The following is a 52,169-nucleotide window of genomic DNA, read 5'->3' as shown; positions in this document are numbered from 1 at the left end:
TGCTCCTCGGCCTGGGCGCAGGGGGGCATGGCCGCGGCCCTTTCGGACGAGGACGACTGGGCGCTGCACGCCGCGGACACCGTGGCCGCCGGCGCAGGTCTGGTGGACGCCGAGCGCGCGGCCCTGCTGGCGCGCGAAGGCGCCGCCGCCGTCCGCACCCTGGCGGCCCTGGGCGCGCCCTTTGACCGCGATGAGGCCGGCGCCTTTTCCCTCAGCCTGGAAGCGGCCCACAGCCGGGCCCGGGTCGCCCGGGTCAAGGGCGATCAGGCCGGCCGCGCCATCATGGCGGCCGTCACCGCAGCGACGCTGGCCCAGCCCCATATCGAGGTGCGCTCCGGCGCGCGCCTGCGCGGCCTGCTGCAGGACGCCGAGGGCCAGGTGCGCGGCGTCATCATCGAGCAGGCTGGCCAGATCCATGAGATCACAGCCCCCGCCGTCATCCTGGCCACCGGTGGGATCGGCGGGCTCTACGCCGTCACCACCACGCCGCCGGAACTGCGGGGCGAAGGCCTGGGCCTGGCGGCCTCGGCCGGCGCCATGATCGCCGATCCCGAGTTCGTCCAGTTTCACCCCACGGCCATCGACATCGGCCGCGACCCCGCCCCCCTGGCCACCGAGGCCCTGCGCGGCGAGGGCGCCCTGCTGATTAACGGCGCAGGCGAGGCCTTCATGGCCGCCTATCACCCCGCCGCCGAGCTGGCGCCCCGGGACGTGGTGGCCCGCGCCATCCACGCCGAGCGGGCGGCCGGACGCGGCGCCTTTCTCGACGCCCGCGCCGCGGTGGGCGACCATTTCCCCGAAGCCTTCCCGGCCGTGTTCGCCGCCTGCCTGTCGGGCGGGATCGATCCCCGGGTGCAGCCGATCCCCGTGGCCCCGGCCTGCCACTACCATATGGGCGGGATCGTCACCGACGAGCATGGAGCGACCAGCCTAGCGGGCCTCTATGCGGCCGGCGAGTGCGCCTCCACCGGCGTGCACGGCGCCAACCGCCTGGCGTCAAACTCCCTGCTGGAGGCCGCCGTGTTCGGGACTCGCGCCGGCGCGGCCGCCCGCGAGGCCGCAGAGACCCGCAGCCGCATCGTCCGAGGCACGGCCTCGCCCATCCTGCCCGATGCGGCCCTGGCCAGCCTGCGGATCGCCATGAGCGCGGAGGCGGGCGTCGTGCGCGACGGCCCAGGCCTCGGGCGACTGATCAGCCTGGTCGACGACCTTCAGGCGGCCCATGGCGCCTCTCCGGATCTGACGGCCGCCCGGCTGACCGCCACCTGCGCCCTGACCCGGGCCGAGAGCCTGGGCGCCCACTTCCGTGTGGACGCACCCCAGGCGCCGGCCGAGCCGCGGCGCACCTTCGTCACCCTCAGCGCCCTGCCCCCTTCGCCCACCAGCATCGCCGCCGAATGACCGAGCCCCTGCCCGACCTTCTGATCGAGCCCGTCGTCCGGGCCGCCCTGGCCGAGGACCTGGGCCGGGCCGGCGATGTCACCGCCATGGCCTGCATCGACGCCGACGCGCGGCTGTCGGTGGCCTTCGTCGCCCGCAAGCCAGGCGTGGCGGCGGGCCTCGCCTGCGCCCGTCTGGCGCTGGTCGCCCTGGATCCTGAGGCCAGGTTCGAGACCCTGGTGGCCGATGGCGCCCCCCTGGCGGCCGGGAGCGTGCTGGCCCGCGCGCAGGGGAACGCCCGCGCCATCCTGTCGGCCGAGCGGACGGGGCTGAACCTGCTGGGTCGGCTCTGCGGCGTGGCCACCCTGACCCGGTCCTATGTGGACGCCGTCGAGGGGACGGGCGCGCGCATCGTCGACACCCGCAAAACCACACCGGGCCTGCGCCACCTGGAGAAGTACGCCGTGCGCTGCGGCGGCGGGGTCAATCACCGGTTCGGCCTGGATGACGCCATCCTGATCAAGGACAACCACATCGCCGCCTGCGGCGGGGTGGCCGAGGCTGTGCGCCGCGCCCGCGCCTTCGCCGGCCACCTGATGAAGGTCGAGGTGGAGGTCGATGGCCTGGACCAGCTGGAGGACGCCCTGCGCCACGGTCCAGACGTGGTGATGCTGGACAACTTCTCCCTGGAAGACCTGCGCACCGCCGTAGCCGCCGCCAAAGGCCGCGCCGTCCTTGAGGCCTCCGGCGGAGTCAATCTCGAGAGCGTGAGGGCCATCGCCGAGACGGGCGTTGACGTCATCAGCGTCGGCGCTCTCACCCACTCCGCTGCGGCGCTGGACATCGGCCTCGACGCCGTCTGATAACAGCCGACCGCCGTTACGGCGGCGGAGGCAGGCATGTCGGGCGAACTGGCGATCCACCACCTCGGCGGCGGACTTGGGCTGGGCCCGAACGCCTTTGGCCGCGACGTGGCCAACCTCGCCCTCTATCGCGCCTTCGCCCGCCACGGCGGCTTTGAGCGCCTGCACATGCTGACCTCGGTGGAAACCGATGCGGGCAGCATGGCGACCGCCCTGGCCGGCGCCTCGCCGCTTACCACCGTCGTCGAAGCCGGGGCGCTGCTCGATCTTGGTCGCGCCCGCCAGGCCGGGACGCTGTTCCGGGGCAAGGCCGATCTGGCGGAGATGGCCTGGGCGCGGCGCGGCCTCCTGAACGACAGCGCCTATAGCCTGGTCGGCCTGATCCACACCATCGCCCCGCCTCTCACCCGGGAGGAAATCGCCCAGGCCAGCCTGGCGCCGGTCCATCCCTGGGACGCCATCATCTGCACCTCGCCCTCGGTGCACGCCTCCATCAAGACCATGTTCGAGGACTGGACCGACTATCTGGGGGAACGGTTCGGCGGCCCGCGCCGGCCCATGCCGCACCTGCCGGTCCTGCCACTGGGCGTAGAGCTGGACGAGATCACCGCCCTGACTGACCGTCCCGACGTCCGCCTCCAGACCCGCGAGCGCCTGGGACTTACCGAAGACGACGTGCTGGCGCTCTGGGTCGGCCGCCTGTCCTTCTTCGAAAAGGCCGCCCCCCAGCCCATGTTCCGGGCCGTCGAAGAGGCTGGCCGACTGGCTGGGCGGCCCCTGCACTTCGCCTTGGCCGGCTGGTTCGCCAGGGAGTCCGATCGCGGCCATTTCGAAGCCGCCGCCCGGGCCTACGCCCCCAATGCGACCGTTCACTGGATTGATGGCAACGACGCCGATCAGCTCGGCCAGATGTGGGCGGCGTCGGACATCTTCCTGTCCCTGGTGGACAACATTCAGGAGACCTTCGGCCTGGCGCCGGTGGAGGCCATGGCGGCAGGCCTGCCGGTCGTGGCCAGCGACTGGGATGGCTATTGCTTCACGATCCGCCACGGCCAGGAGGGCTTCCTGGCGCCGACTCTGACCCCGTCCGCCGGTCCGCCCAGCGAAGCCCTGCTGCGCCGGCACCTGGCGCGGATCGACACCTATCAGTCCTATGTGGGACAGGCGGCGCAATACACCGCCGTCGATGTAGGCGCCGCGGCTCGGAGTCTGGCCGAGCTCGCCTGTTCGCCGGAGCTTCGCGCCCGCATGGGCGCGGCGGGCCGCCAACGGGTGCGGGAGACCTTCGATTGGCGCCAGGTGATTCCCGGCTACCGCGCCCTGTTCGACGAACTGGCTGAGATCCGTCGGTCCGCGCCGGCCGCGGAGCCTGGCCCTCGGCTCAATCCCCTGCACAGCGACCCGTTCGTAGATCATCGAAGCTTCGCCACCGCGACCGCGGGTCCCGATCTTCACCTGTCCGTTCGGGCAGGCGTCGATCTGGCCCGCGACCCCGCCCTGACCAGCGCCGTGGAGCTCGACAGCTTTGGGGAAGCCTGGCGGGCGCCGCGGCCGGAACTGGCCGGTCTGGCCGCCAGGATCGCCGAGAGCCCGGAGACCCGCCTGGGCGATCTGGTGGGCGCCTTCCCGCCCGAGCGGCGGGCGCGCATCACCTATGGCCTGCTCTGGCTGTGCAAGATCGGCGTACTCGACTGGCGCTGAGGCTCAGGCGCGCGCCTTGAGTCGGGTCGCCGCCTCCATGGCGGCGGCGCGGCGCTCGGCCACTGCGGCGTCCATCACATGGCGAACCTGCTTCAGGATGTGAGGCGGGGCAAGTTCCGGGCGACCGCCTTCGAAGGGCGGCGCCGGGGCGTATTCCAGACCGAGCTGCACCCGGCGGGCGGCGTCCTCGCCGAAGATCTCGGCGCCGGCCACCAGGGCGAAGTCGAGGCCCGCGGTGACGCCGCCGCCAGTGATGACATTGCCGTCCCGGCAGACTCGGGACTCGTCGATCTCCACATCGAACAGCGGCAGCAGGTCCCGCCAGGCCCAATGGCAGGCCGCCCGGCGCCCCTCCAGCAGACCGGCGGCGGCCAGGATCAGCGAGCCGGTGCAAACCGAGGTCACATAGCGGGCGCTGGCCCCCAGCCGCACGATCGCGGCCATGAAGGCCTCGTCCAGCATGGCCGCTGTGGTCCCGAAGCCCCCGGGCACGCAGAGCACGTCGCAGCTCTCGATCTTCGTCAGATCGGCGAGTTGCGTGAAGACCAGGCCGTCGGCCTCGACATCGCCCCCGCCGACCGAGGCGACGATCGTCTCGGCGCCCGGCATCCGGTTGAAGAACTGGTGCGGAGCGGTGAAGTCGAGCTGGGTCACCCCGGCATAGAGCGGAAAGACGATGCGGCAGGTGGCGGACATGACGGGCCTCGCTGGTGGTTGACAGCGGCACCATGCCCACGCTTGATCATGGCGGAAATGACATTTATCCCTCGGTTTCCGCCATGCCCCCTCGCCTGATCGCCTTTCTTATCTTTCCCGACTTCCAGTTGCTGGACGCCGCGGGTCCGATCGCCGCCTTTGAGATCGCCGAGCGGCATGCGCCGGGCAGCTATCGTGTGCGGGTGGTCGCCGCGCGGGCCGGGGCGGTGGCAAGCTCCTCGGGCGCGAGGATGAACGCCGAGGCTGCGGATGAGGCGGACATCGACACGCTGGTGGTGGCCGGCGGCGACGGCACACGGCCTGCCCTGCTCGAGACCTCGCTGATCGACTGGGTGCGGCGGGCCGCCGGGCGAGCGCGGCGAACCGCCAGCGTCTGTTCCGGCGCCTACATCCTGGCCCAGGCAGGCCTTCTGGACGGGCGCGGCGCCACCACCCACTGGAGCCGGACGGCCGACTTCCGCCGCCGGTTTCCGGCTGTGAGGCTGGAGCCTGACCGCATCTATGTCCGGGACGGGGCGGTCTGGAGTTCGGCGGGAATTACGGCGGGCATCGACCTCGCCCTGGCGCTCATCGCCGACGATCTCGGAGAAGCCGTAGCCCGCGCCACCGCGCAGCAGCTGGTCATGCCTCGCAGGCGACCCGGAGGTCAGTCGCAGTTCTCGGCCCTGGTGGACATGGGCGGGGCGTCGGGCCGGTTCGCCGATCTGCTGGACTGGGCCAGGGCGCGGCTCGTCGAACCTCTAGGCGTGGAGCGGCTGGCCGATCAGGCGGCCATGAGCCCACGCAACTTCGCCCGGGCCTTTGTGCGGGAAATGGGTATGACCCCGGCCAAGGCGGTGGAGCACCTGCGTGTGGAGGCCGCGCGGGCGCGCCTGGAAACCGCTGACGACCCCGTCGAGCAGGTGGCGGCGGCCGTGGGGTTTGGCGACGCCGAGCGCATGCGCCGGGCGGTGCTGCGGGCCTTCGGGCAACCGCCACAGGCTCTGCGCCGCGCCGCGCGAAGCACGCCGGCCGTCGGGGGCTAGGCGCGGCTTAGGCGGTCTGGCCGGCCTTGGCCTTGTCGGCGGGCTTTTCGGCCGGCGCCGCATCGCGGGCCGCCTTGGTTTCGCCCTTGGGCGCAGCCGTCGGCTTGGCGTCAGCGGCCTTGGCCGAGGCCTCGGTCTTGCCGCCATCCTTGCGCGACGTCGCCGGCGCCGAGGCCGGTTCAACGGCCGGTTCGGCTGGCCCGCCCATACCCATGGGCTTGTCCCCCGTGGGGACGAGCACGGCCGAGGTCAGGCGGATATCGTCGGTCGAATCCTGTTGGGCCGAGGCCTGCTGGGTCGTCTCGCCGACGCGCGCATAGACCGGCGCCTCGGCCTGTTCCTGCGTCACTTCATGCGCGCTGGCCAGCATCCGGTGCGGCGCCGGGTTGCGGCCGAAGCGGTAGAAGATGTGCTGACCGACCTGGGTCACCCGCGTCAGACGCTGCCCCCACCCCGGGGCCACGGCCGTGGTGTGGAAGTGGGTCGAGAGGCCCACATCCCCCATGACCTCGCCCGAGAGGGCGCGATTGGCGACCCGTTCGGCCCGGCGCCACGCGGCAGGCTCCACCGGGCGGCGCATCACGCCGTTGCAGGCGAAACTGAACTGGCAGACCCGGCTGTTGGCGCCCTGGAAGACGACGCCGCAAACGGTCTTGGGAAAGGCGGGGTGGCGCGCGCGGTTGATCACCACCTGGGCCACGGCCGCCTGGCCGGCCGGGGTTTCGCCGCGGGCCTCGTAATAGACCGCCTGGGTCAGGCATTCGACTTCACGGGACGCCTCCAGGGCGCCCCCAAGGCGGAACGGGGCGGCGGGGTAAGGCGTTGCGTTCAGGCTCGCGCGCAGGAGCGGCTGTTGTGAGACAGCGCTGGCGCCCCGCTCCAGGCGAGCGACCAGGATGGCGCTCTGCCGGTCCCGTTCGGCGGCGCCCGCCACGGTGAAGGGGTCGTGCCGCCGGGCGATGCGGAGCACGCCGGGGTCCATGCGCGCGGCGGCGTCCTGGAGCGCCTGCTCCGAATATCCGTCCGCGGCGCCGGCCGCCAGGCGGGCGGCGCGGGCGTGGTCGGTGGCCGCGCTGGCCATGCCGCCAGCCATGTATGCGCCGCCGAGCGCAATTCCGACCGTCGAGCCCAGGAGGGCGGCTCCGGTCAGGGCACGCCAATTGGCGCGCACCCTCTTATCATTCTGCAAAACGTCCTGTCCTGTGCGGCGAGGGCGCGACGCCCTCCGACATCATCGCTTGAGAGCCGGTCGCCTCATGCAAACCGAAGTCTCGAAACGAAGCCCGTCCGCACTGATAAGGACGGGTCTACGACAAAGTGGCGTGGCTTATGACGGGTCCGTGAAGGATTCGCAAGCTGTTATTGCACCGCACCATGCCTGATGCGAGCGAGACTCAATCAATGCTGAGGGAACCTTGGCCGTTGGCGGCCGTTTGTCGGGAACAACTCTCGGAGAGATCGACATGCGTAAGGTCCTTGGCGTTTGCCTCGTTTCGACGGGCCTTCTACTGGCCGGCTGTGGCCACAATGTGGAGCAGCGGGCGGCGACCGGCGCCGTCGCCGGGGCGGTGGTCGGCGGTCCGGTGGGCGCCGCCGCCGGCGCGGCTGTCGGCACCGCCGTGAGCAAAGGCGTCGACAACTAGGCGACGCCGGGGCTCGTCGCCGCCTAGTCCATCTGGATCATGCCGGAGGCGGCGCATCGCCCTATCGCCTGGAGTCCTGAGCACGAGCTTCGGGGACTGGGCGATGCGCCATCTCTTCTTCGCCCTCGGCGTTCTGGCCGCGGCCTGCGCCGTGGCCTATAGCGGCGGGGGCCTCTTCTAAGGGTCGAGCATCCGACTGCTGGCGCCATGGTGTCAGCAGTCCCGCTGGCGCCCGGCCCCTTGGACCCCTACCTTCTGCGACATGCCGCGTTCAAAGACCGCACCTCCCCCGCCCGTGCAGGGCGTCGCCGACATGTCGGCCAGCTTCGACTACAACGACGCCGCCATGCCGATGCTGTGGAAGCCCCACCGCCCGGCGCGGCCAGCCAAGTCGGAGGGCGGCAAGCGCTTCAAGCTGGTCAGCGACTACAAACCGGCCGGCGACCAGCCGCAGGCGATCAAGGAGCTGGTGGCGGGCCTGGAGGGGCGTGAGCACGACCAGGTGCTGCTCGGCGTCACCGGCTCGGGCAAGACCTATACGATGGCCCAGGTCATCGCCGAGACCCAGCGCCCGGCCCTGATCCTGGCGCCCAACAAGACGCTCGCCGCCCAGCTCTATTCCGAGTTCAAGGCCTTCTTTCCGGAGAACGCGGTCGAGTTCTTCGTGTCCTACTACGACTACTACCAGCCGGAGGCCTATGTGCCCCGGACCGACACCTATATCGAGAAGGACTCCTCGATTAACGAGCAGATCGACCGGATGCGCCACTCGGCCACCCGGGCTATCCTGGAGCGCGACGACGTCATCGTCGTAGCCTCCGTCTCCTGCATCTACGGCATCGGCTCGGTGGAGACCTACACGGCCATGACCTTCACCCTCGCGCCGGGCGAGCGGGTGGACGAGAAGCAGCTGATGGCCGATCTCGTGGCCCTGCAGTACAAGCGCAATGATCAGGCCTTCGAGCGCGGCACCTTCCGCCGGCGGGGCGACACCATCGAGATCTTCCCGGCCCACTACGAGGATCGCGCCTGGCGGGTCAGCCTGTTCGGTGACGAGGTGGAGACCATCGTCGAGTTCGATCCCCTGACCGGCAGGAAAACCGCCGACCTGGACGGGATCAAGATCTACGCCAACAGCCACCATGTGACGCCGCGGCCGACGCTCAACCAGGCGGTGCTGCAGATCAAGGCCGAGCTCAAGGAGCGGCTGGAATGGCTGGTGGCCAACGGCAAGCTGCTGGAGGCTCAGCGGCTGGAGCAGCGCACCACCTTCGACATCGAGATGATCCAGGCCACAGGCTCCTGCGCCGGTATCGAGAACTACAGCCGCTACCTCTCCGGCCGCCGACCGGGCGAGCCGCCGCCGACCTTCTTCGAATACATTCCCGAGAACGCCCTGCTGTTCGTGGACGAGAGCCACCAGGCGGTGCCGCAGATCGGCGGCATGTATCGCGGGGACTATCGGCGCAAGTTCACCCTGGCCGAGTACGGCTTCCGCCTGCCCTCCTGCATGGACAACCGCCCGCTCAAGTTCGAGGAGTGGGACGCCATGCGGCCGGACACCGTCCATGTCTCGGCCACGCCGGGATCCTGGGAGATGGAACGCACGGGCGGCGTCTTCGTCGAGCAGGTGATCCGCCCCACGGGCCTGATCGACCCGCCGGTGGAGGTGCGCCCGGTCTCCAAGGACGGCTTCTCCCAGGTCGATGACGTCATCGACGAGGTGCGCCAGACCATCGCCCAGGGCTATCGCGGCCTGATCACCGTGCTGACCAAGAAGATGGCCGAGGACCTGACGGAGTACATGCACGAGCAGGGCCTGAAGGTCCGCTACATGCACTCCGACATCGACACCATCGAGCGCATCGAGATCATCCGTGACCTGCGTCTGGGGGTCTTCGACGTGCTGGTGGGGATCAACCTGCTGCGCGAGGGCCTGGATATCCCCGAGGTGGGTCTGGTGGCCATCCTCGACGCCGACAAGGAAGGCTTCCTGCGCTCGGAGACCTCGCTGATCCAGACCATCGGCCGGGCGGCCCGGAACATCGACGGCCGGGTCATCCTCTATGCCGACAGGATCACCGGCTCCATGGAGCGGGCCATGGCCGAGACCCAGCGCCGGCGGGAGCGGCAGGAGGAATACAACGCCGCCCATGGCATCACGCCCGAAAGCGTGAAGAGCCAGATCAAGGAAATCCTCGCCAGCGCCTACGAGAAGGACCGTCCCCTGGTCCGCACCGAGCTGGCCGAGGAGGCCAAGCCCTTCATGGGCGACAACTTCAAGGCCACCCTGCGCGACCTGGAAGGCAAGATGCGCCAGGCCGCCGCCGACCTGGAGTTCGAGACCGCCGCGCGCCTGCGCGACGAGATCAAGCGCCTGAAGCTCATGGATCTGGAATTCGCCAACGAGGCTCTCACCGGCGAAGGCGAGACGGTGGACCGCGCGGCGGTGAAACGGGTCAAGTCCGAGGCCCGGGCCGAAGCCCAGGAACGGTTTCGCAAGGGCAGGCTATAAGCCGGAGGCCGGCATTAGAAATCCTGCTCCGGGCCTCAGCTAAATTCGCCACCGCCACACTGACGACCGTGACCGAAAAGCCCCACATGAAGCTTTGCGATTGAGCGCGCGGAACTTCCGGCCTCGCCATTCGTAGATGTTACAGATCAGGGGTTGGTCTTGGCGAGGCGTCTTCTCGGACTCGCCGCAGCCCCGCCAACAATAGCATGAGGTGATCCATGTCGCCGTCTCTTAGCGTCGTAGCCGCCGGTGGCAAGGTGGCGACTGTCGAACGGACGAATTCAGATACCGCTGTGGTCGAGCGCGTGCGCCGACTTCAATCAGAGGCCCGTAGTCTGGTGGGCGAGCACGTGCGGGCCCTTGAGGCAGCGCTTGGGGATGTCGAGCGGCTGAGCGCCGAGATTGCCGGCGGCGGCGAGCTCTACCCCCCTGGCGTGCGGGAAATCGCCCGTCGCCTGATCGAAGACGCCGAGGTCAAGGCCCAGGCGCTTGAAGCCATCATGGCGCGCGCCTGATAAGGACCCGCCGCAATACACGTCGAAACGATGCGGCCCTCCCCTCGGGAGGGCCGTCTGCGTATCAGTCTTCCGGCGCCGCGGACTCCCGGCGGAGAGGCGCGATCGCGGCGCCGCCCTGCGGACCCACGGGGCTAAGCGCCGGGTTGGTCTCCACCTCACGGCGACGCTGATCGGAGTCCGAGCCCGGTTCCCGCGGCGGCTGCGCCGGCTGCTTTTCATTCATGACACGAGATCCTTGAACTCCGGGCTGCGGCGCAACCAAGCCGCCGCATAGCCGCAGATCGGTGTGATCTTCAGGCCTCGATCGCGGGCGTCCTGGGCCACGGCCTTCATCAGCCGCCCGGCCGCGCCCGTGCCGCGCAGGGCCGGCGGGCTTTCCACGTGATCGATATAGAGCCGCTCGCCCTGCAGGCGGTAATCGGCCCAGGAGGTCTCGCCCTGCTCATCCAACTCGTAGCGGGCCGCCTCGGCGTTGTTTCTCAGTTCGCTCATCATGCCTCCCGAACGGACTTACCACCGGTTTCGATCCCGGCTAGCTTTCGATGATGATGGCGGCTTCGGCGGAGATGGGAAAGATGCGCAGGCTTTCGACGACGGCGGCCCTGAGCCTCGCCGTGCTGGCCCTGGCGGCCTGTAACCGCAACGGCGATGAGGCAGCCGAACAGCCGCCTGAGGCCGCTGGCCCCGCCGAGGCGGGCGCCCCGGCTGGCGATCAGGCCGCTGCGCCGACCCCACCCAGGCGCAAGCCGGGTCTCTGGGAGCAGCGGGTGTCCACCGAGGGCATGGTCCAGGTGAGCCGCATCTGCATCGATGAGGCCCTGGAACAGAGGCTGGGCTGGTGGGGGCAGCAGGCGACCACGGAGAGCTGCGAAAAGAATCTGGTCACCCGCAGGTCCGACGGCGGCTGGCAGTTCTCATCGGTCTGCGACATGGGTACGGGCGGCAAGACCACCACCTCCGGCGTGGCCACCGGCGATTTCGACACCCGATATGTGGTTCAGGCGCAGAGTTCGACCGTGGGCGCCGAGGCGCCGCAGATGAACGGGACCCGAGACATCAATATCGAGAGCGCCTGGCAGGGCGCCTGCCCCGAAGGCTTCCGCCCCGGGGACATGGAGCTGCCCGGCGGGATCCGCCTGAACCTGCTGGATATGGCCGGCGCCGGAAGCTGAGCCTAGCTGCGGCGGGCCACGGCGAAGTCGGCGAGGTCTTCCATGGCCGCTCGCCAGTCATTGGCCGGGAACACCGACAGGGCGGCCTTGGCGCTCTGCGCGTAGCCGGCGGCGGTCTCAAGGGTGACGTCGAGGGCGCCGGAGTCCTGAACCAGGGTGCGGGCCCGTTCGAAATCAGCCTCGGTCTGCTCCCGGGCGTCGACGGTCCGCATCCAGAAATCCCGCTCCTGGGCGCCTGTGCGGTGGATGGCCAGGATCAACGGCAGGGTCGCCTTGCCCTCCCTGAAGTCGTCGCCGGGATTTTTTCCCAGGACGTCGCTGGCGCCGGAATAGTCCAGGGCGTCATCCACCAGCTGGAAGGCCAGGCCCAGATCCTGGCCATAGCGACGAAGCGCCGCGGCGCGTTCGGTCGAGGCGCCCGCGCAGACGCCGCCGGCCTCGGCCGCGGCGGCGAACAGCTCGGCGGTCTTGGCCTTGATGATCTGCAGATAGACCGCTTCGTCCAGATCCAGGTCGTGGGCGCGAGTGAGCTGCAGCACCTCGCCCTCGGCGATCACACGGCTGGCGCGGGCCAGGATTTCGAGGGCGGACATGGAGCCAGTCTCGACCATCAGTTCGAAGGCCCGGGCGAACAGGAAGTCGCCGACCAGCACGCTGGACGGCGCACCCCAGATCAGGTGGGCGGCCACCTTGCCCCGACGAAGCTCGGAGGAATCCACCACGTCGTCGTGCAGCAGGGTTGCGGTGTGAATGAACTCTACGGCGGCCGCCAGTTTCCGGCAGTGATCTTCGGTCGAGCCGGCGAGCCGGGCTGCGGCCACGGTGAGCAGGGGGCGAAGGCGCTTGGCCGATCCGCCGATCAGGTGTTCGGCCAGGGCCGGGATCACCGAAACGGGGCTCTGCATGCGGTCGCGGATCAGGCTGTCCACGCCGGCCATGTCCGCAGCTGCGAGCTTCAGCAGATGATCGAGGCTGACCGGCTTTGGCCGGGGATCTGCGGCGGCGGCGTCCACGACAAGGTACTCCAGATGGGACGGCCCATTGCGGGGCCGCCGTTGCGTCCGGACAATGGTCACGCGATAGGGGGCGGTCAAGGCGCGCCCGCGCATCAGGAGCAGCTCATGTCCGAGCTTCCCGCCGTCCCGGTTGAAAGCCCCACGGAGAACCGCCTCCTGGGGGGGCGTGTGACCCTGCGTCAGCCGAGCCGGGGCTATCGGGCGGGGTTGGACGCCGCACTGCTGGCGGCGGCCTGCGACTCTGCGCCTGGCGCACGGGTGATCGAGGCGGGATGCGGCGCTGGCGCCGTCCTGATGGTCGGAGCCACGCGCCGACCTGGCGTACATTTCACAGGCGTAGAGCGCGACGCCGAGGCCCTGGCCCTGGCGAAGGAGAATGCGGCGCTGAATGGCCTGGCGGAGCGAGTCACGGCCCTCAGCGGAAACATCGATGCGGGGTTCGCGGCCCTGGGCCTGGCGCCATTCGATGCGGCCCTCGCCAATCCGCCCTTCTTCGACGATCCCGCCGCCCTGCGCGCGCCAGCGATCGAGAAGCGCGGCGCATGGATGGCCGAGGCGGGCCTGGAGGCCTGGACGACCTTCCTGCTGAAGGCCGTGCGCGAGGGCGGGACCATCACCCTGATCCATAGGGCCGACCGGCTGGCCGACATCCTGTCAGGCCTGGGAAAAGGCGCCGGTTCGTTCCAGGTGCGGCCCATTCATCCCTTCGCCGACGCAGCCGCCAAACGGGTGTTGGTGCGGGCGATCAAGACCGGGAAGGCGCCGTTGCGCCTGCTTCCGGCCCTCGTTCTCCATCCTCGCGATGGCGCGACCAAGCACACACCGGAGGCCGAGGCTGTCCTTCGCGGCGAGACGGACCTGCCCTGGAATTAGAACAAGCGTAACCATAAGAGATTGATTCAACGGGACAACGCGCCGCATGGGCGCCCCATTCACCGTCTATAGTCTGCAGACGAGCAGCAAGGCTCGCTCGGGGCGGCCGCTCCGGCGGCCCCGGCCTCGCCCGAATAACAAATCAATTCGCCCTGGGTTCCCGTGGGCCTGCATAAAAGAGAACGAGACGTTTGAAGACGCTTGACCTGATGGTCGCCCGCATGGACGGGCGCTTCGTGGCCACCCGCCTGTTCGCCCTCACCGCCGCAACGCTTTGCGCCACCATGGCCACTAGCGCCGTGGCCAGCGCCGGGGGCAGCGGCGGAATCGTTCAGAAGCTTTCCCAAGCCCAGGTCACCGCCCCGCTCTTCGACGCCATGCGCGGCCCCCGCCCGGTCATCAGGCCTGTGGTCGCCCGCCAGCTGGTCTGGCAAGGCCGTGATGTGGACGGCGACGGCGCGGCCGACTTCGTCAATCCCACAGGCCAGGCGCCGCGCACCTTCGACGCCTATGGTTCGGGCGCGTTCGGCGCCTCCCGCGATGGCGGTCATCGCCACCACGAGGGCGTCGACTACGCCGCCCAGGCCGGCCAGACCGTCAAGGCGCCGATCTCCGGCTATGTGACCAAGATCGGCATGGCCTATGCCAGCGATCCGGATCTGAAGTTCGTCGAGATCACCAATCCGGCCCTCGGCTATGAGGCCCGCGTCTTCTACATCGACCCCGACGTGAAGGAGGGGCAGGTCGTCGCCCTGGGCGCAGCCATCGGCAAGGCGCACACCCTGCAGGATCGCTATCCCGGCGGGATGACCGATCACGTCCACCTGGAGCTGGCCAAGACCAGGGCTCAGGCCAAACAGCGCTTCGACGCCTCCGACATGATCGTCGCCCGCTATGAGGCGATCGAGACCACCGCCGACTGATCGCCCACGAAAAAGCCCTCCCCCGGCGTCGGGAGAGGGCTTCTTGTCGATGAGGTCGCTCAAGCCGCGATGGCGGCAGGGCCCTAGTTACGGGCGGTATCGACCAGCTTGTTCTTGGTGATCCAGGGCATCATGGCGCGCAGGCGCTGGCCCACTTCCTCGATCTGGTGTTCCGAACCGCGACGGCGGGTGGCCTTGAAGGAGGCCTGGCCCGACTGGTTCTCCAGCATGAAGTCACGGACGAACTTGCCGGACTGGATGTCGTCGAGCACGCGCTTCATCTCGGCCTTGGTCTCCGGCGTCACGATGCGCGGGCCGGTGACGTACTCGCCATACTCGGCGGTGTTCGAGATCGAGTAGTTCATGTTGGCGATGCCGCCCTCATAGATGAGGTCGACGATGAGCTTCACCTCGTGCAGGCACTCGAAATAGGCCATTTCCGGCGCATAGCCGGCCTCGACCAGGGTTTCGAAACCGGCGCGGATCAGCTCCACCAGGCCGCCGCAGAGCACGGCCTGTTCGCCGAACAGGTCGGTCTCGCATTCTTCACGGAAGGTGGTCTCGATCACGCCCGAGCGACCGCCGCCGATGGCCGAGGCGTAGGCCAAGCCGAAGTCCATGGCGTTGCCCGTCGGGTTCTGATGGATCGCGATCAGGCAGGGGACGCCGCCGCCCTTCTGGTATTCGCCGCGCACCGTATGGCCGGGGCCCTTGGGCGCCACCATCAGCACGTCGATGGAGGCCTTGGGCTCGATCAGGTTGAAATGCACGTTCAGGCCGTGGGCGAACAGCAGGGCCGCGCCGTCACGGATATTGGGGGCGATCTCGTTGTTGTAGATCTCGCGCTGCAGCTCGTCGGGCGCGAGCACCATCATGGCGTCGGCCCAGGCGGCGGCTTCGGCGACGGTCATGACCTTCAGGCCGTCGGCTTCCACCTTCTTGGCGGTGGCCGAACCGGGGCGCAGGGCGACCACCACGTTCTTCACACCGGAATCGACGAGGTTCAGCGCGTGCGCGCGCCCCTGGGAACCATAGCCTACGATGGCGATCTTCTTGTCCAGGATGCGGGCGAGGTCGGCGTCGCGATCATAGTAGACGCGCATGATTGTTCTCCTGGGACAGGGTTCGACCACGGAACCGAGCAACGGCGCCGCGGCAAAGGCCGCGCTATCGACCGTTTTTTTGCGCAAAGGTCAAGCGGCGCAACGTCACGCAGGCCCTCTCTTTGCACGATCAAGGCCGCTTGCGCCGAAAGGCTGGTCCGCAGACACTCCCCGGCCACACTGGAGACGCCCATGGACGTGACAGCCAAACAGGTGGTCGACACTTGGCGCGAGGCCGGGCCGGCCAAGTGGTTCGCCAAGGACGAAGCCTTTGACCGGCTCCTGGCGCGGGACTTCGAAGCCGCCCACCATGCCGCCGCCCGCGGCGAACTCGACGCCTGGGCGGAGGGCGCCGACGGCGCGCTGGCCCTGCTGATCCTGCTCGACCAGGTCCCGCGCAACATCTTCCGCGATTCCGGCCACGCCTTCGCCACCGACGGCAAGGCCCGGGCGATCGCCAAGGCCGCCATCTCTGCGGGCCACGACCAGGCGGTCCAAGCCAAGCTGCGCCCCTTCTTCTATCTGCCCTATGAGCATTCCGAGGACATGGGCGATCAGGACGAGGCCGTAAGGCTCTGCGCCGCCCTGAAAGAGGCCGAGGGCGACGCCGACACCCTGAAATGGGCCGAGATCCACCGGGACATCATCGTCCGCTTCGGCCGCTTCCCGCACCGCAACGCCGCCCTGGGCCGCCGCACCACGCCCAGCGAGCAGGCCTTCCTCGACGAGGGCGGCTTCGCCGGCTGAGACCTGTGGACAGAGCGCCGCAGGGGCTTGCCCGCCGGCCCGGAGCCTGGGCGAATCATGGGAGGCTAACCTCTGAACCTGACGCGAAAGCCTCGCCCGTGAACGCTCACGTCCCGCCCCCGACCCGCGCCAACCATCCCGAGCGGCAGTATCTCGACCTGCTGGCCGACATCCTGGAAACCGGCGTTCCGCGGGGCGACCGCACGGGCACCGGCACGCTGGGCGTGTTCGGCCGCCAGATGCGCTTCGATCTGGCCCAGGGCTTTCCCCTGCTGACCACCAAGAAGCTGCATCGCAAGTCGATCATCCTAGAGCTTTTGTGGTTTCTGCGCGGCGACACCAATGTCGGCTGGCTGCAGGAGCGGGGCGTCAGCATCTGGGACGAGTGGGCCGACGCCGACGGCGAGCTTGGCCCGGTCTATGGCAAGCAGTGGCGGTCCTGGACCGCCCCGGACGGCCGGGTGATCGACCAGATGGCCAATGTGATCGAGAGCCTGAAGACCACGCCGCATTCGCGCCGACACATCGTCAGCGCCTGGAACCCGGCCGATGTGGACGACATGGCCCTGCCGCCGTGCCACTGCCTGTTCCAGTTCTTCGTGGCCGAGGGCAGGCTGTCCTGCCAGCTCTATCAGCGCTCGGCCGACGTGTTCCTGGGCGTGCCGTTCAATATCGCGAGCTACGCCCTGCTGACGATGATGGTGGCCAAGGTGACCGGCCTGGAGCCCGGCGAGTTCGTCCACACCCTCGGCGACGCCCACCTCTATCTGAACCACCTGGACCAGGCCCGCGAGCAACTGACGCGAGAGCCCTACCCCTTCCCGACCCTGACCATCGCCGACAAGCGCGACCTGTTCTCCTTCGACTACGAGGACTTCAAGGTCACCGGCTACAAGGCCCACGAGAAGATCGCCGCGCCGATCGCCGTCTGAGGAACCGCGGGTTCCCATCCGGGCTGGCGCCAGTTCTCCCTATGATCGGCACGACCCAGCCCGATCTCGCAGAACCTAAGGGCGACGAGGTTGAACCACGGCCTCACCACTTTCATATTGCAATGAGAATTCCCCGAGGCTCGCTCCATGCCGCAGACGGGCCGATCCGGCTGTCCGATCAACCTGACGCTCGAACAGCTGGGCGACCGCTGGAGCCTGATCGTCATCCGCGACGTCATGTTCGGCGACCGGCGGACCTATGGCGACCTGCTGGCGCAAAGCGAGGAAGGCATTGCGTCCAACATCCTGGCTGATCGTCTCAAGCGCCTTACCGCCTCTGGCCTGCTGACCCGCCGGCCTGACGCCCATCACAAGCAGAAGCTGATCTACAGTCTCACTGAGGCGGCCATCCAGCTGGTCCCCCTGCTGGTCCAGATGGGCGCCTGGGGACGGCGGCATACCCCGGCCAGCCGAAGCCTGTCGGTGCGCGCCGAACTGCTGGAGGCCGGCGGCCCGCCCCTGTGGGACGCTTTCATGGATGAGCTGCGCCATCGCCACCTGGGAGCCCCAGCGCCGGCCCGCGCCGTCTCGGCCGAGCTTCAGGGGGCCTATGCCCAGGCGATGGCGCTCGAGGCGCCCTGAGGGCCGCGCACATTTTCTGCACGCCTGGTGTCTGTTCAGGTCGTCGGCGAACGTCCTTCGACCGAAACCAAGGAGAGCTCCATGCGCATGATCTTCGTCAACCTGCCTGTCCGCGACGTGGAGGCGTCCAAGGCCTTCTTCGCGGCCCTGGGCTTCGGCTACAATCCGGACTTCAGCGATGAGACCGCAGCCTGCATCGTCATCGATGAGAACATCTTCGTCATGGTGATGACCCACGAGAAGTTCGCCGGCTTCATCAACGGCGAGATCAGCGACGCCCACAAGACCACCGAAGTGCTGACCTGCCTGTCGGCCGATAGCTGGGAGGAGGTCGACGACCTGCTGGCCAAGGCCCTGGCCGCCGGCGGCAAGCCCTGGCGCCCGGCCATCGACATGGGCCCCATGTATGGCGTGAGCTTCCGGGACCTCGACGGCCACGTCTGGGAGGTCATGCACATGGACATGTCCGGCGCCGAGGCGGCCTGAGGCTTTCCTGCGGGCCGTGGGTCGGGTAGGTCCGGTCCATGGCTCGCATCCTCCTCACCGCCGGTCCCATCGCTCGCGCCCGCAACGGCGTCATCGGCCGCGACGGGGGCCTGCCCTGGCGGCTGAAGAGCGACCTGGTCAATTTCCGCGCCCTGACGCTCGGCAAGCCGGTGATCATGGGCCGCAAGACCTGGGACAGCCTGCCCAAGAAGCCCCTGCCCGGCCGCACCAATATCGTGCTCAGCCGCGATGGCTCCTTTGCCCCTCGGGACGCGCTGGTCTGTGAAGACTTCACCGAGGCGGTGCAGATTGGCCGGGAAATGGCCGAGGATGACGGCGCCGAGGAGGTCTGCGTGATCGGCGGCGCCTCCCTGTTCGCCCTGGCCCTGCCGCGCGCCCAGCGAATCTATCTGACCGAGGTCGAGGCTGAGGTGGAGGGCGACGTGGTCCTGGCCCCCTTTGATGAGGGCGTCTGGACCGAGGTCAGCGCGGTGCGCCACCCGGCCGGCGAGGATGATGAGTACCCCTTCGTCCTTCGGGTTCTCGAGCGCCGCTGAGACCTCTCGAAGCCCCCTGGTCCTTACGCCACGGCGCCGGCCATACTCCGCCGCAACAAGAACGAGGAGGACGCCCATGGACATCGAACTGGTCTGCGAAGGCCTGGAATTTCCCGAAGGCCCGATCGCCATGGCCGACGGCTCAGTGGTGCTGACTGAGATCAAGGCCCAGCGCCTGTCCCGCATCACGCCCGACGGCCGGCGCGAAACCCTGGTGGAAACCGGCGGCGGCCCCAATGGCGCGGCCATCGGTCCGGACGGGGCGATCTACATCACCAACAATGGCGGCTCCTTCACCTGGCCGCAGCAGGACGGCCTGACCATCCCCGGCCCGACGCCGGCCAGCCATACGGGTGGGATGATCCAGCGCTACGACCTGAAGACCGGCCAGCTCACCACCCTCTATGACGCCTGCGAGGGCCGGCGGTTCGTGGGGCCTAACGATCTGGTCTTCGACCGCCAGGGGGGCTTCTGGTTCAGCGACCATGGCTGTTCAACGCCCGAGGGTCGCAAGTTCGGCGCGCTCTACTACGCCAAGACGGACGGCAGCCACGTGGCCCGCCTGCGGGACCATCTGATCGCCCCGAACGGCGTGGGTCTTTCGCCGAACGAGGACGTGGTCTATCTGGCCGACACCCAACTCGGCCGGCTCTGGGCCTTCGATATCGAAGCGCCGGGCCAGCTCAAGGCGCAGGCCGGGTTTGGCCCCGGCCGAGTGGTGGCCAACCTGCCCGGCTACCAGCTGCTGGACAGCCTGGCGGTGGAGGCCGGCGGCAAGGTCTGCGTGGCGACCATCATCAATGGCGGGATCACCGCCTTCGACCCTTCGGGTGCGACGGAGCACTTCCCCGTCCCCGACATGATCGTGACCAATATCTGCTTCGGTGGGGCCGACATGCGCGACGCCTGGATCACCGCCTCGTCCACGGGCAGGCTCTACAAGGTTCGCTGGCCCCGGCCAGGTCTCAAGCTCAACTACAACGCCTGAAACCGGCGGTCCGCAGACCCGGCGAGGAATGCCGGGCCTGCGGCCCCAAGGGGCGGATATCAGTAGAGCTTGGCCATGGCGGCCCGTTCGAAGGGCGCCAGTTCAGCTGTGCGGCCTTCCTTGACCTTCTTGGCCCATTCGGGATCCTGCAGCAGGGCGCGACCGACGCCCACCAGGTCGAACTCGTCCCGCTCCAGCCGGTCGAGCAGCTTGTCCAGAGAGGCGGGTTGCGAGCCTTCGCCGGCGAAGGCGGCGATGAATTCGCCCGACAGGCCGACCGAGCCGACGGTGATGGTCGGCACGCCGGTCAGCTTCTTGGCCCAGCCGGCAAAGTTCAGGTCAGAGCCTTCGAATTCCGGCTCCCAGAAGCGGCGCTGCGAGCAGTGCAGCATGTCGGCGCCGGCCGCCGTCAGCGCGCCGAGCCAGGCCTCCATCTCCTTGGGATTGGCGGCCATCTTCACTTCATAGTCCTGCTGCTTCCACTGGCTGATCCGGATGATCACCGGATAGTCCGGCCCCACGGCCTGACGCACGGCGCGCAGGATGTCGGCGGCGAAGCGGGCGCGGCCGGGCAGGTCCTTGGCCCCATAGGCGTCCTCGCGGACATTGGTGCCGTCCCAGAAGAACTGGTCGATCAGATAGCCATGGGCGCCATGAAGTTCGACGGCGTCGAAGCCGAGCGCCTTGGCGTCGGCGGCGGCCTGGGCGAAGGCGGCGATGGCGTCGGCCACCTCCTCGTCGGTCATGCCCTTGCCGAATTCCTTGCCCGGACGCGACAGGCCAGACGGGCTGTCATAGGGGCCCGGGGGGGTCCATTCCGGATCGCGGGTGCGCACGGCGCCCACATGCCACAGTTGGGGCGCCATCTTGCCGCCGACCTCGTGGACAGAGTCGATGACCCGCTTCCAGGCGGCGAGTTCGGCCTCGCCATGGAAGCGCGGCACGTTCTTGTCATTGATCGAAGCGGGCCGATTAACGCCCGTGCCCTCGGAAATGATCAGGCCGACATCGGCCTCGGCGCGGCGGCGATAGTACTGAGCGACCTCCTCCGTCGCCACCCCGCCCGGCGAGAAGGACCGTGTCATGGGCGCCATGACGATCCGGTTCTTGAGGTGCAGGCCCTTGTAGCTGAAGGGGCGGAAGAGGGCGTCGACGGCCATGGTAACTCCATTCAAACGTTCGTTCGAACAGACCCTAAGGACAAGTCGCCCCAGCCGTCACTGTAGAAATTCTGTCAGCGGCCCCACGCAGGACCCAGACATGCGAAAGCCCGGGACCTGCGACGAGGTCCCGGGCTCTGCAAAGATTCTGGTCGCGCCTACTGAACGGCGTCGAGATATTCGATTTCCGGTCGGCCGGCGAGGCAGGGCCCCATCTTCGGACCCGCGGCCTTGAAGTACTCGCTCTGGCCGTGAGCCTTCAGCGCGTCCTCATTGGCGTAGAGTTCGAGCACCTTGTAGGTGCCGGGCTCGGTGCGGCTCTTGGTGAGCTGATAGGCCAGGCAGCCCGGTTCATTGGCCTTCACCTGGGCCATGAGGTCCTTGAACACGGCCTCGAATTCGTCGCCCTTGCCGTCCTGGACCTTGAGGGTCGCCACTACGCCGATCATTCGCTTCGTCTCCCAACGATTGTTTGAATCGAGGGTAGAGGCCAGCCTGACGGGGGGCAAGCGCCGTGGCGCGCCAACCGTTCAGAGGCTTGGGCTAGGCGCGCTCGTTCCAGCCATAGGCCACCCAGCTATGGCCGCCCAGATGGCGGGCTTCGATGATCCCGTCATCCTCCGGCGCGCTGGATTTGCGTCGGCCGAGCCGGCTGGCCCGGACCGCCAGGGCGACCAGCGCCACCAGGGCGCTCAGCACCAGGCCGAAGACCACCACGGTGGCCGCAAAGACGAAGGCCAGGACCACACCGACCACCACCGCGATGGCCGCCGCGATCGCGCCGCCGGCCGCGGTGAGGCTTTGAAGGGCCGACTTGCCGCCCGGGGGGTGCTGCTGAGCCATGATCTTCTCTGGTCGCTCCATCTGGGGGGCTAACGAATATGTTCGCCTTACGCTCCCGAACGTCAATCTCCGAAGCGAAGGTGGCGACAGGATGACGCCCTACGCCCCCACCAGCGCCATTTCCCGACGCTCTCGCATCGCCGCCTCGAAGGCCGAGTTGATCGCCTTGGCCTTGGCCTCGGCGACCTCGATGAATTCCTGCGGCAGGCCCCGGGAGCGGGCGCGGTCGGGGTGGTTCTCGATCAAGGCGATCTTCCAGGCCGCCCGCAGCTGGTCGTCGCTGGCGTCGCGAGGGGCGCCGAGCACCGCATAGGGATCATCGGCGCCGAGCCCCAGATGCGTCGCCTTCAGGCGGCGGAACACCAGTTCGGAGAAGCCGAACAGTTCGGCCACCCGCTCCAGATAGGCCATCTCGTCATCGGTCACCGCACCATCGGAGGCCGCGATGTGGAACAGGCCGTCCAGCACATCCTCGAGAATCTGCGGGCAGTTGCGATAGCGCCGCGACAGGCGCCGCGCATAGCTCTCGAAGCCGCGGGTGGTCTGGCGGGCCAGATTGTAGAGTCGCCGGATGTTTGGTCGGGAGGCTTCGTCGGACTGGAAGACTTCGGAAAAGGCGTCGAACTCCGCACGTCCGACCTCCCCATCGGCCCGCGCCAGCTTGGCGCCCAGGGCGGTGACGGCGGTCGAGAACGCGGGATCCTGCCCCGGCAGGCCGGCAGGGCAGTCGGGGCACTCTGCCGCATCGGGGAGACGGACGGCAAGGCCAGCGATTTTGCGCCAGAAGCTCATTGGTCTAATGCCACAAGCCTTAGGAAGAAGGCGTCCTGATGACAACGCCAAACCAGCATGGGGCGGGTTAAGTTTTGGACAGGCTTTGGAGCTTCTGGATCGATAGGGGCGGCACGTTCACAGATGTGATCGCCCGCCGGGACGACGGCGAGGTCCGTACGCTCAAGCTCTTGTCGGCGTCGAACGCCTATGCGGACGCCGCCGTGGAGGCCATGCGCCGGGTGCTGGACGCAGAACCGGGCGCCCCCTTTCCGGCCGATCAGGTCAGCGCCATCCGCATGGGCACGACGGTGGCGACCAATGCGCTGCTGGAGCGCCGCGGCGCGCCGACCTTGTTCCTGACCACCCGGGGCTTCGGTGACGCCCTGCGCCTCGGAGACCAGACACGGCCCGATCTCTTCGCCCTGAACATCGTGCGGCCCGAACCCCTTTACGCCATGGCCGCCGAGGTGACCGAGCGCCTGGACGCCACAGGCCAGGTGGTCGCGGCCCTGGACGAAGGCGAGGTGCGGCAGGCCCTGGCCGAGGCGCGCGCCCAGGGCTGCGTCTCCGTGGCCATCGCCTTCCTGCATTCGGACCTCAACGGCGCCCATGAGCGGCGGGCCGGCGAACTGGCGGCGGAGGCGGGATTCGACTTCGTCGCCCTGTCTCACGAGGTCTCGCCCCTGCCCCGCTTCCTGCCGCGGGCCGAGACGACAGTGGCCGACGCCTATCTGACGCCCGTGCTGCAGGCCTATGTGCGCCAGGTGGCCGAGGCGGTGGCCGGCGCCCCGCTCTACTTCATGACCTCGGCCGGGGCGCTGGTCCCGGCCCGCGCCTTCAGGGGCCGCGACGCCGTGACCTCGGGTCCTGCGGGCGGGGTGGTCGGGGTCGCCGCCACAGCAGAGGCCGCAGGCGCTCAGGCGGTGCTGGGCTTCGACATGGGCGGCACCTCGACCGATGTGTGTCGCTATGCAGGGCGCCTGGAGCGGCGGGACAAGGCCCAGGTGGCCGGCGTGCGCCTGCGCAGCCCCATGCTGGATGTGGAGACCGTGGCGGCTGGCGGCGGCTCGATCCTCACCTTCGACGGGCTGCGCGCCCGGGTGGGACCGCACAGCGCCGGCGCCGATCCAGGGCCGGCCGCCTATGGCCGCGGCGGGCCAGCGACGGTTACCGACGCCAACCTGGTGCTGGGCCGGCTCGACCCCCGCCGATTCCCCGTAGTCTTCGGCCCCAGGAACGACGGCCCGCTCGACCTCATCGCCGCCCGAGAGCGCCTGACGGCCCTGGCCCAGGCCATGGGCGCCCCCAGCGCCGAGGCCGCCGCCGAGGGCTTTGTCGCCATCGCCGTCGAGCAGATGGCCCTGGCGATCCGCCGCATCTCCACCGAGCGCGGCTTCGACCCGCGCGAGCACGGGCTGGTAGCCTTTGGCGGTGCGGCGGGCCAGGTCGCGTGCCAGACGGCGGAGGCCCTGGGAGTCACTCGCGTGCTCTGCCCCCGCTTCGGCAGCCTGCTGTCGGCCTACGGCATCGGCCAGGCCCAGGTCAGCGCCCTGCGGCAGGCGGGGTTGGAGACGCCGCTGGACGCGGCCGGCCTCGCCGCAGCTGACGCCATCGCGGGTCGACTCACCGACCAGGCCCGCTTCGACCTGGAGACCCAGGGCGCCGACGCCGGCGCGACACAGATCACCCTTCGCCTGCGCTATGACGGGGCCGATGCGGAGCTTCCGGCCGCGCCAGGCCCCGTCACGGCGGTGCGCCAGACCTTCGAAGCCGCCCACCAGCGCCTGTTCGGCTTCATCGAGGCCGAACGTGCCATCCTGATCGCCAGCGTCGAGGCCGAGGCCACCGCCCGCGGCGCCGACGGGGCCGACGGGGCCACGCTCGCCTCCGCTGGCGTAGCGTCGGGGCCAAGCGCCCCGGCGACCTTGGCCGCCTTTGTCGTCGATGGCGCGCCGCAACAGGTCCCGGTGATCGAGGCGAGCGCCCTGGACCAGCAGGACGGCCCAGCCCTGATCGTCCGCGACGACACCCAGATCGCCGTCCTGCCGGGCTGGCGCGCCGTGGCGCGGGCCGACGGTCTGATCGAGCTTGAGCGACAGGGGCGAGCTAGCGCTGGCCTCGGCCTGGCCGAGGCGGACGACGTCGATCCGATCACCCTGGAGCTGTTCAACCGCCGCTTCATGGGGGTGGCCGAGGCCATGGGCGCGGCCCTCGAGCGGACGGCCCATTCGGTGAACATCAAGGAGCGCCTCGACTTCTCCTGCGCCCTGTTCGATCCCGATGGCGGCCTGGTGGCCAACGCCCCGCACATGCCCGTCCACCTGGGTTCCATGGGCGCCAGCGTGCGGGCGGTGCGCGACCGTCACGCCCAGCTTCGTCCCGGCCAGGCCTTCGCCCTGAACAACCCCTATGCGGGCGGCACCCACCTGCCCGACATCACTGTGGTGATGCCGATCTTCGTCGGCGAGGCCGCGCTTCCTAGCTTCTACGTGGCCGCCCGCGGCCACCATGCCGACATCGGCGGGATTCAACCCGGCTCCATGCCACCTTTCTCCCGCACCATCGCCGAAGAGGGCGTGCTGCTGGACGCCCTGCCGATCATGCAGGACGGCCGGTTCCTGGAGTCTGACGTGCGCGCGGCCCTGGGCGCCGGCGCTTGGCCCGCGCGGGCGCCGGATCGGAACATCGCCGATCTGAAGGCCCAGATCGCAGCCTGCCGCGCCGGCGGCGAGGCGGTCTCGGCCATGATCGAGGCCTTCGGCGCAGATCTCGTCACCCGCTATATGGGTTTCGTCCAGGAGAACGCCACGGCGGCCGTGCGCCGCGCCCTGGGGCGTCTCACCGATGGTTATGCCGACCTGCCCATGGATGGCGGCGGCCGGATCGTTGTTCGCACCTCGGTGGACGCAGCGGCAGGCTCCGCCACCCTGGATTTCCGCGAGAGCGCCGACCAGCTGGACTCCAACTTCAACGCCCCGGCCTCCATCGTCGATGCGGCCGCCCTCTATGTGTTCCGCACCCTGGTGGACGACGACATCCCCCTGAACGCCGGCTGTCTGGCGCCGCTGGATATCCTCACCCGGCCAGGCTCCATGCTCGATCCGGCCCCAGGGGCTGCGGTGGTGGCCGGCAATGTGGAGACCAGCCAGCACGTGGTGGACGCCCTCTACGCCGCGCTCGGCGTCATGGCCTGCGCCCAGGGCAGCATGAACAACTTCACCTTCGGCGACGCCACCCGCCAGTACTACGAGACCATCTGCGGCGGGGCCGGCGCGAGCGCCGATCATGACGGCGCCAGCGGCGTCCACACCCACATGACCAATTCGCGGCTGACGGATCCTGAGATTCTGGAGCGCCGCTATCCGGTGCGCCTCGAAACCTTCGCGCTGCGGCCGGGCTCCGGCGGCGAAGGCGACCGCCGCGGCGGCGACGGCGTGGTCCGGCGGCTGCGGTTCCTGAGCCCCATGGAGGCCGCTCTGCTGTCCACGCGCCGCACCCACGCGCCGCAGGGTCTGGCCGGGGGCGGCCCTGGCCTGCCCGGCCGGCAGGCTTTGATCACCGCGGCCGGCGAGGTAAAGGACCTGCCGGGCTGTTTTTCCATTCAGGTCGAGCCCGGAGACGCCATTGAGATCCAGACGCCCGGGGGCGGGGGATACGGATCGGCGCCGGCCGACTGACCAGATCTTCGAGGTGACTCTTCGTGATTTCCCCGCTCCTGTTCGCCCTGGCCCTCATGGCGCAAGACGCCGAGGCCGCTGAAGCCATCGCCGCGGCGCCCCCCGAAGCAGCGGCCGAGACCGTCGAGGCGGCCTTTCCGCCGGGCGCGCCCCGCGATCCCTACGGCCTGGTGGCCTGGTGCTATGGCGCCCTGTCGGCCCACAAGGGCCTGCGCGACCAGGTGATGCCGGAAGTGACCCGCATCGAAACCACCTTCCGCAGACCGGGCTCCTCCCTTGAGGACGACCTCAAGGTCTATGACGAGCTCGACGAGCTGAGCGCCGAGAATCTCGCCCTGTTCAGCCGGGCCATGGAGGCGGCCGAAAAGGCCAGCCCACGGCCGATCAACGCCCACGGCGCCGACGCCATCCGGCGGGGCCGCATCACCTGGAGCAGAGCCAACGACCTGCCCAAGGCGCGGCTGGCCCAGGAATGGATGAGCTGGACCCTGCCGGCCCGGTGCGAGGCCACGGCGACGGTTCTGGAGCAGCGGGCCGCCCTGATGGGGCCAGCCTTCGACCTCACCGCCGAGCCCGGGCCGGTGGCCGGCGGGGCGCCGGCTGTGGACGGCGATGGTGGCGCCGCGCCTCAAGACACCGGCGCAGGTGGCGGGGCCGTCGTCGAGCCGCCGCCGGGCGGCTGACACAAACTTCAAGCTTCGCAAGACAAGTCGCCCCGACGGCGTGGATTCGTCCCGCCCCGGGGCTTTTTTCTGCGCGAAGGACAGCCAAACGTTCCCTTTGAGCTCATCCAGCGCAAAAAATCGGTCGATGGCCCGATTTTGGACCTGGTGTGGCGAGAACGTGACAGCGCCGCGACCCGACGGGAATTTTGACGCTGACATCTTTTTTCGGCGTTGATTTTATTGAAGATTTCTTATGCCCACAGGCATAGGCCTCGCCAATTTTGGCATATCATCGCTATATAAGGTAATAACTCATTTATATCTGACGGAACCGCATTCTATCTACAGTGTAATTGAACAACAGATACAAACGCTGGTCTTGATTTATTAGTCTCTGACCCGTCATTACGCCCCATCGGATCGGTTTTGATCCAGGATGCTTCTTAAGCTCGAAGGGGAAACGTGTGAGGAGTTCAAAATACTTGTCGACGGCCTCGACCTTGGCTGTCGCCCTCGCTCTCAGCCTTGCGGCGGGTCAGGCTTCAGCCCAGACCGAGGTCGAGGAAATTATCGTCACCGGCTCATTCATCGCCGGTACGCCTGAGGACGCCGCCCTGCCGGTGGATGTCATCAGCGCTGCGGAACTGGAAAAGCAGGGCTCGCCCTCCACGACCGAACTGATCAAGTCACTGACGATCAGCGGCCCGGTCCTGGGTGACACCAACCAGTTCTCCACCTCAGCCCAAGGCTCCATCGGCGCGGGCTCGATCAACATGCGCGGCCTTGGCCCGCAGCGGACCCTGGTGCTGTTCAACGGCCGTCGCTTCATGTCGACTGATCCGCTGACCGGCGTCGACACCAACCTGATCCCGACCGCGGCCATCGGCCGGGTCGAGCTGCTGAAGGACGGCGCAGCCGCCACCTACGGCTCCGACGCCATCGGCGGCGTGATCAACTTCATCACCAAGAAGACCTTCTCGGGCTTCGAGGTGTCGGGCGAGTACCGGTACGTCGACGGCACGGACGGCGAGTACAATATGAGCGCCGCCTGGGGCTGGCAGGGCGAGCGCGGCAGCGCCTTCGTCGCCGCCGGCTATCAGCACCGCTCCGAACTCGACACCACCGAGCGGGACTGGACCTACCAGGACTACACCACCAATCCGAGCGGCTGGTCGTTCCTGTCCAACCCCGGCTTCTATGTCGCGCGCCTCGGCGCCGACCTGCCGACCATTCCGGGCACGCCGGATCCGAACTACGGCGACGCCGTGGGCTCGATCCGCGAAGCTAGCTGTGGCGCGGTGGGCGGCTATGAAGGCGTCTATCAATCCGGCGCCAGCCAGCTGCCGGCCTGCTATTACAGCTATGTTCCCTTCGCCAACCTGATCGAAGAGACCGACCGCTACCAGCTGTACGGCGAGCTGAACTTCGACCTCACCGAGACGACCGAGTTCTTCCTCGAGGGCATGTACTCGAAGACCGATGTGCCGAACATCGGCTACTCGCCGTCCTATCCCCCGACCCAAGGGCCGTTCGGCCCGGGCAGCACCCAGTATTTCGCGCCCAAGTCGAACCCCTATGTGCAGTCGTTCCTGGCGGCCAACCCGCAGGTCTTCGCCAGCGCGGCGGCGGCTGGCGCCTATGCGGCGCTTCCGGGCTCGGGTCTGCAACTGACCCTGTGGCGGCCGTTCGCCAGCGGCGGCAATCCCGCCTTTGGCTATGACGGTCAGAAGGGCGAGCGCTCCTACGAACTGTTCCGCATCGCCACCGGCCTGAAGGGCGAGTTCGATGTCGCCGGCGGCATCGGCTGGGATCTGGCCTTCACCTATTCGCGCAATCAGGCCTACGGGGTCACCCGCGACATCCTGATCAACCGTCTCGACCAGGCCCTGCGCGGCCTGGGCGGCCCGAACTGCACCGGCAACACGCCCGGCGCCAACGGCTGTGAATGGCTGAACCCCTTCTCCACCGCCTATCCGGGCAACCCGATCCTGGGCGGCGCCAACCCGACCTACGACCCGGCCCAGGCCAACAGCCCGGCCCTGTCGCGCTGGCTCTATGACGACCAGATCGGCGAGACCACCAACGAGCTCTACGTCCTCGACCTGGTGTTCAACGGCTCCACCGGCTTCGAGCTGCCGGGCGGCGTCGTCAACTGGGCGGCCGGCGCACAATGGCGTTCGTCCGAACAGACCCGTCGCCTGGGCAGTGACTTCTATGACCGCAACATCACGCCCTGCCCCGTGCCGGGCGATACGAGTTGCGCCATCCAGACCGGCCCCTACATGTTCCTGGGGCAGTCGCAGCCCTATTACGTGGACGAGTCGATCTACGCGGTGTTCGGTGAAATGAACCTGCCGATCCTGGACAACCTCAACGCCGCCCTGGCCGTGCGCTTCGAGGACTACGGCGGCGAGACCGGCTCTACGACCAACCCCAAGCTGTCGATGAAGTGGGACACCACCGATTGGCTGTCCCTGCGCGGTTCGGTCGGCACCACCTTCCGGGGTCCGACCCCGACCGACCGGGCTCCCGGCGGCGCGACGGGTCTGTCGGGCATCCAGGCTGCGGGCAACGCCTTCAAGTCCGTGGACGCCTTCGGCAATCCGTCGATCGGCCCGGAAAAGGCCTTCACCTACAGCGTCGGCGCCGTGGCTGACTTCGGCGACTTCCGCGCCCTGGTCGACTACTGGAGCATCAAGCTCGAGGACCAGATCGTCCGCGTGCCGGCCAACGTCATCGGCAATGCGGTCGGCAACGGCCCCGGCAACGGCGCTCAGTTCGTCGACTGCGCCGATCCGCTGCGCTACCTGGTGACCTTCTCCAACAACAACGCCTGCGTTCAGGGCGTGACCATGGGGTCGGACATCTCCCGGATCCAGTCCGACCTGGTTAACGGTCCGGAACTGCGCACCTCGGGCGTCGACGTCACCCTGGACTACGACTATCCGGGTGATGTCTTCGGCGGCCAGGTCAGCCTGAACGCCACGGTCAGCTATGTCCTCGAATACGAGCAGGACGCCTTCATCCTCAACGGCGTGACGGTGACCGACTCCTACGAGGCCGTGGGCTTCGCCAACTATGACCGCCTGCCCGGCACCATCCCGGAATGGCGCGGCGCCTTCTTCGCCGAGTATGACAACGGTCCGCACAATGTGCGCGCCACGGTCAACTACATCGACGGCGTGACCGACAACCGTGGCCCGACCGTGGTGAACACCGGCTTCTCGGCCGTTCCCTGCACGGTGGCCAATGCGGCGGCGACCACTGGCTGCCAGCTGATCACCTTCGGCCAGGAGGTCGATCCGTTCGCGACCCTCGACCTGACCTACCGCGTGTTCCTGCCCTGGAACACGACCCTGACCGCCTCGATCCTCAACGTGACCGACGAAGATCCGTCGGCCTCGCGGATCGAGTATTCCTACGACCCGGCGATCGGGAATGTGTACGGCCGTAACTTCAAGCTTGGCCTGCGCAAGAAGTTCTAAGTCCGGTTACACGGACTGATCTTTGGGGGCGGCCAGTCTGGCCGTCCCCTTTTTCTTGGCCTCCACGGCGCAGCGCACCATGTTGAGGCGGCAAGGTTCTGGCCCTTGCCCCGCCCTGATTCCTTCGCAGCACAAGGATTAGTGAACCTGTAAAGGATTGGGTATGGCTCGCCCTGGGGCTGGATCTCGCCTCTTCGGCGCCGCAACGTCAATTTCCTTGGGTGGTGTGGCGCGAATGCGACAGTTTGGCGCCGCGGCTTATTTTGACGCTACGGAAGAATATGTCTCGTTGATTTATTACGGCTTTTTTTGATGGCCCGAGGTGACGCCGTCGTCATATTTGACGGATCATCGTTATGTATACCTATGTGACATAGTATTTTTGACGCTGCAGCGCAGTTTCTTCCTGCGCTTTTCTGGCCGCCTCGCGCAGGAACCTTGATTTTTATCCGCCGGGCACGCCACTAAGCGCGCTGGCGGTCAGATTTGATCGCTCTGCCGCTAAATTAAGCAATACGGGGAAACGCATGAGAAGCTCGCATTATCTGGTGACCGCTTCGGTCCTCGCCGTCGCCACGGCCCTTTCGGCTGGTCAGGCCGCGGCTCAAACCACGGGCGGAAACGCGCCCACCGTGGTTGAAGAGATCGTCGTCACCGGCTCGTTCATCGCGGGCACGCCGGAAGACGCCGCCCTGCCCGTCAACGTCATCGGCAATGACGAACTTCAGAAGCAGGGCTCCCCCTCGACCGTCGACCTGATGAAGTCGATCCCCGCCATGCAGGGCGTCGTCGGTGAATCCAACCAGTTCGGCGCCGGCCAGACGACCGGCACCAGCAGCGCCAACCTCCGCGGCCTCGGCGCCGAGCGCACCCTGGTGCTGTTCAACGGCCGCCGCATGGCCACCTCGCCCGGCTCCATCTATGTGGACACCAACCTGATCCCGAGCGCCGCCATCGGCCGGGTCGAAGTGCTGAAGGACGGCGCGGCCGCCACCTACGGCTCCGACGCCATCGGCGGCGTGGTCAACTTCATCACCCGCAAGAACTTCGACGGTCTGGAGCTCCAGGCTGGCTATTCGGCGATCGACGGCTCGGACGGCGAGTACAACACCAGCGTCGCCTACGGCCACACCGGCGACCGGTCGAGCATGCTGCTGACCGCTGGCTATCGCCACCGTTCGCCGCTCTCGACGACCGAGCGCGACTTCGCGATCCGCTCCTACGCCGAAAACCCGCAGGGCGGCTGGTCCTCCTTCGGCAATCCCGGCCTGTTCCTGTCCAGCACGAACGGCGGCGTCACCTACACCAACCCGGTGACCGATCCGGCCTGTAACGTGATTTCCGGGCCGCAGACGGGCTCGCTCTGCCAATTCCAGTATGTGGGCTTCAACAACCTCATCGAGGAAGAAGACCAATGGCAGCTGTACGGCGAGTTCAACTTCGACATCGATGACACCACGACCTTCCATGTCGAGGCTCTCTATGCCGGCCATGACGTGTCGAGCGAAGCCTCCTCGCCCTCCTATCCGCCGAACAACTTCCCGTCCTCGGCCCTGACCACCAAGATCCAGGGCAACGGCTTCTTCGTTCCGTCCGCCAATCCCGGCCTGCAGGCCATGCTGGCGACCTATCCGGGCCAGATTCCCGCCTCGGCCGCCACGGCCGGCCTCTTCACCTCCGTCGCCTGGCGTCCGATCGGCGTTGACGGCAACGACCTGTTCGAGGGCCTCGGCAAGGAAGACAAGCGTCGCTTCGACGCCTATCGCATCTCGGCGAGCCTGAAGGGCGAGTTCGAGTTCGGCGGCGGCATCGGCTGGGACGCCTCCATGACCTACATGGACGACACCAGCGACGTCGCCACGCCCGACATCCTGGTCGGTCGCCTGCAACAGGCGCTCAAAGGCCTCGGCGGCTTCAACTGCTCGGGCACGACCCCGGGCGCCAACGGCTGCCTCTGGTTCAACCCCTTCTCCTCCGGCATCGACGCCAATGCGGTGGACGGGCGGACCAACCCGAACTACGTGGCGAGCACCAAGAACAGCCGCGAAGTCCTGGACTACATCTTCGACGAATACGCCTATTCGATCCGCTCGCAGCTCTACACCGCCGACCTGGTGTTCAACGGCCGGCTGCCGATCGACTTTGGCGGCGGCGAGATCGGCTGGGCCGCCGGCGCCCAGTATCGCTGGAGCGGTCTGGAGCGTCAGAACAGCGACTTCACCAACGTCGCCGTCAGCCCCTGCCCCGACTCCTCGATCAATCCGGCCGCCACCTGCGCGGCCCAGAACGGCCCGTTCAGCTTCTTCGGCGCCCTGTCGGACTATGACCTCGACCAGTCGGTCGTCTCGGCCTTCGGCGAACTGAGCGTTCCGATCACCAACGACATCACCGCCACCCTGGCGGTGCGTCACGAGGACTACGGCGGCAATGTCGGCTCCACCACCAACCCCAAGGTGGCGCTCCGCTGGCAGGCGTCCGACTGGCTGGCGTTCCGCGCCTCGGCTGGCACCACCTTCCGCGCCCCGCCGATCACCCAGATCACCTCGTCGTCGACCACCTCGCTGGCCTACACCACCGCGGCGGGCGGCTACCGAGCCTATGACACCTTCGGCAACCCGAACCTGGAGCCGGAAGAGGCGGTGACGCTGAACCTCGGCGCCCTGTTCGACTTCGGCGACTTCCGCGCCTCGATCGATTACTGGGCGTTCGACTTCGAAGGTCCGATCGACAACGAGTCGGGCTCCGACATCGTCAACACCATCTTCCCCAACGGGGCGGCTGGGGCGAACAACTGCGCCAATCCTGAGTTTGCGGCGCTGCTGTCGCGGATCACCTTCACGGGCGCCTGCAGCGCCTCGGCGATCAACCGGGTCCGCATCAACTTCGTGAACGGTCCGGACGTGAAGACCAGCGGCCTCGACTTCTCGGCCACCTACCGGGCCCGGGACGTGCTGGGCGGCGACATGAACTTCGGCGCCGACCTGACCTATGTCCTGGAATACGCCGTCGACGCCAATGTCATCGAAGGCGTCGAAGTCGCCCCGGCCACCGACTATGTCGGCACGATGGACTACCTCGGCTACGGCTCTCAACCGCAATGGCGCGGGTCGTTCTACACCGAGTACACCCGCGACATTCACAACGTCCGGGCGACCATCCGCTACATCGACAACATGGTCGACACCCGTGCGGGCTCGGCGACCTTCTCCAACGGTCCGGACGGTCAGAAGATCGACGCCTTCGTGACCACCGACATCGCCTATCGCGTGTTCCTGCCCTGGGACACGACGGTCAGCGCCTCGGTGATCAACGTGTTCGACCAGGACCCGCCGTTCGCGCGCCTGGACCTGTCCTACGACCCCTTCACGGCCAACCCGCTCGGCCGCTACTACAAGGTGAACGTCACCAAGCGCTTCTAAGACCAGAAGCCTTTGGCGAAACGAACTGGGGCGGCGCTGCGTGCGCCGCCCCTTTTTCGTGGGCGATGGGAATCCTGAGAGGCTACGCCGCCGCGTCGCAGGGCCTGTCCCTGCGACGGCCCGGCCTCAGGGCTCGTAGTTGAGGATGGGGCTGAGCCAGCGCTCGGCTTTCTTCAGGTCCCAGCCCTTGCGGCGGGCATAGTCCTCGACCTGGTCCTTCTCGATCCGTCCGACCCCGAAATAGTGCGACTGGGGGTGGGCGAAATAGAGCCCCGACACCGACGAGGGCGGGGTCATGGCGAAGCTCTCGGTGAGCGCGATGCCGGTCTTCTCCGTGGCGTCCAGCAGACGGAACAGGGTTTCCTTCTCCGTGTGGTCGGGCTGGGCCGGATAGCCGGCCGCCGGGCGGATGCCCTGGTACTTTTCGGAGATCAGGGCGTCGATGTCGAAGGGCTCGTCGGGCGCAAAGCCCCAGAGCTCGGTGCGGACCTTGCGGTGCATGGCCTCGGCGAAGGCCTCGGCCAGGCGGTCGGCCAGGGCGGCGGCCAGGATGGCGTTGTAGTCGTCGTCGGCAGCCTTGAACCGCTCGGCGATAGCCGCCTCGCCGTGGCCGGCGGTGACGGCGAAGCCGCCGATCCAGTCGGGCTTGGTCCCGATGGGCGCGATGAAGTCGGCCAGCGCCACATTGGCCTTGTCGCCGGTCTTGGCGATCTGCTGACGCAGGGTGTGAAAACGGGCGAGTTCGGTCACCCGGGTCTCGTCGGCATAGACCACCACGTCGTCGCCATCAGCGTTGGCCGGCCAGAAGCCCACCACGCCCTTGGCGGTGAACCACTTCTCTTCGACGATGGTCTTCAGCATCGCCTGGGCGTCGGCATAGAGGTTGCGGGCCGCCTCGCCGACCACGTCGTCCTCCAGGATCTGCGGGAAGCGGCCCACCAGCTGCCAGGAGGCGAAGAAGGGCGTCCAGTCGATATGGGCGGCCAAATCCTCCAGGTCCCAGGCCTCGAAGCTGCGCAGCCCCGTGAAACTGGGCCTGGGCGGATCATAGTCGGCCCAGTCGATGGAGAAGGCCTTGGCGCGGGCCTCCGCCAGGCTGGAGCGGGCGCGGTTGGTAAGCCCCCGGGCGTACTGCTCGCGCACCTTGACGTATTCAGCCGCCGTCTCGGCCTGGATGCGGTCGCGCTCGCCCGGCGACAGGAGGCCCGAGACCACGCCGACGGCCCGGCTGGCGTCCAGCACATAGGTGGTGGAGCCGGCCTTGTAGGATGGCGCGATCTTCACCGCCGTGTGGGTCTTGGACGTGGTCGCCCCGCCGATCAGCAGGGGGATGTCGAAGCCGCGGCGCTCCATCTCGGCGGCGACAAAGACCATCTCGTCCAGGGACGGCGTGATCAGGCCTGACAGGCCGATGATATCGACCCCGTGGGCCTTGGCCTCGTCCAGGATGCGGTCGGCCGGGACCATGACGCCCAGGTCGATGACCTCATAATTGTTACACTGCAGGACCACGCCGACGATGTTCTTGCCGATGTCGTGGACGTCGCCCTTCACCGTGGCCATTAGGATCTTGCCGGCGGCCTCGCGGGGCTTGCCCTCCTTCTCGGCCTCCATGAAGGGCATCAGATAGGCCACGGCCTGCTTCATCACCCGGGCGGACTTGACCACCTGGGGCAGGAACATCTTGCCTGAGCCGAACAGGTCGCCGACCACGTCCATCCCAGCCATCAGGGGGCCTTCGATGACGTGCAGCGGCCGTTCGGCCTGCTGGCGAGCCTCCTCGGTGTCGGCCTCGATGAACTCGGTGATGCCCTTGACCAGGGCGTGCTTCAGCCGCTCGGCCACATCGCCTTCGCGCCAGGCGAGGTCGGGACCCTTGGACTCGCTCTTGCCGCCCTTGTACTTGGGCGCCAGCTCCACCAGCCGCTCGGTGTTGGAGATATTGGTCCGCTGCGGCCGGTTGAGGATCACATCCTCCACCGCCTCGCGCAGTTCGGCCGGGATCTCGTCATAGACCGGCAGGTCGCCGGCGTTGACGATGCCCATGTCCATGCCGGCCTGGATGGCGTGGTAGAGGAAGACCGAGTGGATGGCGCGGCGCACCGGCTCGTTGCCGCGGAACGAGAAGGAGACGTTGGAGACCCCGCCAGAGACCCGCGCATAGGGCAGGCTTTCCTTGATCGCCTTGGTCGCCTCGATGAAATCGACGGCGTAGTTGTCGTGCTCCTCGATCCCCGTCGCCACGGCGAAGATGTTGGGGTCGAAGATGATGTCCTCGGGCGGGAAGCCGACCTCGTCCACCAGCTTGCGATAGGCCCGGGTGCAGATCTCCACCTTCCGCTTTGCAGTGTCGGCCTGGCCCTGCTCGTCGAAGGCCATGACCACGACGGCGGCCCCATAGCGCAGGCAGGCCTTGGCCTGCTCGACGAACTTGGCCTCGCCTTCCTTCAGGCTGATGGAGTTGACGATGGACTTGCCCTGCACGCAGCGCAGGCCGGCCTCGATCACCTCCCACTTGGACGAGTCGATCATCACCGGGACCCGGGCGATGTCGGGCTCGGCGGCCATCAGGTTGAGGAAGGTGACCATGGCGGCTTGCGAATCCAGCAGGCCCTCATCCATGTTCACGTCGATGACCGAGGCGCCGGCCTCCACCTGCTGGCGGGCCACCGACAGGGCGGCGTTGAAGTCGCCCTCGATGATCAGCTTCTTGAACTTGGCCGATCCGGTGACATTGGTCCGCTCGCCGATATTGATGAAGGTGGGACGCATGAGGCTCCGATAGACGGTCGCGCCGCAGCCAGGGGCGCAGCGTCATAGGTTCTTCAACAGCCCTTCTCCCGCATGGCGAAGGGCAAGCCAAGGGTTCAGGCCAGCTCGAACGGCTCCAGGCCGGCCAGGCGCAGGGCGGTGGCGCGCTCCGGCGGCTGGCGCGGGGTCATGCCGCGGACCTCGTCGGCCACGTGGCGGATGTGGTCCGGGGTCGTGCCGCAGCAGCCGCCGAGGATGTTGACCAGGCCGCTCGCAGCCCATTCGTGCAGCTGGTGGCCGGTCTGGTCGGGGCTCTCGTCATACTCACCCATGGCGTTGGGCAGGCCGGCATTGGGATAGGCCGAGACGAGCGTGTCGGCGATCCGCGCCAGCTCGGCGATGTGCGGCCGCATCAGGTCGGCGCCGAGCGCGCAGTTCAGGCCGATGGCGAAGGGCTTGGCGTGGCGCACCGAGTTCCAGAAGGCCTCCACCGTCTGGCCCGACAGGGTGCGGCCCGAGCGGTCGGTGATGGTGCCGGAGATCCAGATCGGCAGGGGCTCATAGCCCTCGTCTTCCAGGTCAAGGATCGCCTTGATGGCCGCCTTGCAGTTGAGCGTATCGGTGATGGTCTCGATCAGGAACAGGTCCACGCCCCCGTCATGCAGGGCGATCATCTGCTGGCGATAGGCCTCGTAGACCTGGTCGAAGGTCACCGTCCGCGCCCCCGGATCGTTCACGTCCGAGGACATGGACAGCATGCGGTTCAGCGGACCGACGGAGCCGGCGACGAAGCGCGGCTTGTCCGGCTCGTTCTGCGTCCAGCGGTCGGCCACCTCGCGGGCGATCTTTGCACCCTGGAAGTTGATGTCATAGACCGCCTCGCCCGCCTCATAGTCGGCCTGGGCGATGGTGGTGGCCGAGAAGGTATTGGTCTCTGAGATGTCGGCGCCGGCCGCGTAGTACTGGTCGTGCAGCTCGGCGATGATGTCGGGCCGCGTCAGGCAGAGGATGTCGTTGTTGCCCTTCATGTCGACGGGATGGTCCTTGAACCGGTCCCCGCGATAGTCGGCCTCCGCCAGCTTGCGCTTCTGGATCATGACGCCCCAGGCGCCGTCCAGGATCAGGATGCGCTCCTTGGCGGCGGCCTTGAGGGCTTCGATGCGCTGGGCGCGGCCGGGATGGACGTGGCTCATTGGGCGGCCTCCTGCTGTTTGGCCAGCTCTGTGCGGAAGGCGGCCTCGCTCGCGGCGACCACCCTCTGCAATTCCGTGGGATCGACGAAGGGGCTTGGCCCGCCCTCCCTCATGGCGGCGCGCTTCTTCGCCAGGCCAAACTGTTCGGCGTGCGGCGCCAGGAAGACGTCGGCCTTCATGGTCTTCAGCCGCGCGAAGGTCTGCTCATAGTCGCCGACGATGCCGGGATACTGCGGGCCCTTGTCGGCCGAGACCAGGCGATTGGCGGCCACCGAAGTGGAGCAATAGATCATCGCCTGACGGGTCTGGCCGTCCACCTCCAGGGGGAAGGTCCAGGTGGTGCAGCCCGGCGAATGGCCCGGTGTCAGGTGGGCGCTCAGCGCCACGCCGCCCAGTTCCACCTTGTCGCCGTCCTGCAGCACCCGGTCCACGGCCACGGGCTTGAAGGCGAAGATCTCGACCTCTTCCGAGCCAGGATAGGTTCCGCTTTCCAGCGCCCCGCGGTCGCCCGCGCTGGCGGCCAGGGTCGCGCCTGTGGCGGCCTTCAGATCGGCCAGGCCGCCGGTGTGGTCGAAGTGGGCGTGGGTGTTGAGGATCACCTTCACATCCTTGGGCTCAAAGCCGAGCTCGCGGATCGAGGCCAGGACCAGCGGTGCGCTGGTGGGCATGGCGCCGTCGACCAGGATGTGCCCCTCCGGCGTGGTGATCAGATAGACCGCGATGGACTCGGTGCCCACATAGTAGAAGTTATCGGCGATATGCAGCGGCTCGCCCGGCGCGCTCCAGCCCGTCGGCAACTGGGCCTGGACGCCGCTGGCGATCAGAAGGGCGCCCGCGGCGCCGAGGATCAGGCTTTTCAGGTTCATGCGGCGGCCTCCGTAGGAGCAGGACCTGCCTCTCGCACGCCGAGCACCCGGCAAATGGCGTAGACGAGGTCGGCCCGGTTGAGCGTGTAGAAGTGGAAGTCCGAGAAGCCTTCCTCGGACAGGCGGGCGCACATTTCGGTGGCCACCGAGGCGGCGACCAGCTTGCGGGTCTCCGGGTCCTGGTCGAGGCCCTCAAACAGGTTGGACAGCCAGCCCGGGATGGTCACCCCGATCCGCTGAGACATGGTCGACAGGCCCTCGAAGCTGGAGACCGGCATGATCCCCGGCAGGATCGGGATGGTCACGCCCGCCTTGCGGATCTTGTCGATGAACCGCAGATAGCCATCGATATCGAAGAAGAAGTTGGTGATCGCCCGGGTTGCGCCCGCGTCGATCTTGGCCTTCAGCACGTCGATGTCGTGGTCCACGGACGGGCTTTCCGGGTGGATCTGCGGATAGAGGCCGACGCTGACATCGAAGGGCGCGATAGCCCGGATGCCGGCGGTCAGCTCCGTGGCGTTCTGATAGCCATCGGATCGCGGCGTATAGGCGCCGCCGAGCGACCCGGGGGGATCGCCGCGCAGGGCGACGATATGGCGGATGCCGGCGTCCCAATAGTCCTGGATCACCTCGTCCACCTCGGCCCGGCTGGCCTCGACGCAGGTCAGGTGGGCGGCGGGCTTGAGGGTAGTTTCCTTGAGCATCCGCACCACCGTGCGATGGGTGCGGTCGCGGGTGGAGCCGCCGGCGCCATAGGTCACCGACACAAAGGTGGGGTTCAGCGGCTCCAGGCGGCGGATCGCCTCCCAGAGGCTCGCCTCGCTCTTGGGTCCCTTGGGCGGCGAGAATTCGAAGGACACCGACGGGCGCTGGCCCACGCCGGCGCCAGCGCGGGCGACAGGACCCAGGGCGTTGGGAGGGACAAAGGTCATGCGGCGGTCCTTTTGCGGAGCGGCGCGCGCTCGGCGCTCCAGATCTTGATGGTCAGGCCGGCGGCCTGGGTCGGCGGCAGGGCGCTGGCCTGGATCTGGCCCAGACCGGCGTCTTCCAGCCAGCGCTCCATCTCGGCGTCGGAGAAGCCCAGACGACGATGTTGATGCTCGTCGCGGAGATGTTCCAGGCCGTGGGGGGCGAAGTCGATGATCAGCAGGCGACCGCCCGCCGCCACGAGGCGTCCGGCCTCGCGCACGGCGACCGCGGGCTCGTTGAGATAGTGCAGCACCTGATGGACCACGACGAGATCGGCGCTCTCGTCCGGCAGCCGGGTGCCGAAGATGTCCCCGTGCCGCAGCTCGCAGTGATCCAGGCCCGCCTTGCCCACATGGCTGCGGGCGATGTTGAGCATCTGTTGCGACAGGTCGAGGCCCAGCGCCTGCTCGGCTTGAGGCCCCAGCAGGGTCAGCATCCGGCCGGTGCCCGAGCCCAGGTCCACCAGGCGGCGGAAGGGGCCAGGGCCGGCGGCCTTGCGGATCGCCGCTTCGACGGCTTCATCGGCGACGTAGAGGGCGCGGATCTCGTCCCAGCGAGCGGCGTTACGGGCGAAATAGGCGCCGGCCTCGGTCTCGCGCTCGGCCTGGACGGTGCGCAGCCGTTCGGCGTCCCGGGCCAGGGCGGGGTCGTCGGGCTCGATGACATCGAGCACCTCGTCAACCAGCCGGCGGGCCTCGCCGGACGTCACCAGGCGATAGAAGACCCAGGCGCCATCGGGAAACCGCTCCACCAGGCCGGCCTCGGCCAGCAGTTTGAGGTGGCGGGAAACGCGGGGCTGGCTTTGGTCCAGCACACGACAAATCTCCAGCACCGCCAGCTCCTCGTGGGCCAGCAGGGCGAGGATGCGCAAACGCGTCGGCTCGCCCGCCGCGCGCAAGACATCGACAACCTGAACGGTGGAAAGCGCCATGGGTCACATAAAGATATCCTTATGTGATTATGTCAAGCCTGAGCTGGAGGTCAGGCGGCCTGCTTCTGATCCTCATAGCCCCATTCGGCGGCCACCTGTAGGGCCGGCGCCAGGTCGTCTGCCAGGCGCTGGCGGACGGCCGCCCACACCTCAGCCTCGCAGGCCTCTTCCAGGGCCAGGTCGAACAGCCGGGCGAAGGCGCGCAGATCCGTTCGCGCTGTCTCCGGGAGCGTGGGCGCCTCCTCGGTGAGCAGGACATCATAAAGGCGGCAAAGATCCATGAACGCCCCCGTGGGTGGGACGGATAGGGGGGCGGCATAAGCGTGCATGAGACTGACCCGAAACTGGTGGCCAGTTGGAATGCCTGTCGCCTCGTCGAGTTCAGGCCCGTCGGACGATTCACGCGAATGTCACGCCCGCGACCTCAGGGAACCGGGCTGAGCAGCGGCTCTCCGGCGAAGTGGCGGCGCAGGTTTTCCTGAGCCTGCCCGATCATCTTGGGAATGGATTCCAGAGTGCCTCCCGCCGAGTGAGGCGAGAGCACGATATTGGGTATGTCGGTCCAGCGGGCCGCCGGGGTCGGCTCCTGCCAGAAGACGTCCAGGGCCGCACGGCCCAGGCGCTTGTCCTTCAGCGCTGCGATCAGGGCGTCTTCATCGACCACCGAACCGCGGGCCACATTGACCAGCAGGCCCCGCGGCCCCAGGGCCTCGATGACCTCCTGCGAGATCAGGTTGCGATTGGAGGCGTCGGCGCGGCAGGCGACGATCAGGATGTCGCTGGCCTCCGCCAGGGCGAGGAGGCTGTCGGCCCGGGGCCAGCGCAGATCGGGTTTGGGGTTCGGCCCCCACCACGCCACCTCCAGGCCAAAGGCCTCGACGCGGACGGCGCAGGCTTGGCCGATATGACCCATGCCGACCACGCCCACCTTGCGGCCCTTGAGCGCCGGGCGCGCGCCCAGCCGGTCGTCGGGCGCCCATCGGCCCTCGCGCACATGGCGGTCGCCCTCGACGATGTTGCGCCAGGACGCGACCAGCAGGCCGACGGCGTGGTCGGCCACATCCTCGGCGTTGAGCCCGTCGGCGTGGGTGACTTCGATCCCGCGGGCCCGGCACCAAGGCACGTCCACCCCATCGTAGCCGACGCTGATATTGGCGATCAGGGCGAGCTTCGGCAGGCTCGTCAGGAATTCGGGCTCCAGGACCACCTCGCCGGCATGGGCGATGGCGACCACCTCGGCGCGATCAGCGTCGGCCAGGTCCCACCGACGGACCACGCGGTAGCCCTTGGCTTCCAGGCCGGCCTGCATGGGGCCAAGCATGACGTGGGACAAAAGCATGACGGGCGGGGAGGCGGACATGGGCGATGCTCCAGGCTTGCTCCCCGCCCTATAGCTGGTGCTGCGGCCCTGTGACCAGGGCGACGCCGTCAGGCTCGGACCGGCAGCTTAGGCGGCCGCGGCGTGGCGACCTTCGGCGATCTCCTCGATCAGCTTCTTGCAGAAGGCCGGGATGTCGTCGGGCTTGCGCGAGGTGACCAGGCCCTGGTCGACCACCACCTCCTTGTCGACCCACTTGGCGCCGGCGTTTTTCAGGTCTGTCTCAAGGGAGGGCCAGGAGGTCATGGTCTTGCCCTCGACGCCGCCGGCGTCGATCAGGGTCCAGGGACCGTGGCAGATGGCGCCGATGGGCTTTCCGGCCTTCACGAACTCGCCGATGAAGGCGATGGCCTTTTTCTCCAGGCGCAGGGCGTCGGGGTTGATGACGCCGCCTGGCAGAACCAACGCGTCATATTCGCCCGCCTTGGCCTTGGCCAGTTCCACGTCGACGGGCGTGGTGCGCCCCTTGTCGTGATGCTCCCAGCCCTGGATCTCAGGGCCCTTGGGGGCGATCACATGAACCGTGGCGCCCGCCGCGGTCAGGGCCGCAACCGGCTGTTCCAGTTCGGATTGCTCAAAGCCGTTGGTGGCCAGCACGGCCACCTTGGCGCCTTCGATACGAGGGCTCGCCATGGCGTTCTCCTTTTCGGGGTTGGAATGTCCCGCGGAGAACAGGTTGGATGGCCGGAGGTTCCGCAGCGCAGCTTTCCCTCCGGCCCTATCTTTTTCAGATGAAAATCCAGTCGCCGCTCAGGCTCGCCATGTTGACGCCGACCAGGGTCATCTGGCCGCCGCCGCCCATGCTGATCACCGTATCGGCGCCCACCTGGGCCACGCTGTAGGTCGTGCCGGGATCGAGCTGCACCCGGTCGCCCTCGGCGCGGCTGAAGTCCAGCACCCGGTCAATGCCCGCGTCGCCGAAGGTGTGGAAGATGTCAGCGCCCGAGCCGCCGCTGATGGTGTCGCTGTCCCGGTCGCCCGACATCCAGTCGTCGCCGGAGCCGCCATAGAGGATGTCGTTCTGCTGACCCCCACGGACGATGTCGTTCCCATCGTCGCCATAGCAGGTGTCGACGCCGAGGTTGCCATAGACAATGTCGCCGCCGGCCTCGCCGCTCAGGTGATCCTGGTCCTTGCCGCCGACCACCCAGTCGTCGCCGGCCCCGCCGCGCAGGGTGTCATTGCCGGCGTTCCCATGCAGGTCGTCGAACTCGCCGCCGCCGGTCAGGCTGTCTGAGCCCTCGTCGCCCCGGAGATAGTTTCGGCCATCCCCGCCCCAAACCGTGTCATTCCCCGTCCCGGCGAAGACCGTGTCGGCCCCGCCGTCACCATAGACACGATCGTCGCCGCCCTGGCTTCGCATCAGGTCGTTCGCCCAGGAACCGGTGATCAGGTCGGCGCCGCCAAAGATCGGTAGCTGTCCCAGCGATATATCGTTGAGCATGCCAAAAGCGACGTCCACCACTGAGACGGATGCGTCATACAGGTGAAGCAGCGTCACCCCGTTCGATGTCTGGCTGAACTGGGTGATCGTCCCACCGACGAGCTCGCCTGCCCCGTTGAAGACGAAATTTCCCCAGTAGCGGTCGGTGATCCCGCCGCCCTCGGCTTGCGCGAAGCTGGACGAGTAGTTCGTGATCAGCCGGTCGCCCAGCACCCCCAGGCGCAAGGTGTCAAAATTCAGCTCAGCGCCCGCGTTGATAATGGCCACGACACGACTCCCCCAGCCGCAACAGACGGCGAAGGAGACCTAGCGTCCGGCCTGAGAATTCACAACCCTGGGTCGCCGAACGGGCGAAGTCCTAACGACTGAACTTCTGGAACTTGAGCCGGTGGGGGATGATGCTGTCGGTGCCCAGGCGGCGCTTCTTGTCTTCCTCATAGGCGTCGAAGTTGCCTTCGAACCACTCCACATGGCTGTCGCCCTCGAAGGCCAGGATGTGGGTGCAGAGGCGGTCAAGGAACCAGCGGTCGTGGCTGATGACCACGGCGCAGCCGGGGAAGTCCTCGAGCGCGCTTTCCAGGGCCTGCAGGGTCTCCACGTCCAGGTCGTTGGTGGGCTCATCGAGCAGGATGACGTTGCCGCCCGAGGCCAGGGTCTTGGCCAGGTGGACGCGGTTGCGCTCGCCGCCTGACAGCAGGCCGACCTTCTTCTGCTGGTCGGCGCCCTTGAAGTTGAACGAACCCACATAGGCCCGGCTGATGATCTCGCGGGCGCCGACCTTCATCACGTCGAGCCCGCCGGAGATTTCCTCCCAGACGTTCTTGTTGGGATCGAGCGCATCGCGGCTCTGGTCCACATAGGAGAGCTGGACAGTCTCGCCGAGGCGAATGTCGCCGGCGTCCGGGACTTCCTGCTTGGTGAGGAGCTTGAACAGGGTCGACTTGCCCGCCCCGTTGGGGCCGATGACCCCGACAATGCCGCCGGGCGGCAGGCGGAAGGTCAGGTCCTTGAAGAGCAGCTTCTCCCCATAGGCCTTTTCCAGATTGTCGGCCTCGATGACCACCTGGCCCAGCCGGGGCCCGGGCGGGATCTGGATCTGGGCGAAGGACTGCTTCTCACGCTCCGAGGCGTTGACCAGTTCGTCGAAGGCCGCCAGGCGGGCCTTGGACTTGGTCCGGCGGGCGGTGGGCGAAGAGCGCACCCACTCCAGCTCCCGCTCCAGGGTGCGCTTGCGGCTCTCGCTCTCGCGGTCTTCGATGGCCGAGCGCTTGGCCTTCTGTTCGAGCCAGGAGGAGTAGTTGCCCTCGTAGGGCACGCCCTTGCCGCGATCGAGCTCCAGGGTCCACTTGGTCACCTGGTCCAGGAAGTAGCGGTCGTGGGTCACCAGGATCACGCAGCCCGGGAAGGCCTCCAGGTGATGCTGCAGCCATGCGACGCTCTCGGCGTCCAGGTGGTTGGTGGGTTCGTCCAGCAGCAGCATGTCGGGCTTGGACAGAAGCAGCCGGGCGAGCGCCACGCGGCGCTTCTCACCACCGGAAAGCTTGTCCACCGGCCAGTCATTGGGCGGGCAGCGCAGGGCGTCCATGGCCATTTCGATGCGGGAGTCGATGTCCCACAGGTCGCCGGCGTCCAGCTTCTCCTGGAGGCCGGTCATCTCCTCCATCAGCTCGTCGGTGTATTCCTCGCCCATCTTGGCGGCGACGGCGTTGTAGGCATCGAAGATCTTCTTCTCTTCGCACCAGGAGATGACATTGCCCCAGACGTCGAGCTTCTCGTCCAGGTGCGGCTCCTGTTCGAGATAGCCCATCTTCACGCCGTCGGCGGCGCGGGCCTCGCCGGTGAATTCCTTGTCGATGCCGGCCATGATCTTCAGCAGGGTGGACTTACCCGAGCCGTTGACCCCCACCACCCCGATCTTGGCGTCAGGGTAGAAGGACAGCCAGATGTTCTCGAACACCTTCTTGCTGCCGGGATAGGCCTTGGTCAGGCCCTGCATCTGAAAAATATGTTGCTGCGCCATGGATGGTGCCGCGCCCGCCTTTGAAACTGCGATTTCGGAATTGGTGCAGGAAATAGACGCCCCCCGCCTGCGGCGCAACCGCAGGGACGTGATCGGGCGGAACAAGCGCCCGGCTTCACGCATTCCTTTGGCAACAGACGAGGCGCCCCCGCACCTCCCGAAACCGAAGGAGTTTCCGATGCATAAGGATCAAGTCGAAGGCGCCGCCAAGGATATGGGCGGCAAGGCCAAGGAAGCCGTCGGCAAGATGACCGACAACGAGCGCCTGGAAGCCGAAGGCAACATGGATCAGGCCGAAGGCAAGGTCCAAAAGGGCGTCGGCGACCTCAAGGAAGGCGCCCGCGACGCCCTCAAGAAGTAGGCCTCGCGACACAGACGACAAAGGACGCCGCTCCCCCGGGGGCGGCGTCCTTTTTTTCTGTTCAAGCCTGAGCCATAAGGCCTCGGCGGCGGGGGTCGCGGGAACTTGTCTGCAGAGCTCGCGTGCGAGGTTTCGGTGTGACGTTGGTTCGCGTTCGATTTCGCCCCTTTGCGCTGGGCTTCGATGTCGCCGTCCTGATCGGCGCCGGCCTGGTTGGCCTATTCTATCTCAATCGCATCTTCACCCCATGGCCGCTCTATGCCGGTGACGAGGGCGCCTATCTGATCCGCGGCCTCTATGGCGACCTTCTGGCCGGTCATCCCGAACGGCATCCGACGCTGCAACCGGTGGGCAATACGGCCTACCTCGCGCTCATTCGCCTGGTGCAAGGCCTGACCGACAACCTCCTGCCCTGGCTTCGGTTGATCGGGGCGGCGGGCTATGTGGGCGGCGTCTGGATCGTACATCGCGCCGTGCGGATGCGGCAGGCGCCGCGTGTCGCCGGGTGGGTCCTGCCGGCGGCGCTCGCCTATCCGTTTCACCGCTTCGTGGTCACCGCCATGCCCGAGGGGGTCTTCGTCCTGGTCCTGGCGGCCATGGTGGCCGCCAGCGCGCTTTGGGCGGCCCGCCGGCCCTGGGCTCACGCGGGCCTGATGGGGACCTTGTGCGCCCTGCTGGTCCTGATCAAGCCCCACGGCGTGACCATGGTCCCGGCCATGGTGATCCTGCTGGCCGCTCTTATGGCGGCAGGCCAGCGCCGGCCCCTGCCCGTCCTGGGGCAGCTGACCCTGTTCGTCGTCGCCTTCCTGGCCACGGGCGCAGGGATCGAGCTTCTCGCTGGCGACGCCGGAAGCGCCCTGACCTTCTTCATGGGCGCGGCCTATGGCGATCACTTCGGGCGGGTTCCCGAGCAACCCGTCCGCACCGCCGCCATCACCCTACTGTCCCTGGGTTCGGCGACCCTGCTTCTGGCCGGCGCGCCCCTGCTGGCCGGTGGCCTAGCGGTGGTCCAGCGCTGGCGCCGCCGCGAGCCCCTGGAGCGCGACGAGGCGGCCTTCGTGCTCGTGGCCGCCGCCTTCCTGGCCGCGCTGGTGATGATCCTGGTCTTCGCCCTGAAGGTCTCGGCCATCCCAGGCGAAGGCGGCCGGTTATGGGGTCGCTATTTCGAGTTCTATGTTCCTCTGCTCTGGATCGTCGCTGGCGGTTCCCTGGCAGGGTTCTGGCGAGCCGCAAGGTGGTCCCGGCGCCTGCTGCTCGCGGCCCTGCCGATGGCGGGACTGTTCGGCCTCGTGGCCGCCTGGCGGCTCGGCGTCCTGCTCACCCCCTGGGACAGCGGCGCGCTCTCGGCCTTCTATCTGCCGCATCTCGACCGCTGGGGCTTCGTACCGCCAGCGCCCTATCTGCTCTTGTCCGCTGGCGTCGTAAGCATGCTCGCCCTCGCCCTTCTGCTCGGTTGTGACCTGATCCGCGCCTGGGCGGCCACCTTCGTCGCCCTGGGCCTGATTTCCACCCATTTTGATGACGCCTGGGTCAGCAAAGAGATCGCGGGGGCCCGCGCCGCCGCCCAGCAGGATCTGCAAGTCGCCCGCGGGTTGGCGCCGGCCGACAGCCTCCCGGCCGTCATCGCCTATGACCACAACATGAGCCACATGGCCTTCATGGCCTATGAGGGCGAGGTTCAGATCCTGGTCCGCCCCCCGGGCCCCGTGCCGCCCGCGCTCCTCGAAGGGCGTAGCCAGGTGGTGACCATCGGCGGCGAGCCGCTCCCTGCGCCCTGGCGCGTCACCTACGCCGGCGAGGCCCTGCGCATCTATCAGCGCGAAGGCGTCGCGCCATGATCTCCCGTCGCGCGGCCCTGGGGCAGTTGGGCGCTCTCGTGCTGGCTTCCTGCGACAAGGCCGAGCCGCGCCCGGACCACAGCTGGATCGGCGAGATCAATTGGCGCGACGACTTTCGGCGGTTCGAGGCCCCCGGCCTGCAGGTGGTCCGGAGCTGGGACTTTGCCGCCACGCTGCACGGATTCGTCGCTGAGGGTGGCGAGCTTAGCCATCAGCCCGGCGTCGGCGCCAAACTGGTGAGCCGGTCGGGGGACCCGAAGCTTAGATCCCCGAACGGCATCGACCTCCCAGGCGATGCGGCGAACCTGGTGCTGGTCCGCATGGTGCGCGTCCTCGCCGCCGGCCCCTGGGACGGGGCGCTCTACTACGCGACGGCGCGTCGCGGGGAATCGGCGGCCTATATGGCCTTGCCAGTCGCGACGTGGCCGCCAGAGACCGCCTCGCCCATCACCCTCGTTTACGACATGGCCAACCCAGCCCGCGGAGGCGACGACTGGACTCGTAGCCAGATCTCGCAACTTCGGCTCGACACAGAGGCTGCGCCGGGCGGCGTGGCGTTGATCGCGCAGATCGCTTTGGCGCAGCGCGGCTGAGGAAGCCTCCCTTTCGGCTGGGCAAGGCTCCTCCGCGGCCGTTAAGTGCCGTCAGGCGTAGCGTGAGCGGGGGCGCAAACATGGCAGGGCCGACGGCGGTGTTGGGCGTGGAGAACGCCAGCTTCTATTACGGGGCCACCCGGGTGTTCGAGGGGGTGACCTTCGCCCTGGACGCCGCGCGCACGGCCCTGGTGGGCGAGAATGGGGCCGGCAAGTCGACCCTGCTCAAGTGCCTGACCGGCGAACTGGAGCTGAACAGCGGCAAGATCATCCGGTCGCGGGGCCTCAAGGTAGGCTATGTGCCCCAGGAGGCGCCTGAGCACCTGCTGGAGCTCACCGCCCGGGAGGTGCTGGCCACCGCCCTGCCCGAGGACGGCTCGGAGGACTGGCGGATCGACGTCCTTCTGGACGAGTTCGAGATCCCGGCCGAGCTGGCAGAGACGCAGTTCGCCGCCCTCAGCGGCGGCTGGCGGCGGCTGTTCCTGATCGCCTCGGCCGTGCGTCTGGCCGAGGCGGACCTGCTGATCCTCGATGAGCCGACCAACCATCTCGACCTCGCCAACATCAACCGCCTGGAGCGGTGGCTGGACGCCGAACGCCGCCTGCCGATGCTGATCGTCAGCCACGACCGCGCCTTCCTGGAGCGGACCACCAGCCGCACGGTTTTCCTGCGGGCCGATGGAGCGCACAGCTTCGCCCTGCCCTTCGTCGCCGCCCGCGCCGAGCTGATGGCGAGGGACGCGGCCGAGGCGACCCGCCGCAAGCTGGAGGCCAAGGAGATCGATCGGCTGGAGGCCATGGCCGCCCGCTATCGCCAGTGGGGCGTCCTGAACGACAAGTTCCACAAACGCGCCAAGGCCACCGAAAAGCGCATCGCCCGCATCGAGGCCGAGCGGACCGAGACCTATGTGGGCCGCGAGCGCCGGCTGGAGCTGGGCGAAGGCGAGATGGACGCCAAGGTCGCCCTGCGGCTAGCCGACGTCACCGTCACCACCCCGGACGGTCGCGCCCTCTATCGGATCGAGCGGCTGAACATCGCGGTCGGCGATCGGATCGCGGTGCTCGGGATCAACGGCGCCGGCAAGTCCATGCTGCTGAACGCCCTGGCGAGGGCCTATGACCCGGCCCAGACCCACTATGACGGGAGCGCGCCCATCCGCTTCAACCCGTCCATCCGCATGGTCTATTTCGACCAGGCGATGCGCGACCTGCCGCTGAAGACCAGCCTGTTCGACTATGTGGCCGGGGCCGAGGCGGCGACCAAGACCCAGACCAACGCCCTGCTGGCCAAGGCCGGCTTCTCCCACGCCCGGGTCAGCGGACCGATCGGCGATCTCAGCCACGGGGAGCGGGCCCGGCTGATCTTCCTGCGGCTGAAGCTCGCCCGACCCAACCTCTATCTGCTGGACGAACCGACCAACCACCTGGACATCGAGGGCCAGGAGGCCCTGGAAGGTCAGCTGGAGGAGGCCGAGACCACCTGCCTCTTCGTCTCCCACGACCGGCATTTCACCCGCACGGCCGCCACCCGCTTCGTGGAGATCCGCAAGGGCCGACTGGTCGAGGTCGAGGGGCCTGAGGACTTCTTCGAGGCCCAGTAGCGCCTCAGTAGGCGGGCCGCCCGAAGAAACCGCGGCGCGGGGGTTGAGGCGCAGCGATGGGGACCGGGCTTCCGTCCACCTGATAGCCGCGCTCATAGCCGTCATGGCTCCAGCCATAGGCCTGTCCTCCATAGGCCTGCTGGCCATAGGTCTCGGGCGTGGCGAAGGTCAGGGGCGGCGCAGCTGTCAGCGGCAGGCAATAGAGCCCCTGTGTCTGGCCATAGGGATCGCAGCCCTCCGGCGCATAGAGGTAGTTGGGCGAGAGGTTCGGCCGGGCCTGACTGTCGAAGACCAGGCCGCCCCGCGGGCCGCCGAAGCGGTTATGCTCGATCACCGGCGCGCCGCCGGCGAAATAGCCGCCGTACTCGTCTCCCCAGACGGCGGACTCGCGGACCACGACCTCGCCCCAGTCGGAGATGATTCCCCGACGGGCGCGGACCCGACTGCGGATCAGCTCCAGCTTGGCGCCGCGGTCCACATACAGGCCGGTGATCCAGCCGCCCACATAGCTGTTCTGCACCACCAGCTTGCCACCGCCGCTGCGCAGGCCGCGGACGGTGACCCCGGTCGAGCCCGGCAGTGCGCCGCCCTCGGCCACCACGCCCACCTGCACCAGGCGGCTCTCGCCGGCCGCCGGCGTGATGTCCAGGCCGCGGACATCGGCGGGGATGCGGACCTGGCTGAAGTCGAGGGTCGCGGTGTCGGCCAGCACGGCGGCGTCGTTGGTCCGGGCCTCGATGGTGGTCTGGCGGGCGATCAGCCGGCCGCCGGAGACGAAGATCGCCGCGGCCTCGCCGCTGTAGCGGACGTAGCTGCCCACCAGGGCGAGCTCCGCATCTACGGCCTCAATGCAGGCGCTGCGGCCGGCCTGGTCGGACTCGATGATCAGGTCGCGGATCTCCACCCCCCGCGTCCCGGGCGCCAGGCGGATGCAGGGCGCGCCCGCGGGCGCCGAAAGCCGGGCCGGCTGGCTGGCCTGGCCGGTGGCGAAAGCCGGCGTTCCCTCGCCGATGATGGTCACGGGGCGATCAATATAGACCGTCTCGCGACAGACCCCGCCCCGGGCGCGGATGAACAGCACGCCGCCGTCGGCCAAGGCCCAGAGGGCGTCGGAGATGGGATAGGGGCCAAGGCTCGGATCGGCGCAGTCGATGCTGAGGCTGTTGAGATAGCCGCCGGCGGGCGGATAGGGCGCGAGGGGCGGCGGGCGATGGTGATGCTTGGGCTTGTGGCTGGGCTTGGTCCAGGGGGCCGGGCGATAGGGCGAGCGCAGGGGCGGGGTGATCAGACCGCCGAAGTTGGGGCGGATCTGAGCGTCCACCTTGGCGTCGGGATAGGCCATGGCCGGACTGGCCAGGAAGACCAGGCCCAGAGCTGCGGCGAGCGCGCCGGCCAGGGCGGCCGTTCGGCGGAATCGAGGGGTTTGAGCGGTCACCGTCATGGCCTTTGTCAGGTTCGCGGTGCGCGGGAGACCTGGGCCAGGAGCTCGCGCAGCCTTTGGGCTGAGGGTTTGAATCCGGCCAGCGCCCCGTCGATCTGATAGACCACGGCGCTCGCCTTATCCTGATCGGCCACCCCTTCCATCCCGAGGGAGAAGAAGGTGGACATGGCGTACTTGGCCTCGGGGCTGCCCTGCCGGTCGGCCTGGGAGAACCAGTAGAAGGCCCGCGCATAGTCCCGCGGCAGGCCGACCCCCTCGGCGTACATCACCGCCAGGGTGAGCTGGGAGCGGGCCTGACCGCTCACAGCCGCGTATTGGATCGCCCGGACCTCCTCCAGCGGCGACAGCCGCCCGGTCATCGGCCGGCCCAGCATGGCCTGGAAGGTTTGGGCCTCGGTCGTGCTCAGCTCGGCCTTGGTGAGGATCGGCTTGGGGATCACCTGCAGGAAGGCCAGGGCGTGACCCACATGCAGGAAGGGCAACTCGTCCAGCCTCGACAGGGCCAGGGCCGCGGCCTCGCCGGTCGGCGCGGATTCGTCGGAATGAGGCAGGCCGGATTCCGGCGCCTCAGGCGGATAGAATTCGAAGGGCGGCGTCCAACGCTTGGCCTTGGCCTCGGCGTCCGAGCCGAGGGCGGCCCGGCCTGGCGACGAGCGCTCGAAATCCTTGAGCATCACGAAGCCGGCCACGTCGCCGCTCTGGGCGGCGAGGTAGTTGAACTGGTAGACGTCCATGTCGTTGCGGGTGAACAGGGTGGCCGCGGCCGGGAGGCGCCGGCCCTCCAGCTTCCGAGGTTCGATCGGCGAGGCCTCATTGGGATCGCCAAAGGGGCCAAATCCCACGTCGTGCAAGCGCGCCAGGGTGCGGAAACCTTCGGCCCCTTGCGTGGACAGGACATAGATGACCCGGTCGCGCACCTCCTGGCGTTCGTCCGAACTCATGCGGCCGAGCAGATGCTC

Annotated in this window: 46 protein-coding genes; 24 read left to right on the top strand and 22 right to left on the bottom strand. The window is 68.0% G+C overall.

What is annotated here, in order from left to right; genetic code table 11:
• The 3 genes from V7702_RS03625 to V7702_RS03615 all read left to right on the top strand — a co-directional run.
• On the top strand, positions 1-1,401 hold a 1,401-nt coding region (locus V7702_RS03625), incomplete at its 5' end, for an L-aspartate oxidase (protein WP_335648783.1).
• The gene (gene nadC, locus V7702_RS03620) at positions 1,398-2,243 is read left to right on the top strand and encodes a carboxylating nicotinate-nucleotide diphosphorylase (protein WP_335648782.1); all 846 of its coding nucleotides are present in this window, start codon (positions 1,398-1,400) and stop codon (positions 2,241-2,243) included. The genes V7702_RS03625 and nadC, both read left to right, overlap by 4 nt.
• A 36-nt stretch (positions 2,244-2,279) precedes the next feature.
• Positions 2,280-3,944: a glycosyltransferase family 4 protein gene (locus tag V7702_RS03615; RefSeq protein WP_335648781.1), complete on the top strand. Its 1,665-nt coding sequence runs from the start codon at positions 2,280-2,282 to the stop codon at positions 3,942-3,944.
• 3 nt (positions 3,945-3,947) lie between these two features.
• On the opposite strand, the gene V7702_RS03610 is transcribed toward V7702_RS03615, so the two are convergent.
• Positions 3,948-4,640: a DJ-1/PfpI family protein gene (locus tag V7702_RS03610; protein ID WP_335648780.1), complete on the bottom strand. Its 693-nt coding sequence runs from the start codon at positions 4,638-4,640 to the stop codon at positions 3,948-3,950.
• An 83-nt stretch (positions 4,641-4,723) separates the two neighbouring features.
• On the opposite strand from V7702_RS03610, the gene V7702_RS03605 reads away from it, so the two are divergent.
• Entirely contained in the window at positions 4,724-5,686 is a 963-nt protein-coding gene (locus V7702_RS03605; protein WP_335648779.1) for a GlxA family transcriptional regulator, read from the top strand.
• 7 nt (positions 5,687-5,693) lie between these two features.
• On the opposite strand, the gene V7702_RS03600 is transcribed toward V7702_RS03605, so the two are convergent.
• Positions 5,694-6,779 (bottom strand): cell wall hydrolase, encoded by a 1,086-nt coding sequence (locus V7702_RS03600; protein ID WP_335648778.1) that lies wholly within the window; start codon positions 6,777-6,779, stop codon positions 5,694-5,696.
• A 370-nt stretch (positions 6,780-7,149) separates the two neighbouring features.
• On the opposite strand from V7702_RS03600, the gene V7702_RS03595 reads away from it, so the two are divergent.
• The 3 genes from V7702_RS03595 to V7702_RS03585 all read left to right on the top strand — a co-directional run bounded on the left by V7702_RS03595 (position 7,150) and on the right by V7702_RS03585 (position 10,359).
• Positions 7,150-7,329, top strand: a complete 180-nt coding sequence (locus V7702_RS03595) for a hypothetical protein (protein WP_335648777.1) — start codon at positions 7,150-7,152, stop codon at positions 7,327-7,329.
• Positions 7,330-7,591: 262 nt separating this feature from the next.
• Positions 7,592-9,844 (top strand): excinuclease ABC subunit UvrB, encoded by a 2,253-nt coding sequence (gene uvrB, locus V7702_RS03590; RefSeq protein ID WP_442958389.1) that lies wholly within the window; start codon positions 7,592-7,594, stop codon positions 9,842-9,844.
• A gap of 218 nt (positions 9,845-10,062) precedes the next feature.
• A complete protein-coding gene (locus tag V7702_RS03585) occupies positions 10,063-10,359 on the top strand; it encodes a hypothetical protein (RefSeq protein ID WP_335648775.1) in 297 nt (98 codons plus the stop codon).
• A gap of 64 nt (positions 10,360-10,423) precedes the next feature.
• Here V7702_RS03585 and V7702_RS03580 read toward each other — a convergent pair whose 3' ends face one another.
• The gene (locus V7702_RS03580) at positions 10,424-10,585 is read right to left on the bottom strand and encodes a hypothetical protein (protein WP_335648774.1); all 162 of its coding nucleotides are present in this window, start codon (positions 10,583-10,585) and stop codon (positions 10,424-10,426) included.
• Complete coding sequence (locus tag V7702_RS03575) at positions 10,582-10,857, bottom strand: GNAT family N-acetyltransferase (protein ID WP_442958388.1); 276 nt, start codon at positions 10,855-10,857, stop codon at positions 10,582-10,584. Before V7702_RS03575 ends, V7702_RS03580 begins: the two co-directional genes overlap by 4 nt.
• Positions 10,858-10,937: 80 nt before the next feature.
• Here V7702_RS03575 and V7702_RS03570 point away from each other — a divergent pair, with 80 nt between their 5' ends.
• Entirely contained in the window at positions 10,938-11,534 is a 597-nt protein-coding gene (locus V7702_RS03570) for a DUF3617 domain-containing protein (RefSeq protein ID WP_335648772.1), read from the top strand.
• A gap of 2 nt (positions 11,535-11,536) precedes the next feature.
• Here V7702_RS03570 and V7702_RS03565 read toward each other — a convergent pair whose 3' ends face one another.
• A complete protein-coding gene (locus tag V7702_RS03565; protein WP_335648784.1) occupies positions 11,537-12,547 on the bottom strand; it encodes a polyprenyl synthetase family protein in 1,011 nt (336 codons plus the stop codon).
• 108 nt (positions 12,548-12,655) lie between these two features.
• On the opposite strand from V7702_RS03565, the gene V7702_RS03560 reads away from it, so the two are divergent.
• Both V7702_RS03560 and V7702_RS03555 read left to right on the top strand, forming a co-directional pair.
• Entirely contained in the window at positions 12,656-13,423 is a 768-nt protein-coding gene (locus tag V7702_RS03560) for a tRNA1(Val) (adenine(37)-N6)-methyltransferase (RefSeq protein ID WP_335648771.1), read from the top strand.
• A 191-nt stretch (positions 13,424-13,614) separates the two neighbouring features.
• Positions 13,615-14,346, top strand: a complete 732-nt coding sequence (locus V7702_RS03555; RefSeq protein ID WP_335648770.1) for a M23 family metallopeptidase — start codon at positions 13,615-13,617, stop codon at positions 14,344-14,346.
• An 83-nt stretch (positions 14,347-14,429) separates the two neighbouring features.
• Here the strand turns inward: V7702_RS03555 and ilvC are convergent, their stop codons facing one another.
• Positions 14,430-15,449 carry a ketol-acid reductoisomerase gene (gene ilvC / locus V7702_RS03550; RefSeq protein WP_335648769.1) on the bottom strand — a complete coding sequence of 340 codons (1,020 nt, stop codon included), beginning with the start codon at positions 15,447-15,449 and terminating at the stop codon, positions 14,430-14,432.
• Positions 15,450-15,641: 192 nt separating this feature from the next.
• Here ilvC and V7702_RS03545 point away from each other — a divergent pair, with 192 nt between their 5' ends.
• The 6 genes from V7702_RS03545 (at position 15,642) to V7702_RS03520 (ending at position 19,801) form a co-directional block, all read left to right on the top strand.
• Positions 15,642-16,196 (top strand): DUF924 family protein, encoded by a 555-nt coding sequence (locus tag V7702_RS03545; RefSeq protein ID WP_335648768.1) that lies wholly within the window; start codon positions 15,642-15,644, stop codon positions 16,194-16,196.
• Between the two features lie 98 nt (positions 16,197-16,294).
• Positions 16,295-17,128 carry a thymidylate synthase gene (locus V7702_RS03540; RefSeq protein ID WP_335648767.1) on the top strand — a complete coding sequence of 278 codons (834 nt, stop codon included), beginning with the start codon at positions 16,295-16,297 and terminating at the stop codon, positions 17,126-17,128.
• Between the two features lie 147 nt (positions 17,129-17,275).
• Positions 17,276-17,770 (top strand): winged helix-turn-helix transcriptional regulator, encoded by a 495-nt coding sequence (locus V7702_RS03535; RefSeq protein WP_335648766.1) that lies wholly within the window; start codon positions 17,276-17,278, stop codon positions 17,768-17,770.
• An 81-nt stretch (positions 17,771-17,851) separates the two neighbouring features.
• Positions 17,852-18,256, top strand: a complete 405-nt coding sequence (locus V7702_RS03530) for a VOC family protein (RefSeq protein WP_335648765.1) — start codon at positions 17,852-17,854, stop codon at positions 18,254-18,256.
• A gap of 38 nt (positions 18,257-18,294) precedes the next feature.
• The gene (locus V7702_RS03525) at positions 18,295-18,813 is read left to right on the top strand and encodes a dihydrofolate reductase (RefSeq protein ID WP_335648764.1); all 519 of its coding nucleotides are present in this window, start codon (positions 18,295-18,297) and stop codon (positions 18,811-18,813) included.
• Between the two features lie 76 nt (positions 18,814-18,889).
• Entirely contained in the window at positions 18,890-19,801 is a 912-nt protein-coding gene (locus V7702_RS03520; protein ID WP_335648763.1) for an SMP-30/gluconolactonase/LRE family protein, read from the top strand.
• 59 nt (positions 19,802-19,860) lie between these two features.
• On the opposite strand, the gene V7702_RS03515 is transcribed toward V7702_RS03520, so the two are convergent.
• The 4 genes from V7702_RS03515 to V7702_RS03500 all read right to left on the bottom strand — a co-directional run bounded on the left by V7702_RS03515 (position 19,861) and on the right by V7702_RS03500 (position 22,596).
• Positions 19,861-20,961, bottom strand: a complete 1,101-nt coding sequence (locus V7702_RS03515) for an NADH:flavin oxidoreductase (RefSeq protein ID WP_335648762.1) — start codon at positions 20,959-20,961, stop codon at positions 19,861-19,863.
• A gap of 158 nt (positions 20,962-21,119) precedes the next feature.
• Complete coding sequence (locus tag V7702_RS03510) at positions 21,120-21,410, bottom strand: putative quinol monooxygenase (RefSeq protein WP_300575319.1); 291 nt, start codon at positions 21,408-21,410, stop codon at positions 21,120-21,122.
• Between the two features lie 94 nt (positions 21,411-21,504).
• On the bottom strand, positions 21,505-21,804 hold the full coding sequence (locus V7702_RS03505) for a hypothetical protein (protein WP_335648761.1): 300 nt from the start codon (positions 21,802-21,804) through the stop codon (positions 21,505-21,507).
• Between the two features lie 99 nt (positions 21,805-21,903).
• Positions 21,904-22,596 (bottom strand): DnaJ family molecular chaperone, encoded by a 693-nt coding sequence (locus tag V7702_RS03500; RefSeq protein ID WP_335648760.1) that lies wholly within the window; start codon positions 22,594-22,596, stop codon positions 21,904-21,906.
• Positions 22,597-22,670: 74 nt separating this feature from the next.
• On the opposite strand from V7702_RS03500, the gene V7702_RS03495 reads away from it, so the two are divergent.
• The 4 genes from V7702_RS03495 (at position 22,671) to V7702_RS03480 (ending at position 33,824) form a co-directional block, all read left to right on the top strand.
• Positions 22,671-26,255, top strand: a complete 3,585-nt coding sequence (locus tag V7702_RS03495) for a hydantoinase B/oxoprolinase family protein (protein ID WP_335648759.1) — start codon at positions 22,671-22,673, stop codon at positions 26,253-26,255.
• 23 nt (positions 26,256-26,278) lie between these two features.
• A complete protein-coding gene (locus V7702_RS03490) occupies positions 26,279-26,938 on the top strand; it encodes a hypothetical protein (RefSeq protein ID WP_335648758.1) in 660 nt (219 codons plus the stop codon).
• Between the two features lie 464 nt (positions 26,939-27,402).
• Complete coding sequence (locus V7702_RS03485) at positions 27,403-30,405, top strand: TonB-dependent receptor domain-containing protein (RefSeq protein ID WP_335648757.1); 3,003 nt, start codon at positions 27,403-27,405, stop codon at positions 30,403-30,405.
• 527 nt (positions 30,406-30,932) lie between these two features.
• Positions 30,933-33,824, top strand: coding sequence for a TonB-dependent receptor (locus tag V7702_RS03480; protein WP_335648756.1), 2,892 nt, complete (start codon positions 30,933-30,935; stop codon positions 33,822-33,824).
• 126 nt (positions 33,825-33,950) lie between these two features.
• Here the strand turns inward: V7702_RS03480 and metH are convergent, their stop codons facing one another.
• From metH to ettA, 10 genes are all read right to left on the bottom strand, one after another.
• Positions 33,951-36,596 carry a methionine synthase gene (gene metH, locus V7702_RS03475; RefSeq protein ID WP_335648755.1) on the bottom strand — a complete coding sequence of 882 codons (2,646 nt, stop codon included), beginning with the start codon at positions 36,594-36,596 and terminating at the stop codon, positions 33,951-33,953.
• Between the two features lie 95 nt (positions 36,597-36,691).
• The gene (locus tag V7702_RS03470; protein WP_335648754.1) at positions 36,692-37,768 is read right to left on the bottom strand and encodes a homocysteine S-methyltransferase family protein; all 1,077 of its coding nucleotides are present in this window, start codon (positions 37,766-37,768) and stop codon (positions 36,692-36,694) included.
• Complete coding sequence (gene bla / locus V7702_RS03465; protein ID WP_335648753.1) at positions 37,765-38,634, bottom strand: subclass B3 metallo-beta-lactamase; 870 nt, start codon at positions 38,632-38,634, stop codon at positions 37,765-37,767. Before bla ends, V7702_RS03470 begins: the two co-directional genes overlap by 4 nt.
• Entirely contained in the window at positions 38,631-39,566 is a 936-nt protein-coding gene (gene metF / locus V7702_RS03460; protein WP_335648752.1) for a methylenetetrahydrofolate reductase [NAD(P)H], read from the bottom strand. The genes bla and metF overlap by 4 nt, the downstream gene beginning before the upstream one ends.
• On the bottom strand, positions 39,563-40,534 hold the full coding sequence (locus tag V7702_RS03455) for an ArsR/SmtB family transcription factor (RefSeq protein ID WP_335648751.1): 972 nt from the start codon (positions 40,532-40,534) through the stop codon (positions 39,563-39,565). Before V7702_RS03455 ends, metF begins: the two co-directional genes overlap by 4 nt.
• 50 nt (positions 40,535-40,584) lie before the next feature.
• The gene (locus V7702_RS03450; RefSeq protein WP_335648750.1) at positions 40,585-40,815 is read right to left on the bottom strand and encodes a hypothetical protein; all 231 of its coding nucleotides are present in this window, start codon (positions 40,813-40,815) and stop codon (positions 40,585-40,587) included.
• Positions 40,816-40,958: 143 nt separating this feature from the next.
• Positions 40,959-41,894 carry a 2-hydroxyacid dehydrogenase gene (locus V7702_RS03445; protein ID WP_335648749.1) on the bottom strand — a complete coding sequence of 312 codons (936 nt, stop codon included), beginning with the start codon at positions 41,892-41,894 and terminating at the stop codon, positions 40,959-40,961.
• An 87-nt stretch (positions 41,895-41,981) separates the two neighbouring features.
• On the bottom strand, positions 41,982-42,545 hold the full coding sequence (locus V7702_RS03440) for a type 1 glutamine amidotransferase domain-containing protein (protein ID WP_335648748.1): 564 nt from the start codon (positions 42,543-42,545) through the stop codon (positions 41,982-41,984).
• A 94-nt stretch (positions 42,546-42,639) separates the two neighbouring features.
• Entirely contained in the window at positions 42,640-43,623 is a 984-nt protein-coding gene (locus V7702_RS03435) for a calcium-binding protein (protein WP_335648747.1), read from the bottom strand.
• 91 nt (positions 43,624-43,714) lie between these two features.
• Positions 43,715-45,376, bottom strand: a complete 1,662-nt coding sequence (gene ettA / locus V7702_RS03430) for an energy-dependent translational throttle protein EttA (protein ID WP_335648746.1) — start codon at positions 45,374-45,376, stop codon at positions 43,715-43,717.
• Between ettA and V7702_RS03425 the strand changes: the two genes are divergently transcribed.
• The 4 genes from V7702_RS03425 (at position 45,375) to V7702_RS03410 (ending at position 49,769) form a co-directional block, all read left to right on the top strand.
• A complete protein-coding gene (locus tag V7702_RS03425; RefSeq protein WP_335648745.1) occupies positions 45,375-45,737 on the top strand; it encodes a CsbD family protein in 363 nt (120 codons plus the stop codon). The two genes, ettA and V7702_RS03425, sit on opposite strands and share 2 nt — an antisense overlap.
• A 137-nt stretch (positions 45,738-45,874) precedes the next feature.
• Positions 45,875-47,575 (top strand): hypothetical protein, encoded by a 1,701-nt coding sequence (locus V7702_RS03420; protein WP_335648744.1) that lies wholly within the window; start codon positions 45,875-45,877, stop codon positions 47,573-47,575.
• A complete protein-coding gene (locus V7702_RS03415) occupies positions 47,572-48,168 on the top strand; it encodes a hypothetical protein (protein WP_335648743.1) in 597 nt (198 codons plus the stop codon). The genes V7702_RS03420 and V7702_RS03415 overlap by 4 nt, the downstream gene beginning before the upstream one ends.
• 80 nt (positions 48,169-48,248) lie before the next feature.
• Complete coding sequence (locus V7702_RS03410; protein ID WP_335648742.1) at positions 48,249-49,769, top strand: ABC-F family ATP-binding cassette domain-containing protein; 1,521 nt, start codon at positions 48,249-48,251, stop codon at positions 49,767-49,769.
• A gap of 4 nt (positions 49,770-49,773) precedes the next feature.
• On the opposite strand, the gene V7702_RS03405 is transcribed toward V7702_RS03410, so the two are convergent.
• Together V7702_RS03405 and V7702_RS03400 are read right to left on the bottom strand one after the other, a co-directional pair.
• Positions 49,774-51,210, bottom strand: a complete 1,437-nt coding sequence (locus V7702_RS03405) for a hypothetical protein (RefSeq protein WP_335648741.1) — start codon at positions 51,208-51,210, stop codon at positions 49,774-49,776.
• Positions 51,211-51,218: 8 nt separating this feature from the next.
• A partial coding sequence (locus V7702_RS03400; RefSeq protein ID WP_335648740.1) for a tetratricopeptide repeat protein occupies positions 51,219-52,169 on the bottom strand: 951 nt, incomplete at its 5' end.

The organism is Phenylobacterium sp. (assembly GCF_036963605.1).
Taxonomy (GTDB): Bacteria; Pseudomonadota; Alphaproteobacteria; order Caulobacterales; family Caulobacteraceae; genus Phenylobacterium.
The sequence above is the reverse complement of the archived record's forward strand: the minus strand, read 5'-3'. Positions and strand labels throughout refer to the sequence as shown.

Coding starts and splice junctions, on each gene's coding strand:
- nadC (WP_335648782.1), top strand. CDS start 1,398: ATGACCGAGCCCCTGCCCGACCTTCTGATCGAGCCCGTCGTCCGGGCC.
- V7702_RS03615 (WP_335648781.1), top strand. CDS start 2,280: ATGTCGGGCGAACTGGCGATCCACCACCTCGGCGGCGGACTTGGGCTG.
- V7702_RS03610 (WP_335648780.1), bottom strand. CDS start 4,640: ATGTCCGCCACCTGCCGCATCGTCTTTCCGCTCTATGCCGGGGTGACC.
- V7702_RS03605 (WP_335648779.1), top strand. CDS start 4,724: ATGCCCCCTCGCCTGATCGCCTTTCTTATCTTTCCCGACTTCCAGTTG.
- V7702_RS03600 (WP_335648778.1), bottom strand. CDS start 6,779: ATGGCTGGCGGCATGGCCAGCGCGGCCACCGACCACGCCCGCGCCGCC.
- V7702_RS03595 (WP_335648777.1), top strand. CDS start 7,150: ATGCGTAAGGTCCTTGGCGTTTGCCTCGTTTCGACGGGCCTTCTACTG.
- uvrB (WP_442958389.1), top strand. CDS start 7,592: ATGCCGCGTTCAAAGACCGCACCTCCCCCGCCCGTGCAGGGCGTCGCC.
- V7702_RS03585 (WP_335648775.1), top strand. CDS start 10,063: ATGTCGCCGTCTCTTAGCGTCGTAGCCGCCGGTGGCAAGGTGGCGACT.
- V7702_RS03580 (WP_335648774.1), bottom strand. CDS start 10,585: ATGAATGAAAAGCAGCCGGCGCAGCCGCCGCGGGAACCGGGCTCGGAC.
- V7702_RS03575 (WP_442958388.1), bottom strand. CDS start 10,857: ATGATGAGCGAACTGAGAAACAACGCCGAGGCGGCCCGCTACGAGTTG.
- V7702_RS03570 (WP_335648772.1), top strand. CDS start 10,938: ATGCGCAGGCTTTCGACGACGGCGGCCCTGAGCCTCGCCGTGCTGGCC.
- V7702_RS03560 (WP_335648771.1), top strand. CDS start 12,656: ATGTCCGAGCTTCCCGCCGTCCCGGTTGAAAGCCCCACGGAGAACCGC.
- ilvC (WP_335648769.1), bottom strand. CDS start 15,449: ATGCGCGTCTACTATGATCGCGACGCCGACCTCGCCCGCATCCTGGAC.
- V7702_RS03545 (WP_335648768.1), top strand. CDS start 15,642: ATGGACGTGACAGCCAAACAGGTGGTCGACACTTGGCGCGAGGCCGGG.
- V7702_RS03535 (WP_335648766.1), top strand. CDS start 17,276: ATGCCGCAGACGGGCCGATCCGGCTGTCCGATCAACCTGACGCTCGAA.
- V7702_RS03530 (WP_335648765.1), top strand. CDS start 17,852: ATGCGCATGATCTTCGTCAACCTGCCTGTCCGCGACGTGGAGGCGTCC.
- V7702_RS03525 (WP_335648764.1), top strand. CDS start 18,295: ATGGCTCGCATCCTCCTCACCGCCGGTCCCATCGCTCGCGCCCGCAAC.
- V7702_RS03520 (WP_335648763.1), top strand. CDS start 18,890: ATGGACATCGAACTGGTCTGCGAAGGCCTGGAATTTCCCGAAGGCCCG.
- V7702_RS03515 (WP_335648762.1), bottom strand. CDS start 20,961: ATGGCCGTCGACGCCCTCTTCCGCCCCTTCAGCTACAAGGGCCTGCAC.
- V7702_RS03510 (WP_300575319.1), bottom strand. CDS start 21,410: ATGATCGGCGTAGTGGCGACCCTCAAGGTCCAGGACGGCAAGGGCGAC.
- V7702_RS03505 (WP_335648761.1), bottom strand. CDS start 21,804: ATGGCTCAGCAGCACCCCCCGGGCGGCAAGTCGGCCCTTCAAAGCCTC.
- V7702_RS03500 (WP_335648760.1), bottom strand. CDS start 22,596: ATGAGCTTCTGGCGCAAAATCGCTGGCCTTGCCGTCCGTCTCCCCGAT.
- V7702_RS03480 (WP_335648756.1), top strand. CDS start 30,933: ATGAGAAGCTCGCATTATCTGGTGACCGCTTCGGTCCTCGCCGTCGCC.
- metH (WP_335648755.1), bottom strand. CDS start 36,596: ATGCGTCCCACCTTCATCAATATCGGCGAGCGGACCAATGTCACCGGA.
- V7702_RS03470 (WP_335648754.1), bottom strand. CDS start 37,768: ATGAGCCACGTCCATCCCGGCCGCGCCCAGCGCATCGAAGCCCTCAAG.
- bla (WP_335648753.1), bottom strand. CDS start 38,634: ATGAACCTGAAAAGCCTGATCCTCGGCGCCGCGGGCGCCCTTCTGATC.
- metF (WP_335648752.1), bottom strand. CDS start 39,566: ATGACCTTTGTCCCTCCCAACGCCCTGGGTCCTGTCGCCCGCGCTGGC.
- V7702_RS03455 (WP_335648751.1), bottom strand. CDS start 40,534: ATGGCGCTTTCCACCGTTCAGGTTGTCGATGTCTTGCGCGCGGCGGGC.
- V7702_RS03450 (WP_335648750.1), bottom strand. CDS start 40,815: ATGGATCTTTGCCGCCTTTATGATGTCCTGCTCACCGAGGAGGCGCCC.
- V7702_RS03445 (WP_335648749.1), bottom strand. CDS start 41,894: ATGTCCGCCTCCCCGCCCGTCATGCTTTTGTCCCACGTCATGCTTGGC.
- V7702_RS03440 (WP_335648748.1), bottom strand. CDS start 42,545: ATGGCGAGCCCTCGTATCGAAGGCGCCAAGGTGGCCGTGCTGGCCACC.
- V7702_RS03425 (WP_335648745.1), top strand. CDS start 45,375: ATGGATGGTGCCGCGCCCGCCTTTGAAACTGCGATTTCGGAATTGGTG.
- ettA (WP_335648746.1), bottom strand. CDS start 45,376: ATGGCGCAGCAACATATTTTTCAGATGCAGGGCCTGACCAAGGCCTAT.
- V7702_RS03415 (WP_335648743.1), top strand. CDS start 47,572: ATGATCTCCCGTCGCGCGGCCCTGGGGCAGTTGGGCGCTCTCGTGCTG.
- V7702_RS03410 (WP_335648742.1), top strand. CDS start 48,249: ATGGCAGGGCCGACGGCGGTGTTGGGCGTGGAGAACGCCAGCTTCTAT.
- V7702_RS03405 (WP_335648741.1), bottom strand. CDS start 51,210: ATGACGGTGACCGCTCAAACCCCTCGATTCCGCCGAACGGCCGCCCTG.